Genomic DNA, 57,671 nt, shown 5'->3' on the forward strand with positions numbered 1-57,671 from the left:
GCATTAGAACTTCTTAATGAAGTGAGTTTTCCTTCACAGCATATATCAGCCGGAATACAGCTGAAAGTTACTTCGCTTACGTCGCAATATGCTCATTAATTGAATTATATTAAAGGTTATTTCTTAATTTTATTTAAATCTTTTTATATCTTCTAATCCTTGATAAATTTCTTCTTTTGAAAAGTTATTTTTAAGTAATTCTTCATCACTTTTCTTTAGCAATAGATTATAGAAATCACAGGATGCTTCATATATTTCTGGTGAATTATTTTTTTCTAATTCATGAAAAATTAAGTTTTCAGCTTCATTATAATTCCCTTTATTATATAAGCTTTTTAACACTATTTTAAATATGTCAATGGAACCCATTTGATCAATATTAATTGTTTCGCTGCTTTTTTCTTCTTTATTAAACAAAACTTTTGCACCTATTTTTCCAAGACCTTTCATAAGCTCTTCAAAATAATCCATAGCTTTAACCCTTCTTTGTTTATTTATAATTTTATAGTGAATTAGAATATATGTCAAAATACAAGGAAGAACTAAAAAATTTTATTTTATCTTACTTGCATTATATTTAGCTCCTAATTGGTATAAATCAATACTAGTGACTTGTCCTTTTTCATTGGTATTAACAGTTAGATTACCATCAAAACTTCTGAAGTAAAATTTGTTTTTAGATTCAGGGAACATTTCACATTTTGGCTGGCCTGCAAAGATAAAATAAAGATGCCCATCTTCACTTGTTATAGAACCAGTTACTCCTAAATCTTTAAAAGAATATTCTCCAACATAGCTATTTGATAAATTGTTATCAAGTTTTATAACTTCTTTTGCTTTTGGCATTTCATATTTATATCCAAGGCATACATTAGTTAATACACTACTTATTGAATCTACATGATAATATCCTATATTGCTTAGTATAATTATAGTTAAATCCTTATCTGGTATTCTTTCTATATTGCTTGTAAATCCTAATACATTACCACCATGATAAATTTCGTGTAAATCAGGTGAGTCGTATATCATCCAACCATAACCATAATAGTCTAAATTATCACCCTCAGACATTGCTACATGTTTGGAAAACATTTTATCTAAGGTTTTTTCGGTTAATAATTTATGTTCTTTTAAGGATCTATCCCACTTATATAAGTCTTCTGTACAGGAATATAGTGCACCTGCACCATAAAGTGCATTAAGTGATGATTTATCGCTAATAGGGGAGACATCCAGGTATCCTGTATATCCATTAGAATTATAATTCTTTATTGTACCATTATAACCCATACCTGTATGGTTCATATTAAGAGGTTTAAAAATATTATTTTGAAGGTAATCAGCATAGCTCATTCCACTAACTTTTTCTACTATATATCCTAGTAAAATGTAACCTGAATTAGAATATTCAAATTTACTTCCAGGTTTAAAATAAAGTGGTTTATCTTTAAATAAGTTAATTATATTTTCAATTTTTTTGGAATCTTCAAGTTTCATATTTAAAAGTGTAGGAGTAACATTTGCCAGACCAGATGTATGAGTAAGTAGATTGTCTATAGTTATTTTATCCCCATTTGGAAAATCAGGAATATACTTAGAAACTTTATCCTGCTCATTTATCAATCCTTTTTCAACTAACTGCATTATGGCTGTTGCTGTAAATTGTTTTGTCATTGACCCTATAGCAAATGTTGTATGATTTGTATTTTTAATGTTTTGATCAAAGTTTGACATATTATATCCTTTGTCAAGAAGTATATTACCGCCTTTAGCTACAAGTACACTTCCAGAGAAATTATAAAGTTTTTGTTCGGCAGTTAGGTAATCATCTAGTTTTTTAGAAATATCTTTGTCACTTGAAAGGCTTGGAGTATTATTAAAATAGGCTTCAGTATTTTTTTGAATATCAGATATATTTACTGTATTACTGTCACTATCAAAGTCTACTACTTTATTGAGCACTTCACTAAAAAATTGTAAAGGTACAAATACTTCTACATTATTAACAAAGGATTTGGTTGATAAATTAATAGAAGAACCATTTAAGGTTACATTTTTATCACCATTGTGAATTTTTATTGTATTTTTATTGCTTGTTATCGTAGCATACCCAGCTCCTAATTGAATATTTGAAGTAGCATCCATTGCCTTTATTATAGGAGTAAGTGGAAGCATAACCTTTGAGTTTGAATCAAAATAAGTATCATAACGATCAACTGAAATAGATTTTCCGTTAAAATTAACTTTAATGGAATCTGATTGATTTGCTGTAGCAACCACAGTTGATTTTGTGTTGGCAGAAGTACCTTGTGCAGCACTTACAAAAGTTACATTAGAGCATGTAATAAATATTGATATTAATAGATAGGAAAAAGTCTTTTTAAACATTATTCATCGTCCTTTCTTATGTCCATGACTATATATTTTAATATTTAGATCTATTTATCCAATTTTACTTTTTTATAAACAAAAACAAGTAAAATTGAAGAAATAATAAGCCATACAAAAATGTTTAATAAATTGTATTTTAAATCTAAGAAACCTTTACCTTCAGATATTTTGTAAATTGCAGCTAAAGTGTGATAAGTAAAGCAAAGGTTCGCAATACTTTTTAACACAGAGTTAATTCCAGAAAACATAGGAATCAGCATTAATATCATAATAATTGGAGTAGAGGCAATTCCTGTTTCCATTTGACTCTTGCAAAGAAGTCCAATTATTAATCCTAAGATTATTATAGTAATAGATGAAATTAAGGATATTATTATATACAAAAATAAGTTTACATTGGGTGCATTTACTATAAAAAATACAATCAAGCTTGAAACCATGCATGAAAGTAAGGAAATTAAAGATTTTCCAATTAAAAATTCAATTGGAGAAAGAGGGGAAAGCATAAGTGTCCTTAAAGTGTTTTTTTCTTTTTCTTCTGCAATCAAGCAGGCTGCAGATGAACACCCTACCATTGCCAGGGTAAGAAGTAAGCAAATTTCTAAGGAAGTAATTTTAGGAATGTGAGTTCCCATCATTTTACCATATAATATAGCAAATATAATAGGCATCATGTACATAACTAAAACATTTGGATTTTGAAAAAAATCTTTTAATTCTTTAATAAATAGAGCGTTAACTCTTCTAAGTGAAAAATCCATCTATAATTCCCTCCCAGTTAATTTCAAAAATATTTCTTCTAAATTTGGCTCTTTTGAATGAATGGATAATAATTGTCCACTTTTCATCCAGGTATTTATTTTCTCTCCACCAGTTTCATCATTTTTTATAGTTATTAAATCATCAATTTCTTTTAATCTAACTTCTATACAATCTTCAGCATACTTTTGCTTTAGCTTGAGAGGGGCATTCATTTCAACTATGGTACCTTCGTTTAAAAAAGCTACCCTATGACAAAGCTTATCTGCTTCCTCCATGTTGTGAGTGGTTAGAAATATAGTAGTACCATTTTTGTTAAGTTCTTTAAGAAGTTTATGGATTTCATTAGAAGTACCAGGGTCTAATGAAGAAGTAGGTTCGTCTAAAAATAAAAGTGAAGGCTTGTTAAGTACAGCTCTAGCTAGTAAAAGTCTTTGCTTCATTCCTTTAGACAGCTTTTTAGCCTTAGTTTTTTTATCCTTTAATAGAGAAACTTTTTCTAAGATTTCATCTATATATTTTTCATCTATATCATATATCTTAGCAAATAATTGCAAATTTTCATACACAGAAAGTCTTTCGTATATTCCACTAGTATCGGTAAGAACGCCTATATGCTTGAAAATGTTTCTATTTAAAGAATAAATATCTTGGTTGAGAACTTTTCCTTCACCAGAAGAAGGTAAAAGCTGAGAGGTTAACATTTTTATTGTTGTAGTTTTGCCAGCACCACTAGGACCTAAAAAACCAAATATTTCTCCTGATTTTATTTCAAAATTTAACCCGCATAATGCTTTTTTATCTTTGAAATTTTTTGTAATGTTTTTCATTACAATTACATTGTCCATATAAAAGCTCCTTTCATATATCATCTTATGATTACCTGCTTTGTTTATATTAAAGATTATATGATATTTACAACTATTGTTATATATAATTTCTATGAAAGGAGCAAATAAGCTGTTAAATCATACATATTTCAGTATGAGGGAAGCTTCTAAACTGGTTAATATTACGTTAAAAAGATATAAAAGGAGAAATATAATGGTTATTTGGAGCTGCATTTTAAAACATACCTAAAATTTTAAAATATCTTTTAGTTCATTTATTCTTCCCTTGGAGAGAGGAATAGAAGTTTTGTTTTTATCATCTAGTATAAGACTATAGCTATTTCTTGTCCATGTAACTACTTCTCTAACTCTCTGAAGGTTAACTAAATAAGAACGATGGCATCTAAAGAATCCAAAGTATTTTAACCTATTTTCAAGTTCCATAAGTGTTAAGGTACAAGGAAACTTTTCCTCACCAACATTTAAATAGCTTGTACCATTTAAACTCTCTATAGATATAATTTCTGTAGGATTAAGTAAAATAATTTTTTCATCTACTTTTGCAGGGATTTTATCTATTTTAAAATATGGAGAATCTAAATCTTCTTCACTATTGGATTTTTCATCAGCTTCATTATTAGATATATCTGTTTCCACAGTATTAAGTCCTTTTTCATCTAAAATATAAGTTTCACCACCTAATAAAATAATATCTTCTAATGATACAGAAGTAGCAAGAATGGAAATCCCTAAACTGCAAATATAAGGTATACATTCTCTTATAATTAGGGTACTTTCTCTATCAATGTTTAGTGTAGCTTCTTGCATTAAGATAAGTTTACAATTACTAAGTAAAGCACGTGCGATGCTTAGCCTTTTCTTTTGTGAATAAGTCAGAGACTTTATTTTTTTATTTGATATGTCAAATAACCCTAATTTAATCAATATTTCTTTTATAGAACTTTGAGAGTTGTAAATTTTTTTAAAGAATTTCATGTAATCATAAATTTTTAACCTTCCATACATGCCATCATTGCTAAATGTAACAGCGATAATATTTTTTATGTTAGTGCATTTACTAATTTGTATGTTTTCTATATAAATATTTCCTTTAGAGAAATTAGTTTTTCCTAAAATCAAGTTAAATAGAAGATTTGAAGTATCATTAGAACATTTTATACCTATGCATTTTCCATGGTTTAAGGTCAAATTTAAATTGTTTAATAATCTTAAATTTCCACATTCTTTGGATAAATTTTCTATATTTAAAAGAGTCATTAATACACCACCTAAGATAAAGTATATATTTAGATTATACTATGAATTGGAAAGAAATTATATTGATAACGTATACGATAGAGAAGTTGTATTAATAGGATTGTTTTGTTAATTCAAAATATGGCTTAATTAGGCATCTAAAATATGTGTTTTTCATATAATAAAAGAACATCTTAATAAAAAGTTTACAATTTTAATAAGGTTTTTTTAAGGAAACTCTAGTAGAATATGCTGTGAAGATTAATGCAGAGAGGTAAGTTACATATGATAAAAAAGTACTTGCAAAATGAAAATTACTATAAGATCACAATAACTTTAGGAATATTCTTATCTATAATTTGGATAGCTGTGGTAAATACAAAATTAGAATCTGATTTTAAATATTATTATGAGATAGCAACAGATATTGCTAATGGTCTTACATGGGGAGATACTTATACATCAATAGGATATTCAATTGTTCTTGGAGGCATATTCAAGTTATTTGGTGCTAGTCTACTAAAAGCTAAAATATTTAATATTGTTCTTACTTTTATATGCTATGTGTGTTTTATGAATATATTAAAAAAGTTAGATATAAATGAAAAAGATAGAAGAATTATATTTGCATTATTTGTATTTTTCCCAAACAACATATTTTATAACAGTATTCTTGCTACAGAAATATTATTTACTGCAATTTTACTCATTATAACACTTATTTATTTTACTAAATGTAGATACAAATACATACTTATGGGTATTCTATGTGGTTTAAATACTATGATAAAGCCATTTTTTCTAGTATTTTTCTTTGCTGTATTTTTAATTGAATTTATTATTAATAAAAAGTTTTTTGGAGCACTAAAAAATTCTTTAATTATATTGATTGTGACATCACTAGTAATAGCACCATGGGTTTATAGAAATACTAAGATGATGGGTGAATTTACTTTTGTGTCCAATAATGGTGGAATAGTTTTATATATAAACAACAATTCAGAGAATAAGTTTGGAAGATGGATGCCAGTAGAAAATGTTAAAAATTCTATTGTAGACACAAAAGAATATAAAGAAGCCAATGCTACAGAAAAGGATAAGATGCTAGCTAAGGCGGCTAAAAGCTGGATAAAAACTCATCCAATACGTTTTATAGAATTAGGCTTTGAAAGATTACTTAATAATTATTTTTTAGGTGATGATATTTTATATGTTACATATGGAACTGGAATGAAAATTTATGTTATTGTTATCTTATTTATAATAACTAATATTATAAGAAACATTATATTTATTCCTGCTGTTATATACATTTTAAAAAAGAGTTTTGCTATTTTAAACCATATTATTAAAAGAAAAAATTATGAATTAGATAAATTTGAATTGTATAATATAGTTTTATTTTTTATGTTTAGTACTATATATTTTTTAACAGAAGGACAAGGAAGGTATGCTTTTCCAGAAATTTTTATAATGGTATATTCTTTTTACTACTTTAGGAAGGAACGAAAAATAGTAAAAAAATTAAAATAATGTAGTGATTGTTTAGCCTAATGTTCTGTGCAAATCAAGGTTATTTTAATTTTAAAATATGGATTATCTTAAAATTAACTTTTAAGATAGTCTTTTTTTATTTATTGAATATGTAAATAAATTACCCAAACAAGTAAAAATATTACTAATTATAAAGTCAATAAAATAAGGAAAGTAAACAAAATAATCAGAAAATTCTAACCTAATATATTATAAAATGAAAGAGTAAAAATAATTTAAATTTATGGAGGTGCTTTTATGGGACAAGAAGCATTGGGAATGATAGAAACAAAAGGACTAGTAGGAGCAATTGAGGCAGCAGATTCAATGGTAAAGGCAGCAAATGTAGCTCTCATAGGATATGAAAAAATTGGATCAGGACTTGTAACAGTTATGGTAAGAGGAGATGTAGGTGCGGTAAAGGCAGCTACAGATGCTGGAGCAGCTTCTGCCAAACGTGTAGGAGAAGTAGTATCTGTACATGTAATTCCAAGACCACACACCGATGTGGAGAAAATATTACCTAAAGTAGTAGAATAATATTTTTAAGGGGTAATGAATAATGGATAATAACTTGATTGCAACCGTTTTAGAGGAAGTTAAAAAAAGAATAAATATAGATGGTATGGATAAAGAACAAATCAGTAAAATTGTTCAAAACATAGCATGTCAAATGTTAAGTAATGATGTTAAAGAAGAAAAGATTCAAGTGAAAAAAATTGAAGAAAATAAAGTTAAAGAAAAAAAGGAGGTAAATGCAATGAGTGCACCATCACCAATAACAGAGTTTGTAGGTACAGCAAATTATGGAGATACAGTTGGACTAGTTATAGCTAATGTAGATACTTTATTACATGAAAAAATGGGATTAGATAAAAAATATCGTTCAATAGGTATAATAAGTGACAGAACAGGTGCAGGCCCTCAAATAATGGCTGCAGATGAGGCTGTAAAGGCTACAAATACGGAAATAGTAAGTATTGAATTACCAAGAGATACAAAGGGTGGAGCTGGACATGGTGCTTTAATCATATTCGCTGCAGAAGATGTATCTGATGCTAGAAGAGCTGTAGAAGTTGCTCTTAAAGATACAGATAGAACTTTTGGAGATGTTTATGGATTTGATGCAGGACATGTAGAGCTTCATTATACAGCAAGAGCAAGTTTAGCTTTAGAAAAAGCTTTTGGTGCTCCACTTGGAAAGGCATTTGGAATAATTGTTGGTGCTCCAGCAGGTATTGGAGTTGTAATGGCAGATACAGCATTAAAAACTGCCAATGTAGATTTAGTAAGTTATGCAAGTCCAAGCCAGGGAACTTCACTTACTAACGAGGTTATTATAACAGTAACTGGAGATTCAGGTGCTGTTAGACAATCAGTAATTGCTGCTAGAGAAGTAGGAATTGCACTTGCAAAATCAATGGGCCAAGATCCTGTATCAACTACAGGTGAACCATATATTTAAGATTTAGTTGATCAGTGAATAAATAGTAGTGCTTAGTTAATTAAAAAAGGTGGTGCTGAAATTAATGAAAAGATCTAAAAGGTTTGAAATATTGGAAAAAAGGCCAGTACACAATGATGGATTTGTAAAAGAGTGGCCAGAAGTAGGACTTATTGCAATAGGAAGTCCTAAGGACCCAATCCCAAGTGTAAAAGTAGAAAATGGTAAAATAATTGAAATGGATGGTAAGAAAAGAGAGGATTTTGATTTTATAGATACTTTCTTAGCCGATCATGCTATTAATATAGAAAATACTGAAAAGGCTATGGCAATAGATTCAATTGAAATAGCTAGAATGCTTACAGATATAAATGTTCCAAGAGAAAAGGTAGTTAAAATAGCTACTTCTATAACACCTGCAAAGCTTGTTGAAGTAGTGGACAAGCTAAATGTAGTTGAAATGATGATGGCTCTTCAAAAGATGAGGGTTAGAAAACATCCTTCAAATCAAGCTCATGTTACAAATTTACGTGATAATCCTATTCAAATTGCAGCAGATGCAGCAGAAGGTGCTTTGAGAGGATTTGATGAAGAGGAAACAACAGTAGGTATAGTAAGATATGCTCCATTTAATGCTGTTTCAATTCTTGTAGGATCTCAAGTTGGAAGAGCTGGAGTTCTTACTCAATGTTCACTTGAAGAAGCAACTGAACTTAAACAAGGTATGCTTGGATATACTGCATATGCAGAAACTATTTCTGTATATGGAACTGAACCAGTATTTGTAGATGGTGATGATACTCCTTATTCAAAAGCTTTCTTGGCATCAGCTTATGCATCAAGAGGACTTAAGATGAGATTTACATCAGGAACAGGTTCAGAAGTTCAAATGGGATATGCAGAAGGAAAATCAATGCTTTATTTAGAAGCAAGATGCATAATGATAACAAGAGGTGCTGGAGCTCAAGGCTTACAGAATGGTTCTGTTAGTTGTATAGGTGTTCCTGCAGCAGTACCAGGAGGCATAAGAGCAGTACTTGCTGAAAACCTTATAACTACAATGCTTGATTTGGAAGTTGCTTCAAGTAATGACCAGACCTTCACTCATTCAGATATAAGAAGAACTGCAAGAACTATGATGCAATTCTTACCAGGAACTGATTTCATTTGTTCAGGATACAGCTCAACTCCAAACTATGACAATATGTTTGCAGGATCTAACTGGGATGCAGAAGACTACGATGATTGGGTAGTTATGGAAAGAGATTTAAAAGTTGACGCAGGTCTTGTTCCAGTAAAAGAAGAAGATGTGATAGCTGTTAGAAATAAGGCAGCAAAAGCAATTCAAGCTTTATTTAAAGAACTTGGACTTCCAACTATAACTGATGAAGAAGTTGAAGCTGCAACTTATGCTCATGGTAGTAATGATATGCCAAAGAGAAACGTTGTAGAAGACTTGAAAGCAGCACAAGATATGTTATCAAGAGGTGTTACAGGTCTTGACTTTGTAAAAGCTCTTCACAAAGGTGGATTCCCTGATATAGCTGAAAGAGTTTTGAGCTTATTAAAACAGAGAATAGCAGGAGACTATCTTCATGCATCAGCTATATTTGATGAAAACTTCAATGTAATAAGTGGAGTTAATGATCAAAACGATTATATGGGACCTGGAACAGGATATAGACTGGATGGAGAGAAATGGGAAAAGATTAAGAACATAGATTTTGCTTTAGATCCAGATAAAATGTAGAGGGGAGCGGTTAAGTATGGTAAATTCAGTATCTAACGAGGAATTAATAGAATTGATAACTAAACAAGTTTTGGATCAATTGACATCTAACAATTCAAATGCCTCTAAAACTTCCAGTACTGTTTCAAGTGTTGGAAAAATGAAATTAGAGGAATTAGGTAATGCTGAAGTTGGAAAGAGAAGCGATGAAGTAGTTGTAGCATTAGGCCCAGCTTTTGGAAAATATCAAACTGAAACAATAGTAGGAATTCCTCATGATGATGTAATAAGGGAGGTACTTGCAGGGATAGAAGAAGAAGGAATTACTCCAAGAGTTGTAAAAGTTTTACGTACATCAGATGTATCTTTTATGGCTCATGATGCTGCTGAAATAAGCGGTTCTGGAATAGGTATAGGTATACAATCAAAAGGAACTACGGTTATACACCAAAAGGATTTACAACCGCTAAATAACCTTGAATTATTCCCACAAGCACCATTAATAGATAGAGAAACTTTTAGAGCTATAGGTAAAAATGCTGCTAAATATGCTAAGGGAGAATCACCAGATCCAGTTCCAGTTAGAAATGATCAAATGGCAAGGCCAAAATATCAAGCTAAATCAGCAGTACTTCATATAAAGGAAACTGAGCATGTAGTTAAAGGCGCAAAGCCTATAGAATTAAAAGTAGTTTTTGAATAGGGGTGAGATTATGGATAATAATGCTTTAGTAGAACAAATAGTTAATCAGATTTTAAATAAAATGTCATCTGGTGAAAATTTAAAACCAGCTTGCGAAGTTAAAAAGAGCTGCGATACTCTTACAGATGCTGACTACCCACTAGCTAAAAAGAGAAGTGACTTGATAAAAACAAGGAGTGGCAAGACTTTTGATGATATAAATATGGAAAATGTTTTAAATGGAAGTGTAACTCTTGATGATATAAAGATTACTCCAGAAGTTCTTTTATATCAAGCTCAAATAGCAGAATCAATAGGCAGAAACCAGTTTGCAGAAAATTTAAGAAGAGCAGCTGAACTTACATTTGTACCTGATGATAGAGTACTTGAAATATATAATGCATTAAGACCTTATAGGTCAACAAAACAAGAACTTTTGGACATAGCAGATGAACTTGAAAATAAATATAATGCCAAAATTTGTGCTTCCCTTGTTAGAGAAGCTTGTGAAGTGTACGAAAAGAGGGAAAAACTAAGAGTTTAGGTAGGTGGTCTAAGTGAAACTTGTAGCAGGAGTTGATATAGGAAATTCTACCACAGAAGTAGCCATAGGTGATATAGAGGGCAAACTTAAATTTTTAACAAGTAGTATAGTAAAAACTTCAGGAGTAAAAGGGACTCTAGATAATGTTGCAGGTATTTTAACGGCTCTTAAAGATGCTTGTAACAACTTAAACAAGAATATAAGTAATCTAGATGTTATATGTATAAATGAGGCTACTCCAGTTATTGGTGATGTTGCTATGGAAACTATAACAGAAACCATAATAACTGAATCTACTATGATAGGACATAATCCTGATACTCCAGGAGGTGTGGGAGTAGGAACAGGAAGAACAATATTTTTAGACGAATTAGAAAGAATTCATGAAAATGATAAAGTAATATGTGTTATTCCTAAAAATGTGGATTTTGAAACTGCAGCTAAAAAATTAAATGAAGGTTTTCAAAGAAATTTGGAGATAACAGGTGCAATAACACAGGGTGATGATGGAGTTATAATATGTAACAGATTGAATAAAAAAATACCAGTTATTGATGAAGTTTCTTACATAGATAAGGTACCTATGGGTATGCTTGCAGCTGTAGAGGTTGCAGAAGTAGGAAAAACAATAAAAACTCTATCTAATCCTTATGGACTTGCTACTTTATTTAATCTTTCACCAGAAGAAACTAAGCATATAATTCCTATATCAAGAGCATTAATAGGAAATAGATCTGCAGTAGTTATAAGGACTCCTGAAGGAGATGTAAAAGAAAGAGTTATACCTGCAGGGAAACTTATTTTGTTTGGAACTTCAGAAAAGAAGGTTTCTATTGAGGAAGGTTCTGAAGGTATAATGAAAAGCTTAGATGAAGTATGGCCTCTTAATGATGTAAGTGGAGAGGCAGGTACTAATGTAGGTGGAATGATAGAAAGAGTAAGACAGATAATGGGTGAACTTACATCACAAAATATTGAAGATATAAAAATACAGGATATTTTAGCTGTAGATACTTTTAAACCTCAAAAAGTGCAGGGTGGACTTGCTGGTGAATTTGCACTAGAAAATGCTGTAGCATTAGCGGCAATGGTTAAGACTAGTAAGCTGCCTATGGAGAATATAGCAAGAAAATTGCAGGAAAGCACAGGTATTAAAGTGGTAATTGGAGGGGTAGAGGCCAACATGGCAGTGCTCGGAGCATTAACTACACCTGGAACAGATAAGCCTCTTGTAATACTTGATATGGGAGGAGGATCTACAGATTCTGCATATATAAGTAAAGAAGGTAAGGTAAAATCCATTCATCATGCAGGAGCAGGAGAAATGGTTACTATGTTTATAAATTCAGAACTTGGTATTGAGGATTATAACTTATCTGAAGATATAAAAAAATATCCTTTGGCTAAAGTAGAAAGTCTTTTCAATTTAAGATATGAGGATGGAACTGTGTGCTTTTTCCAACAACCTTTAGATGCTTCATTATTTGCAAGGAATGTAGTTGTAAAGAATGATGAGATGATTCCAATACCAACTAAGGATTCTTTGGAAAAGATAAGGCTTGTTAGAAGAGATGCAAAGAAAAAGGTATTTGTAACTAACGCTATAAGAGCTCTTAGAGATACAGCACCAAATGGAAATTTAAGAAGCATAGAGTTTGTGGTATTAGTTGGAGGATCGGCTCTTGATTTTGAAATTCCAGAAATGGTGTCAGAAGAATTATCTCATTATGGTATAGTTTGTGGAAGTGGAAATATAAGAGGAATAGAAGGGCCAAGAAACGCTGTAGCTACGGGACTTGTGTTATCTTATTATAACAATTTGAGAGGGTAATTATTATGGTAAATGAAGTTTTGGATAGGCCAAGTATATTAGTATGTGTAGAAAATCAGCAAGAATCTCTTTTTAAAGAGATTCTTGCTGGTATAGAAGAAGAAGGAATACCTTATGATTTAATAGAAAAGCCTATAGAAAAAAAGAATTTTGTAGAAAAAATTTATTCTCTTTGTCATAAGTCTAGAATGGGCATAGCTGTTGGTGTGCAGGAAAGTACAGTAGTACTTCACTACAACAAATTAAAAGAAGATAAACCATTGTTAGATATAAAATTAAATTTTTATGAAAAAGAAAAAGCAAGAAAGATAGGTTCTAATGCAGCTAGGTTGTATAAGTCAATGCCATTTAAAGATGTAAATGAATCAAATGGAGCAGATGTAGAACTTATAGAAAAAATATCAGCAGCTGTAATGGATATATTAAAGAATCGATAAATTTGTGAGTAAAAGGGGGCATTTTTATGAAAGAAGCCCTGGGGCTTATTGAAACTATTGGTATGGCTGCAGCTATAGAAGCAGCAGATACTTGTGTAAAATCCGCAAATGTAGAACTTATAGGATATGAATTAACAAGAGGACAAGGTATGGTAACAGTTAAGATTAAGGGTGATGTAGGTGCGGTAAAGGCGGCTGTAGAATCAGCAAAAGTTAGTTCAGCAAAAGTAAACAAGGTTGTATCCACTTTGGTAATACCAAGACCAGCACAGGGAATTCAAGGTATTATATCGTCTGATTCAACTGTTGGTATTGAAAGAGAAGAAGACAATAAAAAACAAGCTTTGAAAGACAACAAAGAAGTAGAGATAGTTAAAGAAGAAGCCAAACAAGATGAAAAAAATAAAGAAAAGACAGTTACAGAGCAAAAAGAGACATTAAATATTCAAAAAAAAACAGAAAAAGAAGAAGTAGAAAAAAAAGAAGAAATAGTTGAATCTAAAGAAAATATAAAACAGCAAGAATTAAAAGAGGATAGCGAAACATGTAATATTTGTCATGATGCTGCGTGTCCTCGTAGAAAAGGTCAGCCTAAGAATATGTGTATACATTATAATGAAATGCAAGGTGATATAAATGGCAGAGATTAAAAAAGAAAAACTTATAGCAGATATAGTAGAAAATATAATGGGGAAATATCAAATAAAGAATACAGAATTTTCAATTCCTGTAGGAGTATCTAATAAACATATACATGTAACTCAAGAAGATTTAGAAATTTTATTTGGAAAAGGTTATAAACTTACAGTGAAGAGTCCAGTAAAACAAATTGGTCAATTTGCAGCTAATGAAACTGTAACTATAGCAGGACCAAAAGCAGCTTTCCATAAGATAAGAATACTCGGACCTGTAAGAAGTTATAGTCAAATAGAAATATCTAGAACAGATAGCTTTACTCTTGGAATAAAAGCACCAGTAAGAAATTCAGGTGATCTTGAAAACTCTGAAAGCTTATGCGTAATAGGTCCTAAAGGTATGATAGTGTTTAGAAATAAAGTTATATGTGCAAATAGACATATACACATGCTTCCACCTCAAGCAGAAGAGTATGGTGTGAAAGATGGAGATTTGGTTCAGGTTGAAACTGATGGACCTAAAGGAGTAATATTTAAAAATGTTCTCATAAGAGTAAGTACAAAATCTGCATTGGAATTTCATATAGATACAGATGAAGCTAATGCAGCTGAAATTAAAAGTAATGAGTTCATAAGTATTATAGGCAAGAATAGGTGATTGATATGGATAGTTTAGATAAGGCTAATAATTTTATAAAGAATATGGAGAAAACCTTTGAAACTCCTCAAGAAATAGATAATAAGACAAAGCTTAAAGTAGGAGTGGATTTAGGTACTTCAAATATAGTAGTTACTGTTTTAGATGAAAATAACAATCCTGTAGCTGGTGAAATGAGAAAAGCATCAGTGGTTAGGGATGGAATAGTAGTGGAATATATAAAAGCAGTTACTATAGTTAGAGAATTAAAGGAAAAGCTGGAGAAAAGACTTAATAGAAAGCTTGATTATGCAGCTACAGCTATTCCGCCAGGAATAGGTGAGGGAAATACAAAAGTTATAACAAATGTGGTGGAATCCTGTGGGTTTGAAGTAACGAGTGTAATAGATGAACCAACAGCAGCCTCAAAAGTACTTCAAATTGAAAATGGAGCTGTTGTAGATATAGGTGGAGGAACTACAGGAATATCTATATTAAAAGATGGAAATGTAGTTTACTCAGCGGATGAGGCAACAGGAGGACATCATTTGAGCTTGGTGATATCAGGAAGTTTGGACATGGAGTATGAAGATGCAGATGAATATAAGGTTAAGTCTGAAAATTATGATACAGTATTTCCATTAGTAAGGCCAGTAATAGAGAAAATGGCTAATATAATTTTGCGTCATGTTAGGGGATATGATGTAAAGACAATTTATTTAGTAGGGGGAACTTGCTGTCTTAAAGGTATTGAAAAAGTAGTGGAGAAATACACGGGTATAGAGACAATAAAACCTTATGATCCATTACTTGTGACACCTATGGGGATATCTATGAGTAGTTCAGCTGTTTAGAGTGTACTAACTAGATAACTTAAAGCAAGGTTTATTTGATTAGTAAAAGAGGTGAGTAATAGATGGAAATTGAGCAATTAATAAAGCCTATAGTTACTCAAATATTAAATATGATGAATAAAAAAATACTATTGCTTATAAGTGGTGGAGCTGTAAATGTAAAAGATATATTTAATACTCTTTCTTCTTATAAAGTAGTACATTATGATATTGTACGTACTGATGGTTCCAGTAAGTCTATACCAGAAGAATGCATAAAAGGTTTAAATGGTAATTTAATAAATTGTAAAAATGACATGGTAAAGGCTATAAAGGAAGCGGATATAATATTAGTACCTGTTATGACTAGAAATACATTAAGTAAATGTGCATTAGGCATATCAGATAATTTAGTTACTCTTGGTATAGCTGAGAGTCTTATGATGAATAAGGAAGTAATAGCAGTAAAAGATAGTTTTGATCCATCCAATAATGTAAATATATCTTTAGGATATTCTAAAAATCCTGTCTACAATAATTTTATCTCAGATTATGAAAAAAGACTTGTATCCTTTGGAGTAAAGTTTATAAACTCAGAACAACTTGATGAAGTACTTAAACAAAAATTAAAATTCGATATAAATATTAACAAGTTTGAACAAAGTATAGATCAAGTTAAAAATAATAACTATAAAGAAAAAGTTCAAGAAGGAAAAATAGATACTTCCAAAAAAGAAAAGGAAAATATAAAGGTTCTATCAGGTGTTTTGACAATGCAGGATATTATAATAGCACTGAATGGAAGTAAAGAATTGCATGTGAAACAGGGAGCTTTGATAACCTCTCTTGCTCAGGATTATATTTATAACAAGGGCATAGAAGTAAAATATTATTAAGGTGTGTAAAGTAAGCTAGAATTTATACTTTTACTTTACATGCTAGTAGCAAAGGAGTAGAGTAGCATGTTTTTAGCAAAGGTTGTCGGAAATGTAGTTTCAACTCAAAAAGATGAAAAGTTTGTGGGTACTAAGCTTCTTATAGTTAAGAAAATGGATGAAAATAGACAATTAATAGGGGAATCTTTAGTTGCTATAGATACAGTTGGAGCTGGAAATGGTGAAATAGTTCTTGTGGTTACAGGAAGTGGTGCAAGGTATGTTGACACTTCAGAAAGAGTAATTCCATCAGATGCTTCTATTATTGGTATTGTGGATTCTGTTGAAGTAACAGACAGTTAAAGGTGGTGGAAATCCCATGAAAATTTATACAAAGACTGGAGATAAAGGAACCACTAGTCTTGTAGGTGGAAGTAGAACTGAAAAAAGTGATATAAGAGTATGGTGTTATGGCACTATTGATGAAACAAATTCAGCGCTTGGAATGGCAAGAAGTCACATAGATGATAAAGAGATTAGGGATATAATACTTAAAATTCAAAAGACACTTTTTGAATTGGGAGCTGAACTTGCTTCAGTTGGTACTGATAATTATAAAGAAAGAATAAAAGAAGAAGATATTAATTTTTTAGAGAATACTGTTGATAAAATGGAAAGTTTAAAACCAGATATCAATGGATTTATAGTTCCAGGTGGAACAGAAGAATCTTCATATCTGGATATAGCAAGGACAGATGCAAGGAGAGCTGAGAGATATATGACAGAACTTATTTCGAAGTATGATATAAGTGAAAAACTTCTTAAATATGTAAATAGGCTTTCAGATGCTATATATGCATTAGCAAGATATATAGATTATAAGGATATATTTGAAAGGGTACATCAAAATGTAGGAAATATTTTGGATAATACAGAAAAATCAAATAAAAATTCAAAAATTGAAAAGCTGGATAGAAATTTTGCAGAATATATAACTTCTCATTGTATAAAGAAGGCAGAGGAAATAGAAGTTTCTATGGTTATATCTATAGTAGACAATAGTGGAAATTTAATTATGTTACAGCGCATGGATGATTCTCTTTTAGGAAGTATAGAAGTGTCTATGGGGAAAGCTTATACGGCTGCAGCTTTTAAAATGGATACAAATGATCTTAAAGATATGGCCGTTCCAGAAGGTGAACTATATGGCATAGGAAATCTAAAAAAGGTAATTACTTTTGGAGGAGGATATCCTCTTAAGATAGGAAATAAATTAGTTGGTGCTATAGGTGTAAGTGGTGGAACTACAGAACAGGACATGCTTATATCCAAATATGGTGTAGAAGTTTTTGAGGAGGTAGTTTTAAATGGAGTTAGAAAGTAATGAATTATCCGTTATAATAGAGAAAGTCCTAAAGGAAATGAATAAAAAAGAGTTTGGTAAGAAAGAAAGCGATGGCATATTTGATACCATGGATGAAGCTGTAGAGGCATCTTATGAAGCTCAGAAAAAGTATTCAAGTTATTCATTAGAGCAGAGAGAAAAAATAATAAAAGCCATGAGAAAAGCAATTATGGATAATGCTATGGAAGTAGCAAATTTGTGTGTAAAAGAATCAGGAATGGGCAGAGTAGATCATAAATATTTAAAACTCAAATTAATAGTTGAAAAAACCCAAGGAACAGAAATTTTAAGACCAGAGGTTTATACAGGTGATAATGGTCTTACACTTATAGAGCATGGAGCATTTGGAGTTATAGGTGCTATAACACCATCTACAAATCCAGCAGCTACAGTAGCTTGCAATAGTATATGCATGTTAGCTGGGGGGAATACAGTAGTATTTTCACCACATCCAGGAGCATTAAATTCATGTCTTACTACCATAAGAATATTAAATAAAGCTATTAAAGAAGCAGGTGGACCTGAAAATCTTATAACTTCTGTAAAAGCACCATCAATAGAAAACACAAATATTATGATAAACCACAAGAGAATAAGACTTGTAGTAGCAACTGGTGGACCTGGAATAGTTAAATTAGTTTTATCATCAGGTAAAAAAGCTATAGGTGCAGGAGCAGGAAATCCTCCAGTAGTTGTAGATGAAACTGCTGATATACCAAAAGCAGCAAGAGACATAATAGCAGGCTGCAGCTTTGATAATAATTTACCTTGTATAGCAGAAAAAGAAGCTATTGTAGTAGAGTCTGTTTATGAAGAACTTATAAAAGAATTTAAGAAGAACAGAGTTGTATATGAACTTACTGATGAGGAAGCAGAAAAATTAGTAGGTAAAGTTTTAAATTATGATGAGAAAAACAAAAAGTATTCTATAAATAAAAAATTTGTAGGAAAAGATGCTAAATACTTATTAGAAAGCATTGGAAAGGATGCAGGTACTGGAGTTGAATGTTTGATCTATAGAGCAGAAAATAGTCATCCATTTGTACAAGAAGAACTTATGATGCCAATTTTACCTATAGTAAAAGTAAATAATGTAGATGAAGCTATAGAAACAGCAGTAGAAGATGAACATGGAAATAGACATACTGCTATGATGCATTCTAAAAATATAGTTAATTTAACTAAGATGGCAAGAGCTATAGATACTACTATATTTGTAAAGAATGCACCATCTTATGCCGGAATAGGCTTTGGTGGTGAAGGACATACAACTTTCACTATAGCAGGACCTACAGGAGAGGGAATTACTAATGCATTAACATTTACAAGACAAAGAAGATGTACAATGGTTGATTCTTTTAGAATAGTATAATTTAAAAGTTGAAAGTTGAGAATTGAGACTCAACTTTCAACTTTTAAAGAAAGGGGGGGTAACTTGTGAGCCTTATAGATAAAATTCATGAAGCAGGCGTTGTAGGTGCAGGAGGTGCAGGTTTTCCTACGGATAAAAAGCTTAATTGTAAAGTAGAATATTTTATAATTAACGGATTGGAATGTGAACCTCTTTTGCAATCAGATAAATATATAATGAGAAATAAAAGTGATGAAATAGTAAAAGCTGCACAGGAAATAGGAAAATTAGTGGAAGCTTCAAATATAGTTATAAGTTTAAAAAAGGAATATGAAAAGGAAATAGAAGCACTAAAGAAGTCTATAGACAAATTAAATTCTAATGTAACTTTATATTTATCAGATGTATTTTACCCTGCAGGAGATGAACAAACACTGGTGTATGAAGTTACAGGTAGAACAATACCGCCAGCAGGTATTCCTTTAAATGTAGGAGCTGTAGTATCTAATGTTAGTACGGTTTTTAATATATATGAAGCTATTGAAGATAAGCCTGTTATGTATAAGTATGTTACGGTTATAGGGGAAATTAGAATACCTTCAATAATTAAAGTTCCTATTGGTACTCCTGTATTACAATGTATAGAGAGTTGTGGCGGAGCTAAACTTGATGATTATGCAGTAATAATGGGCGGACCTATGATGGGAAAAAGAGTATTAAAGAAGGATTTAGAAAGTAGATTTATAACTAAAACCGATGGTGCTATTATAGTGCTGTCTTCAGAACACTATTTATTTAATAGAGAAAAAATTACTATAGAGCATATGAAGAAACAAGCAAAATCAGCTTGTATACAATGTCACTATTGTACTGATATGTGTCCTAGAAATTTAATAGGACATCCTATGCATCCTCATAAAATTATGAGAAATGTGGCTTTTGGCATTGAGAATGAAGAAGCCTTAAAGGAAACACTTATATGTTGTGAATGTGGAGTTTGTGAAATGTATGCTTGTCCTATGGGATTATCTCCAAAAAGGATAAATGTATATTTTAAAAATGAATTGAGAAAGAAAGGAATAAAGTGGGTAAATGATAAGAAAAGATTTGAAGCATCTTTAATAAGGGATTATAGAAAAGTACCTACAAAGAGGCTTATCAGGAGGCTTCACCTAAATGATTATATTGGTCAGGTTTTGAAAGAAGGAGAAGAAATAATACCTTCTAAAGTAGAAATACCACTTAAACAAAATATAGGAGCACCAGCAGAAGCTATAGTTTCTTTAGGAGATAAAGTATTTAAAGGACAAAAAATAGGAGAAGTAAAAGAAGGAAATATGGGTGCTAATATACATGCTAGCATAGATGGTGTTGTATCAGATATAAAGGGTGGCAGGATTGTTATAAAGCTTATGAAGCCAGAGGTGATTGTATGATAAAAACTATAGGAATGTTGGAATTAAACAGTATAGCAAAAGGACTTGAGACGGCAGATAAGGTAGTTAAAGCAGGAGAAGTAGATTTACTTCTTGCAAGAACAATATGTCCTGGAAAATACATTATTCTTATAACAGGAAATGTTGGCGCTGTAAAATCAGCTATAAATACAGGAGAAGAATTTGCACAGGAATATTTGGTAGATAAATTAATGCTTCCAAATGTGCATTGTCAAGTTATACCAGCAATTAATGAAGCTACCAATGTGGAGAAAATAAAGGATTTAGGAGTACTTGAATTTTTTAGTGTATCCGCAGCTATAATTGCAGCAGATGCTGCTGTAAAATCAGCTAATGTAGACTTGATTGAACTTAGATTAGGTATAGGCATAGGTGGAAAATCATTTGTAACTTTAACTGGGGATGTAAGTTCAGTAAAAAATGCAGTTACAGTAGGTGCTAATACTGCCTTGGACAATGGAATGTTTGTAAATAAAGCTGTAATATCCGGACCAGATAAGCAGTTAATTAAATTTTTATAACTTTATACATTAAAGGAGGAATGAAATATGGCAAAGATAATAATAGCCCCAGGCAAGTATGTACAAGGAAATGGTGAATTAAAAAATATTAAAGAACATACTAAAGCTCTTGGAAAATCATTTTTCATAATTGCTAGTGAAAATGGAATAAAAAGAAGCAAGTTAATTATTGAAGATAGCTTTAAAGGATCAGATGCCAAACTTACCTTTGAAAAATTTAATGGAGAATGTTGTAAAAGTGAAATAGATAGATTAAGAAAGTCTGTAAAAGATAATAACTGTGATGTAATAGTGGGAATGGGAGGAGGAAAAATATTTGATACTGCAAAAGCAGTAGCTTATTATGAAAATCTTCCTGTAGTTGTAGTTCCTACCATAGCATCAACAGATGCACCTTGTAGTGCTTTATCAGTTATTTATACAGAAGAAGGAGTATTTAGTGAATACCTTGTATTACCTAAAAATCCTGAATTAGTTTTGGTGGATACTGGTATTGTAGTTAAGGCTCCAGCAAGATTGTTGGTATCAGGTATAGGTGATGCACTTGCTACTTACTTTGAAGCAAGAGCTTGTGTAAGATCCAATAGCTTAAATTTAAGTGGAGGAAAGATAACAAAAGCTGCAATTACTTTAGCAGAGCTTTGCTATAATACATTATTAGAAGATGGATTTAAAGCAAAACTTGCAGTTGAAAATAAAGTTTGTACTGAAGCAGTTGAAAATATAGTTGAAGCTAATACATACTTAAGTGGTGTAGGCTTTGAAAGTGGTGGATTAGCAGGAGCCCATGCTATACACAATGGATTTACAGTACTTGAGCATTGTCATCATTTATATCATGGAGAAAAAGTAGCTTTTGGTACTATTGTGCAGTTAGTTTTAGAAAATAGTCCAATGGAAGAAATAGAAGAAGTTATTGGGTTATGTATAGATTTAGGACTTCCTATTACTTTGGCTGATATGGGAATAACTGAAGTTAAGGAAGAAGAAATAAGAAAAGTAGCAGAAGCTAGTTGTGCAGAAGGTGAAAGTATTCACAATATGCCATTTAAAGTTACTGCAGATGATGTATATGCTGCTATACTTACAGCAGATTCACTTGGAAAGCTTTATAAATAATAAATACATTGCAACACAACTTTTTAGGTGGAGTACCATTGAATATATGGTGTATAAAAGGCAGCCGTTCATTAAGGAGCTCTAATGCCTAAATTCTCTCAAAAGCTTTTATACACCATATATTCAAAGCTTCCTCCACCTAGAAAGTTGTGTAGTAACTATAGATATCCAAGTTCATAAATAAATGATCTTGAATTTTATATATAAAACTCCAAATACTATTAGGAAATAAATATCGTATTGGAGTGAATAATATGGCAATGCATTTAGTAGAAGTTAAAACTCTACATGGATATACAATAAATGAATTAAATGAAATAATTAATAGCTCAAAAAGTAAGTATACCCGAGCTCTTTTAAGTGCTGTAATAATGAGATATAACGGAATTCATACTAATGATATCATGAGCACCCTTTGTAGAACACGTGCAGCTATAACTACCTATATACACAAGTGGAACGAATATGGAATAAATTCAATTATAGATAATCGTGGGGGTTCTGAAAGCAGTTTTACCGATGAAATGCTTAATGATTTAAAGGACGTAGTCCTAAGCAAATCACCTGAAACTTTTGGTTATACGCGTTCCAGCTGGACGACAGCTTTATTAGCTCAATATATTGAAGACAAATATGGTAAATCCTATTCACAAGAGTGGATAAGACAACTATTATTAAGTCTTAATTTTTTCTTTAAAAGAGGTCAATATAAACCAACTACTTTTTAAACTAAATATATTAGCCTAACATCAGACTTCGTCGTAGTTTTTAGGTGTTGTAAGTTATGATTATAAATATAAATTGACTTACCCAAATTACTTATAACAATGTAATTAGATACGTATACTTGAACTTGCTAGTTTGAATTTTAACTTTTATGTAGTGATATATGATAAGGGTGTCATCACATAAGCTAAATTGTTTTAGTATTATTCTTAGCTTGAAGATTTGGAAAGCCTTAGAACTTTAGTCCTGTCTGAGGGAACCGAGTTTGACAAAGTTCTTAGGTTTTCCAAATCTTTAAGCTTTAGAATAATTAAAACATTTAGCCGTGATGACACCCTTATCATATATCACGGAATGAAAGTTAAAATCCAAACTTCCACTGCACCCTTATGTGCGAAAGTTAAGTTTTTAACTAGAAGATTTTATTTTCACATTAAAATCTTTAGTACCAGTTGAAGTTTTTGCAGTTACTTTTACTGTATTACCTGCTCCTATGGTATATACAGTTTCTCTTAGATCGTTCATGCTTTTTAATTCTTTACCATTTATAGAAAGAATAACATCACCTTTTTTAAGGCCTGCCTCATAAGAACCACTTCCAGCAGCTATGTCATAAATATAAATACCTTTTTCAAAATTTATATCTAAGTATCCGGCCATAGATTTATCAAAGCCAACTATTCCAATAATAGGTGTGTTAAATTTACCAGTTTCTTTCAAATTTTTTAGTATTGGCTTAACTATGTTAATTGGTACAGCAAAGCCTATACCTTCAGCACTGGTAATTTTTGCAGAATTTACAGCAATAACTTCTCCATTTACATTTAATAGAGGCCCACCACTGTTTCCAGGATTAATAGAAGCGTCTGTTTGAATTAAATCTTCCATAAAAGTACCTTCACTTACCTCGATAGTTCTATTTATGGCACTTATAATTCCTGAAGTAACAGTTCTTTGGAATTTTAATCCTAATGGATTTCCTATAGCAATAGCAGTTTCGCCTATTCTAACTTTAGATGAATCTCCTAATTGTACAGGAGTAAGGTTTTTTTCATTTACTTTAATTATAGAAAGATCTAAGCCTTCATTTGACCATACAGGATTTGCAGGAACATCTCTTCCATCATATAGAGAAACCTTTATACTTTTAGCATTGGTTCCAGCTACATGATTATTAGTAAGTATGTATCCACTATTATCAATTATCATACCAGAACCTACGCCTTGAACCTCTTTATTTCTATTGCTTGCAAAGGTAGTTGTAATGCCAACTACAGATGGTATTATTTTTTCTGAAGCAGTTGTTATAGGAGAAACATTTGTAGAGGTAGTATTTGTGGTATTAGAAGTATTTTGTTGGGCGTTTAATTTATTTTGAGAAATTGTACATCCAGTAAAGTTACAAATGAGAATAATATTTATTAAAATTGAGGATAACATTTTAAATTTTTGCAAGGTTAATCACCACCTTTAATGTTTTATAATGAGAAAAGTATTATTTCTATTTGCTTAGAATATAAAAATAGTGCTATAGTTTTAAATGAATATCTTCTAATCTATGTGGTAAATCTAAATTAGGATTATTTAAATCTCCACCAGCGTTTTTAATAATATCTTTTGCTTTACCAGCATCTTTTTCATCTAAATTTACAACTACTCTATAATTAACATCTGTAATTTCTTCAAAGCCACCCATGCCGCTTACCATAGGACTTGCTGCAACTAAAGGCCTTTTAGAAGGATCATCAGAAAGTCCACCAGAATTTATCACAAGAGATGATAAAGTTTCAGCTTCATTTATTGCTTTTGGAGGATCATTTCTATCGTTATATTCCACATAATGATCATTTAAATCTACTATTGATTTATTAAAGCCTTCTGATTTTAATTTTTCAACAGCACTATTTGCATTTTTTATACCACTAAAATAAGCTTCAATTTTCATTATAATTAACCTCTTTTCATGTAATTTTATAAATATTTTTTCACTGTAGAGTAAATATTATTCTGAATTATTTAACTCAATTGAATTTAAATATAAGGTGTATAATATTAATAATAACGAAATAATTTAAATGGAATTTTTATATAAAAGAGGAAGTTTGAATGCAAATAAAAGTTTATACATTAAATGCTTTTGCAAAAACAGACAATGGAGGAAATCCTGCTGGAGTTGTTTTAGATGCAGATTCTTTATCAGTAAATGACATGCAAAAAGTTGCAGAAAAGGTTGGATTCTCAGAAACAGCTTTTATTAAGAAATCTAATAAGGCTGATTTTAAGGTTAAATTTTTTACTCCTAATAAGGAGGTTGATTTATGTGGACATGCTACTATTGGAACCTTCTATTTGTTGGCAAGCAAAGGAATAATAAAATCAGGCCAGTACACTCAGGAAACTAAAGCTGGCATTTTAAAAGTGGAATGCAGAAATAACAACATGATATATATGAATCAGACGAAGCCTGAATTTTATAAAGTGTTAAATAAAGCAGATATAGCTGATTCATTAAATATAGATGAAGAGGAGATCATGAGTGATACTCCAATTCAAATTGTGTCTACAGGATTAAAGGATATTTTAATTCCAATTAAATCATTGAAGTCATTATATAAAATAAAGCCTGATTTTCAAAAAATATCTCATATTAGTAAAAAGCAAAATGTTGTTGGATATCATGTCTTTACCTTGGAAACGAAACATGATGCTACTGCTCACTGCAGAAATTTTGCACCTTTATATGATATTGATGAGGAAGCTGCAACAGGAACATCAAATGGTGCATTAAGCTGTTATTTATATAAATATGGACTTATTTTACAAAAAAATATTGAAGATTTGTCTTTCGAGCAAGGATATTTTATGAAAAAACCGTCAGAGATTTTAGCTAGTTTGGTAGTTAATAATAACGAAATTGATGAAGTTAGAGTTGGAGGAATTGCCTTAAATATTAAAGAAAAAAATATTGAATTATGATAATGTACAAAAAATTGGACAACTTCACATAATGTTGTATAAGAAATGCAAATGATGGTAGAATCGAAAATAAATTTCCATCATTTGCGATAGATTTTGGATTAGCTATTTTATATATGAATGCTACGATAATCTATACTGCTATATTTTCTTTCTTTTTGTTTTAAATTTATAATCTCCTTTGTAATATTAATAAACTCGTTAGTTGCCTTTGTAAGATATTCTCCACGCCTGTAGGCTGCCACTAGAGTCAAAGTTACATTATCTATTAAAAAATTATTATATTGATTTGCATCTACGTTTAAAAGCCATACAACATTTTCAGGTACTAAAGTAAATCCCATACCAGCAGCGGCAATACAATATGCGGTGTCAAGATTTTTAATTTCCATAAGAACATTTGGTTTGAAATTAGCTCTCTTGAATATCTCATCCATCAAAAGTCTCATTCTTTGTCCATGTTCTAACAAAATAAATGGCTCATTCTTTAAAGAATTAAAATCAATTTTACAGTTATCTCCTGAAAACATTTTAGAATCACATATCCAATGATCTTTTGGAGCTACAAGAAACACTCTTTCAGTAGCTATAGTTTCATATAGAATTTTTTCATTTTGCATTGGAAGATTTAAGATAGCAATATCTATTTTACCATTTATGAGCATTTCCTCTAATCGCATAGTTACATCTTCTTTTATTACTATTTCTATTTCAGGATATTGCCTGTGAAATTCTGGTAATACTAAAGGTAGTACATGTCTTCCGGCCTGATGAGGAACGCCCATTACAAGACGTCCTTTTTTGGAACCTGCGATATCACTAAGTTTTCTTTTCATTCCAGTATTTAAATTGAGAATATCTTTAGCAGTTTGAACATATATCTCTCCTGCATAAGTTAAAATCATTGAACTAGCGCTCCTGTCAAACAATTTTACACCTAAATTATTTTCTAATCTCATAATATATTGACTTAAAGAAGGCTGAGTTATGTACAATTTTTTTGCTGCTTTAGAAATACTTTTTTCTTCTGCAATAGCCATTACGTATTCAAATTGATAAATATCCATTTTGATTACCTCCCTTTTTCATATAGTTTTATCCTATGGATATTATAATAATAATAACATTTTACACTTAGTTCATGAAGGATTACAATATAATTATTAAATAATTATTTAATGATTCGTAATAATCATAATAATCCAAATAATGAAAATATATAATGCATGCATATAGAATAATATAATGACTCTAATATAAAAATCTCTTGAATATTCAATTTACATTACAAGGGGTTTGTTAAAACAAATAAATTGGGAAGTGATGTATAAATGATTGACATTAAGGATCGTGTCCGTAACAAAGCTTTGCATTCTAAAATTGTTACCGCAGAGGAGGCGGCAGCGATCATCAAATCAAACATGAACGTTGGCGTTAGTGGTTTTACTCCATCAGGTTATCCGAAGGCAGTTCCATTAGCTTTGGCTGAAAGAATGAAAAAAGAAAAATTCAAAATTAACCTATGGACAGGAGCTTCAGTTGGCAGTGAACTTGATGGAGCATTATCGGAAGCCAACGGTATTGCAAGAAGGTTACCGTATCAAACAAATAAAAGCTTGCGTAATAAAATTAATAATGGAGAGATTCAATATGTTGATCTTCATCTTAGCCATGTTGCGCAGATGGTTCGCTATGGTTTTCTGGATAAGGTTGATGTTGCTATTGTGGAGGCTTGTGCTATTACTGAAGAAGGTTATATTATTCCAACAACATCACTTGGAAACACAGCCTCTTATGTTCAAAGTGCTGATATTGTGATTGTAGAAATAAATACCACTCAGCCATTGGAATTGGAAGGCATGCATGATGTCTATATACCAATGGATCCTCCTAATCGAGTCCCAATTCCACTTATTAAGATCAACGATCGAATTGGGACTACTTATATTCCAGTTGATCATGATAAAATTACTTATATTGTGCCTTGTGATCGTCCAGATGTTACACGTTCACTATCAGAAATTAGTGACGATGACTTAGCAATAAGTAGTAATCTGATTGATTTTTTCAATTCTGAAGTCAAACATGGTAGGTTACCAAAAAATTTATTGCCATTGCAATCAGGTGTAGGATCTGTGGCTAATGCTGTTACAGCTGGTATAGTAAGATCCCAATACACACATCTCAACGTTTATACGGAAGTTATTCAGGATGGAATGTTTGATCTTATTGATGCTGGTAAACTGGACTTTGCATCTGGAACTGCATTGTCTCCTTCGCCAGAGGGTTTAAAGCGATTTTATGAAAATATTGATGAATATCGTAATAAGATTTTACTTCGTCCACAAGAAATATCTAACAATCCAGGAATAGCTAGACGATTGGGAGTAATAGCTATGAATACAGCTATAGAATTTGACATATATGGTAATGTTAATTCTAGTCATATTATGGGGAGTAAGATGATGAATGGTATTGGTGGCTCAGGTGATTTTGCTCGTAATGGTTATCTAACAATCTTCTTTACTAAATCTACTGCTAAGAATGGTGCTATTTCTTCAATTGTTCCGATGTGTTCACATGTTGATCATACTGAGCACGATACTGATGTTTTCATTACTGAGCTTGGAATAGCAGATGTTCGTGGCCTTAGCCCTAAAGAACGTGCACGTGTTATTATTAAGAACTGTGTTCATCCTGATTATAAGCCAATGCTGATGGATTATTTGGAAAGAGCGGAGAAGGCAACAGGTTTTGCACATACCCCTAACCTTCTTGATGAGGCCTTATCCTGGCATTCTAGGTTCTTAAGTACAAAATCAATGAAATTAAACGGATAAATATATACTGACAATTACTTTACAAATAATGATAATGAAAAGGAGAAAAAGAGTATGGCTAATGAATCAATAAAAGCTAAAATGAAGGCGTATAATGAAAAAGTAGAAAAAGTTTCTGTGAAATTTCCAGAACGCAAAAATCTTGCTCACAAAAGATTATATACTCCATTAGATATTGAAGAATTTGATTATGAGAGCAAATTAGGTTTTCCAGGACAATATCCTTATACAAGAGGTGTACAACCTACTATGTATCGCAGCCGTTTCTGGACTATGCGTCAATATGCTGGATTTTCCAGTGCAGAAGAATCAAATAAACGATATAAATATCTTCTAGATCAAGGACAAACTGGTTTATCATGTGCCTTTGACTTGCCAACTCAAATTGGTTACGATTCAGATGACGAGATTGCCGATGGTGAAGTTGGTAAAGTAGGAGTACCAATAGACTCTTTAGCTGATATGGAGGTACTCTTCAAGGATATTGATCTTAGTAAGGTTTCAACATCAATGACTATAAATGCACCAGCAATGGTATTGTTAGCAATGTACATTACAGTAGCTGAGAAACAAGGTGTTTCGGCTGATAAACTTAAAGGAACTATTCAAAATGATATACTGAAAGAATATTCAGCTCGTGGTACTTATATTTTTCCACCTAAACCTTCTATGAGGCTTATCACTAATATATTTGAGTATTGCTCTAAAAACGTTCCAAAGTGGAATACTATCTCGATTTCAGGATATCACATCCGTGAAGCTGGAGCATCAGCAATTCAGGAAATCGCATTTACTATTGCTGATGGTATAGCTTATGTTGAAGCAGCCATTAAAGCTGGTCTAAACGTAGATGATTTCGCTAAGAGACTTTCCTTTTTCTGGGATGTTCATAATGACTTTTTAGAAGAAATTTGTAAATGTAGAGCTGCACGTCGTGTATGGGCTAAAGTTATGAAAGAAAGGTTTAATGCACAGGAGCCTAAGTCTATGATGCTGCGTACTCATATGCAAACTGCTGGATCTATGCTTACTGCTCAACAACCTGAAAATAATGTTGTACGTGTTGCATTACAGACAGCAGCTGCTGTTTTAAGTGGAACTCAGTCACTACATACAAATTCAAAAGATGAAGCATTAGCATTGCCAACAGAAGATTCAGTACGTGTAGCTTTAAGAACTCAACAAATCGTTGCTTATGAAAGTGGTTTGGCTGATGTAGTTGATCCACTAGCTGGTTCTTACTATATTGAAGCCTTGACTGACAAAATAGAACAAGGATGTTGGGATTATATCAAAAAGATTGATGATATTGGTGGTGCCGTTGAAGCTATTGAAAAAGGCTACGTTCAGAGAGAAATTCAAGAAAGCGCATATAAGTGGCAAACAGCAGTGGAAAGTGGAGAACGAATTATTGTTGGTGTAAATAAATTTCAGATTGAAGAGCCACCAGTAAAGGGTCTTCTTCATGTAGACGAGTCCGTTTGTGAATTACAGAAAGAAAAATTAGCTAAAATGAGAGATAAACGAAATAGTGATGCACTTAAAGGAAAATTGGCTGCATTGGAAGAAGCCGCAAAAGATGAAAATAAAAACTTAATGCCATTTGTAATTGAAGCTGTTAAAGAATATGGAACTCTTGGTGAAATTTGTGGTGTACTACGTAAAGTATTTGGTGAATATCAACCACATGATAGTTTATAAACAAGGAGGAATAATCATGGAAAAACATATTAGAGTATTAGTAGCTAAACCAGGTCTTGATGGACATGATCGTGGAGCTAAAGTGGTAGCCCGTGCTCTTCGTGATGCTGGCTTTGAGGTAATCTATACTGGACTTAGGCAGACACCAGAAGTTATTGTGGAAACAGCATTGCAAGAAGATGTAAATGTAATTGCTGTGAGCATATTATCTGGTTCACATAACACTTTATTTCCGAAGATAATTGCCCTAATGAAGCAAAAAAATATGAGCGATGTACTTCTGATTGGTGGTGGAGTTATTCCAGATGAAGATATACCAGGGCTTAAGAAAGCTGGAGTTGCCGAAATATTTGGACCGGGAACTCCTACACAAGTAACTATTGATTATATCAATGAAAATGTAAAATAGTATTATAAGGTAAGGTAGTCGATAATATTTTTCGGCTATCCTTAGTTCTCATAATATGTACAAATAAGGTGGTGCAGATCTAATGGATATTGTTCAGGAACTTTTGAATGGATCGCCGTGTGCTTTAGCACGGGCTATTACAGCAATAGAAAATGAATACGATGATGCATTTTCTATTATGAAAAAAATATATCCACATACTGGTCGATCGCATGTAATTGGGATTACGGGACCGCCTGGAGCAGGCAAAAGCACTCTGACCGATAAATTGGCTAAGCAATATCGTAAGCAAGGAAAAACAGTTGGAATTATTGCAGTTGATCCTACTAGCCCGTTTTCTGGTGGTGCAATTCTTGGTGATCGTATCAGGATGAATGAATTGACTACTGATCCAGGAGTGTTTATACGCAGTATGGGAACTCGTGGAAGTCTTGGAGGTCTAGCACTTAAGACTTCTGATGTTGTGAAAATTATGGATGCAGCTGGTAAAGATATTATCTTTATTGAAACTGTTGGCGTAGGTCAGTCAGAAGTGGATATCGTTAAAGCCTCTGATACGACAATAGTGACTTTGGTTCCTGGTTCAGGTGATGATATCCAGGCTATCAAAGCTGGAATTCTTGAAATTGGGGATATTTTTGTGATAAACAAAGCTGATCGTGACGGAGTTGAACGATTAAATATCGAGCTTGAAATGATGCTTAACTTAAATCAGAGTGTGGTAGATTGGCGTCCGCCTGTTAAACGAACAATTGCCAGTGATGGTAGTGGGGTAGATGAACTAATAAATAAGATAGAAGAACATATTAGCTATCTTAATCACTCTAATAAATTGGCTGTTCGTCGAACAAAGCGCACACGAGATGAGCTTTTATCACTTCTTAATGAACAGATTAGTCGCTATATGCTAGACAAGATAACAGTATCTGGTGAACTTGATTCACTTATAACTAGTATTGAACAACGAATGTACGATCCTTATACTGTTGTTTCTAAATTATTAAGTAATTATTTGCGTTAATATTAATTTGTAAATAAATGGAGGTAATCTTATGTTTAATGTTTTGAAAGTAGATCATATTGGAATTGCTGTAAAAGACTTAGAAGTTGCTAAAGAGTTTTATACTAAAAAGTTAGGTATGGAAGTACATGGAGAAGAAGTAATTGATTCACAACATGTTAAGGTTTGCTTTATTCCTAGTGGTGATAGTGAATTAGAGCTTCTTGAATCCACATCAATAGATGGTCCAATTGCGAAGTTCATTGAAAAGAATGGTCAAGGAATTCAGCACATTGCTCTTAATGTAGATAACATTGAAAATGCTTTAGTTGATCTGAAAGCTAAAGATGTTAGACTAATCGATGAAGTTCCACGTTATGGTGCTGGTGGTGCAAGTATTGCTTTTGTTCATCCTAAATCTACTGGTGGTATTTTACTGGAACTAACACAACGTAAGTAAATATCAAGAATATCACCTAAGATTATTGCATTTAAAAAATACAAATGAAATTTTATTAGAATTAAATGGATGGGATTATTATAGGAGGTTTCTAAATGGCTATTGATAAGATTAAAGAGCTACATGAACTAAAACAGAAGATATCACTAGGCGGAGGAGAAAAAAGAATAAGTAAGCAGCATGCATTAGGTAAACTTACAGCAAGAGAAAGAATTAATCTTTTACTAGATGAATCGAGCTTTACTGAAATAGATGCATTTGTAAGGCATAGATGCACAGACTTTGGTATGGAAACTAAAGAGGCACCTGGAGAAGGCGTAGTCACAGGTTATGGTACAGTAAATGGTAGAATTGTATATGTATTTGCACAAGACTTTACTGTAATGGGTGGTTCTTTAGGAGAAATGCATGCTAAGAAAATAAGTAAAGTATTAGATTTGGCCATGAAAGTTGGGGCTCCAGTGATTGGTATGAATGATTCAGGTGGAGCTAGAATACAAGAAGGAGTAGATGCATTATCAGGGTATGGAGAAATATTCTATAGAAATGCAATAGCTTCAGGAGTTATACCTCAAATATCTGTTATCATGGGACCATGTGCAGGAGGAGCAGTATATTCTCCAGCGCTTACAGACTTTATATTTATGGTAGATAAAACTAGTCAAATGTTTCTAACAGGCCCTCAGGTTATAAAGACGGTTACAGGTGAAGAAGTGACAGCAGAAGAATTAGGAGGAGCCAAGGTACATAATAGTATAAGTGGTGTGGCTCATTTTATGTCCAAGAATGAAAAAGAGTGTATAAAAGAGATAAGAAGATTACTTAGCTTCTTACCATCAAACAATCTAGAGACTGCACCAATATTATCAACAGATGATGACCCAAATAGAATAGAAGATAAACTAAACAGTATATTACCAGAGAATCTAAGAAAGCCTTATAATATGTTAGAAATCATAAGAACAATAGTTGATGATGGAGATTTCATGAATGTACAATCAAAATTTGCTAAAAATGTTATAACAGGTTTTGCAAGACTAAATGGTTCAAGTATTGGAATTGTAGCAAATCAACCAAAGGAATTAGCGGGTTGTCTTAATATAAATGCATCAGATAAAATTGCAAGATTTATTAGAACATGTGATGCGTTTAATATACCAATACTTACCTTAGTTGATGTACCAGGATGCTTACCAGGATTAAAGCAAGAATATGGTGGAGTCATAAGACATGGAGCTAAAGTGTTATATGCGTATTCAGAAGCAACTGTTCCAAAGATTACAGTTATTATAAGAAAAGGATATGGTGGATCATATGATGCAATGGGAAGCAAAGAATTAGGAGCTGATATTGTATATGCATGGCCTCAAGCAGAAATAGCTGTAATGGGACCAGAAGGAGCCGCTACTGTAATATTTAAAAAAGACATAAATAATTCGGAAAATCCTGAACAAACTAGGATTGAAAAAATTCAAGAATATAAGGATAAATTAGTAACTCCTTATATTGCAGCAAGTAGGGGATTTATTGATGACGTAATAGAACCATCAACTACAAGACCAATGCTAGTAAATGCACTTAAAATGCTTTCAAATAAGAAAGAAACAAGACCATTTAAAAAACATGGTAACTTACCGTTATAATAGAGGCAAACTAATGTCAATTAATGCTTGCTTAGTTTAATATTTTTGTTTGTGAAACAACATTAGAGAGATGTCTACAAGCTTTTAAAAAAATATTGGGAGGTAAAAACAATGGCAAATTTAATAAGCCCGATGACAGGTAAAGTACTTGAAATCAACATCAAGGTAGGTCAAGAAATTACTGATGAAGACGCTGAATTATTTATAATAGAAGCCATGAAAATGGAAAACACAGTATCTGGAGTTGTAGGGACAGTAAAAGAAATAAAGGCCAATGTGGGTGATATAGTACATGAGGACGATGTTATAGCAATAATTGAATAAAAAGCTATAGATTTTATTAATACAAATGTACTATTTAAGTTCGTGTATAGATGCTGGTAAGAATTCATACTATATGGGTTTTTATTGATCAATTATTGTAATTTAGCATATAACATAACTTTAAGCATCTGTCTTAGAGTTGATTGATTTTTCACTATTTGAAAATAATTTTGATAGGATTTTGATAAATTACTCTCATCTAGAACTTGAATTAATAACCTTATAGAATCGTCTTCTTCAATTATGTATTCAGTACTTAGATTAGAGGTAATTTTAATTAATAAAGGCTACTACAAGTGGTATAATATTCTCATATAATTAAATTTTACACTTTTTCCCGGGCTTTTTTAGTCCGGGAATCGTATTTTTTGTAAGAAAAAAGCTGTTGCACTAATTTCTTAGTGTAACACCACCATGTGTAGTATTTAAACTGATATTTAATTGAACATATGTTCATTAAACAGCTATATAATAGGATATGTTTCATACTATTTTGAAGAATTTCTTTGAACACCAGGATGAAGCTTAAAGGTTAAAAAATTAGGCAAATCAACATTTGTGGAATTCTGTAAGCTACTAATTTAATATAAATAATGGAGGAAAAGAGGTTATATTGTATCCTTAAGCATTAGAAACAAAATGCATAGTATAAATTATATGTTATTTCATAATTTATAAAATATTAAACTATTTTAATGGGGGTGTTGCATTAAAATAAAATACTACAATAATATTGCCAGTAAACTTAATGCAACAGTTCCAGCATTTATCATTCCGGACTCCACACCTTGAACTTTCATTGTAATCAACCCCTTTAATTTTATATAGTGCAGCTGAGAAAAATCCTCATTCACTGTCCTTCTGCCTTCTGAAAAGTTGAGTAATTTAAAAAATATAATAGATCAAAGTTTGAAATTAGCTCTTATGTAATTGTTTTAGATTTTTCAGTATAATGTTATAATAGTATTACCAAAATGTAACTAAAATACAATAGTAAGGGAGAAGTGCAGAAATGTATTCAAAAATCCAATTTATAATTATAACATTTATAGTTTTAATTTTTAACACAGCATTGATATACAATCCTGTTAAAGCATCTACAGAATTTGTAACAAGGATAAGTGGTGCTAATAGATATGAAACGGCTGCTAAAGTTGCTACAACAAATTGGAAAACTTCATATAATGTTGTATTAGTATCAGGTGAAGGATATGCAGATGCGGTAAGTGCTTCAGCATTAGCTAAGAAATTAGATGCACCTATACTTTTAACTTCATCAGATGTACTTAGTTCAGAAACACAAATTGCACTGGAGACATTAAAACCAATGAATATATATATCGTTGGTGGAAATTCTTCAATTTCACAAAACATAAGAAATAGTCTTAAATTTAAATATACTTCAATAGAGTTAAGTGGGTCTAATAGATATGAAACTAACCTATCAGTAGCTAAAGAATTAGTTAAATTAGGAGTCAGTGCTAGCAATGTTATGGTAGTTGGTGGTGAAGGATTTGCTGATGCACTTTCTGTGGCACCAATAGCAGCAGCAAAAGGACAAATACTACTATTAGCAAATAATAATAAGAGTCTAATGCAATCAACAATTAATTTTGTAAATGATAACAAATCAACTGTCACAATTGTCGGGACTTGGGATGTTATAAGTGATTCTATAAAAGATGCTTTTGGAACAAATACTACACGAGTGAACGGGGGATCAGATAGATTTGATACTAACTTAAAGATATTAAAGGCATTTAGTAGTGATCTAAATAACGATAAGGTATATATAGCAAATGCAAGTTCATCAACACCAGATAATATGTATGCTGATGCATTGGTTGCATCTGTTTTGGCAGGAAAATATGCAGCACCACTTATATTAGTTGATAAAGATGGGTCAGTGGCAACGACTAATGCTATACGATGTATTAGGGATATAGCTTCAAAAAATACTTATGTATATATAATCGGAGGAAATGAAGTTGTTACAGATAACATATTTAATACTATAGAAAATATAATAACTACTATATTTCATGTATATATTCCTAAAGAATAATGCGAATTTGATGTAAACTGTAAAGCTTAAATAATTAACAAAGGAGAATTAGGATTATGTATAAAAACATTATATTTGATTTAGGAAATGTATTATTAAATTTTAAGCCAAAGGAATATCTGAAAGCGAAAATTACTGAAATTAATAAGGTTTCAGAAATATATAAAGAAATATTTCAAAGTGAGCAATGGGAAATGCTTGATAGAGGAACTATTACTGAAGAAGATGCTATAAATATTATAATTAAAAAAAGTATAAAAAATGAAGAATTAATTAAGATTGCTTTTGAAAATTGGTATGAACTTCTTACACCTATTGAAGATTCAATTAAGGTTTTGAGAGAATTAAAAAGTGAAGGATATAAGATTTATTTTTTATCTAATTTTCATTTACTGGCATTTGAATATGTAACTAATAAATATGATTTTTTTAAACTATTTGATGGAGGAATTGTTTCCTATAAAGAAAAATTATTGAAGCCTGAAGAGAAAATATACAAAAGAATAATAGATGAATATGACATAGAGCCTAAGAAATCAATTTTTATAGATGATGTAGAAAGTAATGTTGAATATGCAAGAAAACTTAATTTTGGAGCCATACTATTTAAAAATCCTAAGGATTTAAGAGGAAAACTGAAAAGTTATAATGTATATATATAGTTTTTTAACATGCTATAGCCCAAGATGGGATATATCTAAGGCTGTGGCATATTTTAAATACTCAAGAGCTAATATGATATAAAATAAATGAAATTTATTTTAAGTTTAGTAAATTCGTTATGTTTCCACCTAGTACTTGTTCAGCAGTTTTTGCATCTTTACTGCTTATCTCAATCATTTTTTTAAATAATAGAGGATTTCCATAAGGTGCATCTGAGCTAAATAATGTACGTTCAGGTAATTGCTTAATTGCCATGGCAGGAGCCAAAATTGTATACTTTCATCATTGATAGCTGTTTTTCTGTTGGAAACATTACATGAGCGTGACTGTCAATTATCATTTTAAATTTCCTTCTTTCTTAAATTAACTAATTTATTTAAACAATTGTTATTGTGGTATTTTTAGGATTATTCAAGCTTGAAAATAATCTCTGATTGATATCAGATAAGTTTTTCTATTTAAGAGAATAGCATTAAAAGTAATTTATTTAAAGTACGCACAAATTTGAAACGTAGTGTAGTAAATGATACTATAATGTTGTAAATTGAAATTTGTAAAGGTGGGTTAAGATGGCAAAGTCAAAGCAAATAATAGAGCAATGTCCTATGGATGTAACTATAAATATATTGAGTGGAAAGTGGAAAATGTCAATTCTTTGGCACTTATCAAAGGGTGTAATTAGATTTAATGAATTACAAAGATTATTAAATAACATTACTCAAAAAACATTGACACTTCAATTAAGAGAATTAGAAAGAGATGGTATAATTTATAGGAAGATTTATGCAGAAGTTCCTCCTAAAGTAGAATATGGACTTAGCAAGCTGGGTGAAAGCATGAAGCCCATCTTAAAGTCAATGTGTGATTGGGGAAAAAATTATCAAAAAATACATATGTAAGGGAGATAACAACATGAGTATAAAAATGATTCACCATGTTTGCATTCAAACAGAAAAATATAAGGAATCACTTAAATTTTACACTGAAATATTAGGTTTTGAGTTAGTTAAAGAAACAGCCAATTTTCACAAACGAGATTTTAACACATGGTTAAAACTAGGAACATTTATGATTGAGTTGCAAACGGCTAAACAAGGAGACAAGTTAAATAATTGGAGTTCATTGAATGAGGGCATAGTACATATATGTTTTTTAGTTGATGATGTTCATGAAGAATTTAATAGAATAAAAAAATTAGGTTATAGCAATTTTAAGATTAAGAATGGAGAGGAAATTTATAAAGTTGAAGATGGATATTTATTTAAAATTAAAGCACCAGAAGGTACTGAAATTGAAATAAGAGATGTGCTTATATCTAATAGTTAGTATGCAAATGGATATATTTTAGCCCTTGATGGTGGTTGGTCAGTAAGATAATATAACACAATATACTGACATTTTAAAGTTATTTTTGTATTATTAAACAAAAATAGCTTTATTAAATTTAGTTCAACTGTTAATATATCAATATTAATTAAAAACAAAGATATTAACGAAAGGAGTTGAATAATTAGTGGGATGGGAGTTGAAAAATACTCACTCACTAATAAGAGTATGAGTTTATTAAAAAAGTTTTTTGCATTAATTATATTTGTATTAATTTTAGCTGTAGTGAGATTTAACTTGATAGAATTGCATGTGTTTGGAATATTTGTAATAATGCCATTGCTATTTTATATAAGTTTAAAATTTATAAACTATAATAAAAAAATGATGAAAAACTATTTTGGAATTGATATAGAGTTAAATGAAGATGATATAACTTATATAAAAAATATTTATGAAAAAAAGATTAAGAGAAATAGTATTTTGGTACTTGCTATGACTCCATTTGTTTATTATATAGAATTTTTTATTAATGAAAATTATAAAGTATTCAACATCTTCTTTCTAAATAGAATACTTCAAGGTCCATTTTTATTTGGAGCTATTATATTATTGATCACAACACCAATATTTGTTAAAAAGGACTATTTAAAAAGAATAAAATTCAAAAAATAAAGAAGGCTGATTTCCTTCTTTATTAAATCATAATATTTATGTTATTTTACAGGTTCCTTAGCTACAAAACTGTAAGCGGATTTAACATCTCCTCTACCATTATAAACAGCCTGCATTGGGTATGGAAATAATGGTCGGCTTATATCTTGGAATGGTTTGTCCTTAGAACCGTGTGCAACAATCATAGTAGGAGCTTTATCTTTTTCTACCCACTCTTGAATGGCTGTTAAGGCATCAAATTGATCAGTTGCAGGACCTCCTTCAACATGATTCATGCCGGGAATTAAAAAAAGTTTTGCAAATTTTTGGGTTTCTTTTAGTCCACCGTTTGCTTCTACAAGATTATTATAATAATTAATTGTATCATAAGCGGAAAAAACTGGGTCAGCCATACCGTGGTATAGAATTAATTTTCCACCTAATTTTCTAAATGGTTCAAGATACGTTGACACATTATTGATGAATGAAGATGATAGGATCAACTTTGAAGGATCAGTGTCAAAATCATAATCTAAGGACCATTCTAATGCTTTACTAGAATCATATTCTTCTGGAATAGGAGTTGTAAATACACGGGACATGCTTTCTACACCAAGAGAAACATTTCTTGGTGGACATTCTTCTGTTCCTAAAGTCCACAAACGCCATTCTGGATCTAAAATTCCTGGGTCCCAGGGCCAATTGGAATATAATATGTTACCTTTAGAATCTTTAGGTCCATCAAATAATAGTTTTAAAGCATTTATTTGTTCATCAGTTAATCCTAGCGAATTCTCAGTTTTTCTAGGTAATGTTGATGGATCGAATTTTCTAGCAGCATTCATGTCTAAAATGATACCATCTTCTAAGCCATCGTCACCATCAAATTGTTTCAATATAGCATCTGCAACAAGTTTCATGTCATCCTCAGAGAAGGCAGTATGTATAAGTGGTTTACCATTTTCATCTTTTTTTGAAATTTTTCCAAAGATCTGATTAGCCCACATTTCTGCAATAGCTGCATTTGTTAAATTCAAAGCAGGTGCACCTGAAACAATTCCATCAAAATATCCAGGAAAACGTTGAGTCATAGCTAGGGCTTGTCTCCCACCATTTGATGCACCCATAAAATATGAATACTTAGGTAGCTTTCCATAATAATTTTTAATAATGGATTTTGCTGTAATAGTTACTTGATTTATGGCATTGTATCCATAATCAATTCTTGCTTGTTGATCGTAACCGAATTTACAATCAGTATTGCCTTGATGTCCACCATCTGTAGCAACTGTTGCAAAGCCTCTGGATAAAGCAGGAACTTTGCCAACTTTTCTTATACCTATTCTAGAAGGTATAATGCCATCACTGCCGCCGCCACCTTCAAAGTAAAAGCGCTCATTCCATTCATTAGGAAGACATAATTCAAAACCAATATAGTATTCAGCAGGACCATCAGATCCTATACCAATTCGTTCATTGATTCTTCCTTCAATCTTGTAATAATCAGGTAGAATAACATTTTCGCTATCAACAATAACTATAGAACCACTCATTTTAGTTATAGTTACTATGGTAGTATTGTTTTGAAATTTAAAATTTTTTATAGAGGCAGCGTCTACTTTAGGATGTATTTCGGTAGATACCACTGGTGAGTTTAAGATATCTTTTAATTTAGATTGTTTTTCCATTAAGCATTCCTCCGTACTATTTAACTTTAGGTATAACTTTTCAAGCAGTTAGTTTCCCTATTATTTGACTTGTATAATTTGGTATTATTATAATTACTTAATTATAGAACATTTTTAATACTATGTCTAAATGCATTTATATATTAATGTTTCTAGTGCTATTTTTATATTTTCGCCTTTACTAATAAAAAGAGTATCATTTAGTCAAGAATACTTTTTAATGTAAATTTTTTTTAACAAATGCATAAACTATTTATAATATTCCAGTGTTACCATATGTATGAAAAACATGGAACACATGGAGGTATATAAATGCAACAAATAATAGAAAAATTGGATTCCGTTGATAGTAGAATTCAAATAAGAAAAGGAATTTTAAAAAAATTAGAACCATATTTTTATCTTATACCTTGTTTAATTATCTTTTTAGCTTTTACTTATTTTCCATTCTTTAAAACTATTTATTTGAGTTTATTTAATACTAATGCTCAAGGTGAAATGGGCTCTTTTGCAGGAGTAACAAACTATATAGAACTTTTTAAATCACCTTCCTTTATAAATAGCATATTAGTTACATTTAAATTTGTAATTTTAACCACATTCCCAGCTATCTTAATAGGACTTATTACAGCTTTATTATGTAATAATAAATTGAAATTTAAAGGTATTTTTAATACAATGTATGCTATGCCAATGGCTGTATCATCAGCATCTGCTTCTATTATTTGGCTTCTGCTTTTTAATCCAAGTATAGGCTTAATTAACTATGTACTTAAAAAAAACATAGGATGGCTTACTAGTCCATTTGGGGGATTAATTGCAGTATCTATTGTTACTATCTGGATGAATAGTTGTATAAATTTTATATTCATTACAGCTGGTCTTCAAAATATTCCCAAAGAATTAAAAGAAAGCGCTTCAATAGATGGAGCAAATTATTTTCAGTGCTTGAAAAATGTAATATTACCATGTTTGTCACCAACTTTATTCTTTGTATTAGTAATCAATATAATAAATGGATTTCAAACTTTTGGACAAATAAACATCATGACTTTAGGGGGGCCAGGAGAAGCTACTAATGTGCTTGTATATTCAATATATAGAGATGCATTTTTTAATAATAAATTTGGTATAGCCAGTGCTGAGTCCATAATTCTTTTTATAATAATGTTTATTATAACAATGATTCAATTTAGATATGAAAAAAATAAAGTGTTTTATAACTAATGGAGGTGAGACAGAAATGAATAAAAAATTAAATAAAGTACTTCTTTATGTAGTAAATCTAGTATTTGCATTAATGGCTGTAGCACCACTTTTATATGCATTACTTATTAGTATAATGCCGCCAGAGCAGATATTTTCTTTTCCACCTAAGATGATACCAAAGAGCTTTTATATTCAAAATTATATAGATGCATTGAATACAGCACCAATAATAAAATTTATAGTGAACAGTTTTGTTGTATCATTATTGGTAACTTTGGGTCAGGTTATAACTTCTTGTATGGCAGCATTTGCTTTTTCTTTTTTTAACTTTAAGGGAAAAAATATATTATTTGTGTTAATGCTAGCAACAATGATGATTCCAGCTGAAGCAATTATGATATCTAATTATTTAACAGTAGGATCATTTGGGTGGTTAGATAGCTATAAAGCTCTTGTAGTACCATATTTAAGTTCAGCTATGGGAATATTTATGATGAGACAATATTATTTAACACTGCCTAAAGAGTTATATGAAGCAGCTAAAATTGATGGATGCAATAGTTTGAAGTTTTTAATAAAAATAGTAATGCCTATGTCAAAACCAGTAGTAGGTTCATTGGGAGTGTATACTTTTTTAGTAACTTGGAATCAATATCTATGGCCATTACTTGTGACAAGTAAAGACAGTTCAAGAACGGTACAAATAGGAATAAGTATGCTTCAGTTTTCAGAAAACCAATCCTTTGGTCTTATAATGGCAGGTATTGTAATGGTAATATTACCTTCCATACTGATCTTTATATTTGGACAAAAACAACTTGTAGAAGGTATGACATCAGGTGCAGTAAAGGGTTAATAATATAATAGTTTAAATATTAAATGTATTTTGAGAGGAGAAAAGTAATGAAAAAGAGACTTATAAGTTTAATAACAGCATCTTTAATGGTAACTGGTATGTTAGCAGGATGCGGAAACGGTAGTAATAGTGCTTCAGGAAGTGGAAAACCAACAGAAATAACCTTTTGGCATTCAATGGGAGGAAAGAATGGACAGGCAATAACTAAAATGGTAAATGACTTTAATAGTTCACATAAAGACATTAAAGTAAATGCTCAGTACCAAGGAAAGTATGATGAAGCTATAAATAAGTTAAAAAGTGCTAAGAAGGGAAATGGTGGACCAGATGTTATGCAAGTATATGATATTGGTACCAGATTTATGATTGATAGTAAATGGGTTGTTCCAATGCAAAAATTTATAGATGCAGAAAAATATGATACATCTCAATTGGAACCTAATATATTAGGATATTATACAGTTAATAATAAACTTTATTCAATGCCATTTAATACATCAACTCCAATACTATATTATAATAAGACTGCTTTTAAAGAAGCGGGATTAGATCCTAATAATCCTCCCAAAACCTTTGAGGATATAGAAAAATGTGCAGCTGCTTTGGCAAAAAAAGATGGTTCAGGAAATGTCAGTCAATATGGATATGCTATGGCCATATATGGTTGGTTCTTTGAACAATTTATTGTAAAGCAAGGTGCTAACTATGAAAATAATGGCAATGGAAGAGAGTCAGCACCAACAGTAGTAGAATTTGATAAAAATGGATCAGCATTAAAGGTATTAAAAGAGTGGAAAAAGTTAGTTGATTCCGGTAATGTAGGTAACTTTGGAAGAAATGAAGATGATACTGAAAATGCTTTTATTGCAGGTAAGACAGCAATGTATATTGAATCTACAGCGGATTTAAAATCAGATTTGAGTGCTATTGGAGGAAGATTTGAACTTGGAACAGCATTTTTGCCATCTTTTGAAGGAGTAAATGATGGTGGTGTCTCAATAGGTGGAGCTTCACTATGGGCTTTAGATAATAAAGATGAAGCAAAGCAAAAGGCAACTTGGGAATTTATAAAATTTATGGTATCACCTGATGAACAAGCTTATTGGAATACACAAACAGGATATTTTCCAGTAACACAAAAGGCTTATGATGTTCAAGTTATGAAGGATAATTTGAAGAAATATCCTCAATTCCAAACTGCTATAGATCAGTTACATGCATCACCAAAGACAGCTAAGGGTGCATTAATGTCTGTATTCCCAGAAGCAAGACAAACTGTTGAAAAGAATATAGAAGAAATGCTTCAAAGCAAGCAGACCCCTGAAGAAGCAGTTAAAAATTCAGCAACGAGTATAAATGAAGCTATTGATAAATATAATAAATCTAATAAATAATTCATTAAAACTAGTTTTAGCTAAAATGAAGGGGATGAGGATGTTGCATTAAGATAACTAATAAGCTTGTTTTGCTAACGCAAAATGAGCTTTAAACTTATATTAGTCAGCAATGTTTCGCTTTAGCCAAACGAGTTATTAAAAGTTTAATTAAAGATTTTTCTTAGCAAAGCGGAGAAAAATCATCCTTCACTGTCCTCTGTCAGTTGTCCTCTGTCCTCTGAAATAGTTTGTAATGAATATAAAGGAGATTTTATACATGAAAAAAAGTTTAAATATTGCACATAGAGGATTTAGTGGTAACTATCCTGAAAATACTATGCTTGCATTTAAAAAAGCTGTAGAAGCAGGTTGTGATGGAATTGAAACAGATTTGCATATGACAAAGGATGGAATTATAGTTATTTGTCATGATGAAACTATAGATAGAACTACAAATGGCAGCGGTTTTATTAATGATTACAGTTATGAAGAACTATGTAAATTTGATTCAGGAATTAAGTTTGGTGAGGAATTTGAAAAAGAAAAAATTCCTACTATTGATGAATTTTTATATTATGTAAGGGATAAAGGTTTATTAATAAATTTGGAACTTAAAAATGATGTAATACATTACGATGAACTTGAGAAAAAAGTGATAGAAAAAGTTTATGAATATAATTTGCAAAATAAAGTAATATTGTCTTCATTCAATCATTATTCAATGATTAGAGTAAAAAAATATGATAGTAGTATCAAAACAGGGCTGCTGTGTGCAGCAACTCTTTATAATGTACAGGATTATGTAAAAGTAGTAGGAGCAGATGCACTTCATCCGTTTTATCCATCAGTAATGAATGAAAAAATAGTAACTTGTATTAAGAAAAATGGAATAAAGATTAATGCATATACAGTGAATGAAGAAATGCATATGAAAAAGCTTATAGAGTTAGGAGTAGATGGAATCATAACAAATTATCCAGATAGATTAAAAAAGATTTTATAAAGGAAGGTAGACGGTATGGCTAAATTAAGCTTAAAAAATATTAATAAATATTATGAAAATGGATATAGCGCAGTAAAAAATTTGAATTTAGAAATTGAAGATAAAGAATTTGTTGTATTAGTTGGACCTTCGGGATGTGGAAAGTCTACTACTCTTAGAATGATAGCAGGCTTGGAAGATATTTCTCAAGGAGAACTTTATATAGGAGACAATCTAGTTAATAATGTTGAACCTAAAGATAGAGATATTGCAATGGTATTTCAAAATTATGCTCTATATCCTCATATGAATGTATATAGGAATATGGCTTTTTCATTAGAAATTAATAAAGTTCATAAGGATCAAATAGATAAAAGAGTTAGAGAAGCAGCTGGAATTTTAGGTCTTGACAATTTTTTAAGAAGAAAACCTAAAGAGTTATCTGGTGGACAAAGGCAAAGGGTTGCACTTGGAAGAGCTATAGTTAGAGAACCAAAGGTATTTTTAATGGATGAACCTCTATCTAATTTGGATGCTAAGCTTAGAGTAACAATGAGAGTAGAGATTGCTAAGTTGCATAAAAAATTAAATACTACTTTTATATATGTTACACATGATCAAACCGAAGCTATGACAATGGGCACCAAAATTGTGGTAATGAATAATGGAATAGTTCAACAAGTTGGGTCTCCAATGGAGATTTATGATAATCCAGCAAATATATTTGTAGCTGGTTTTATAGGAAGTCCTCAAATGAACTTTATTAATGTACAAGTTATTAAAAAAAGTGGTAAAATTTTTGGAAGAATACAGGAAAATGATTTTCAATTTAGTGAAGATAAAGGTGAACAATTAAAAAAAGAAGGGTATGTGGATAAAACTATAAAATTAGGTGTGAGACCAGAACATATACATTTAACAGAAAGTATAAAAGAAAAACAAGAACATCATATCGTAATGGAAGCTGAAATAATGCTAGTTGAATTTTTAGGTGCAGAAACATATTTGCACTTAAAGTTAAAAGAATATAATGTTATAGCTAAGATAGCAGTAAATATAGATTTAAAAGTAGGCGATAAGGTGAAAATTTCTATAGATAATAGGTATACTCATACTTTTAATAATGAAACACAAAACTTAATATTTTAATATAGATATATTATTAAATATTAAGTTATATAGTAAATATACAGCTTAATTTGCATTATAATATGTAAATTAAGCTTTGTTTGCAAAACTAAACTATTGACATATTTTAATAGTAGGTGTATAATGAAGATGTTGAATATAAAGAAGGTGAAAAATTGAATAAAAAATTAATATTAATAACGTCTGATGTTATTGAAGAATGTTTATGCGAATCCCTTGATAGTCTTGAAAAAAGAGTTAAGACTACTCAAAAGATTAACATAATAAAAAGTAGAACTAGAAGACCATTGAAGTAGCTGCCTATGGCAGGTCTTTTTTGTTTTTTGATGAAAAATTAAACTTTTATTTGTAAATTTGTGTGTACTGCAAAAAATAAATAAATTTAATTTAAAAAAGGAAGCTGCTTTAAAAGTGCCTCCTTCTTGGATTCAAAACATAATTTATAAATAATTAAAAAATACTTTATGCACGATCATGAGTTACAACCCATCTGTACTTATGTGGAGCTACACCTTCATATTTGATAAATACTTTACTGAAGTATGAAGGATCTATGTATCCTACAGATAATGATATATTACTTATACTATTGTTAGTAGAAGCTAATAATTTTTTTGCTTTTTGTATGCGTATTTGTGAAACATAATCAATAAAATTAACTCCAGTATGACTTTTAAAATATCGGCTAAAGTATTGAGGGTTTAAATATACATGTGATGCTACAGATTCTAAGCTTATATTCTTATTGAAATTTTTATGAATGTAATTTATAGCTTCATTAATGGGATCTGATTTAGAGGAAGATTGTGCATCAATGAAATTATCATTAATGTTTGGCAATAAACCTATAACCTTATCCATAGATTGATACAATTCAGAAGGTCTAGCTGGTTTTAGAATATAGTCAATTACGCCTAGTTGTATAGCTCTTTTAGCAAAATCAAAATCATTATATGCGGTTAAAATTATAGTTTTAACATAGGGAAGAAACTGAGTAATAGACTCTAAGGCTTCTATACCATTTTTTTCTGGCATTTTTATATCCATAATAATTATTTCAGGTCTATATTTATAAGCCAAATCTATAGCTTCTATGCCTGTTTTGGCATCATTTATTATTTCTACATTGTCAAATTTTTTCTGGATAATAATTCTTAAAGCTTTACGTTCTAAGGATTCGTCTTCAGCAATAAGCAGCTTATACAAAAAACATACCTCCCATATAATAATATTTGTATTAAATACTAAATAAATGTAATTTTAAATTATAGCAGGTATAGTGACAGATACTTTTGTTCCCATAGGATAATTATTTTCTATTTTAATACCAAATTCTGGACCAAAATAGTATTTTATTCTTCCGTTTACATTTTGAATACCTAGACCAGTAGTGTTAGATGGTAAAGTAGTAGCATTGTTAGTTATCAGATTCATTTTTTCAGGTGTCATACCCACTCCATTATCAGATATTTCTATATTCATATTGCCGTTGAAGATTTTAGCTTTTATAGTAACTAATCCAGGATCCTTTTTGGGTTCTAGACCATGTATTATAGAATTTTCTACTAATGGTTGAAGTGTCATCACAGGAATTTTGTAATTTCTAATATTTTCGGGAACATCTATTTCAAAATGTAGTCTGTCATTGTATCTAGTAGTTTGAATGAAAAGATATTTTTCTATATTGTCTATTTCTGTATTTAATTGAACCATATTATCTGTATTTTTGAGACTATATCTAAGAATGTCAGAAAGGGCATATATGAGTTTTTCAGTATTTGGAGCATCTTCTATAAGAGACATTCTAGCTATAGTATTTAATGTATTAAATAAAAAGTGAGGATTTACTTGAGCTTGCAGAGACTTAAGCTGCATATCTTTGGCTAATTGTTGAAATTTCATTTTTTCTTTTGTTTCATCTAACAGCTCACCTTGAATTAAATTTGATATGCCCATCTTAGCAATTAAATTAGCAAATAGGTATAGAAATTCTGCCATATCTATTATTTTATTATATTCTAATACAATCACCTTATCTAAAGCTGCTTTAAGTTTTTCATATGGTAAGGAAAATTTCTCACTAAGTCCTTTTATATTAATAAAATTTCTGTTGTTTTTTTCCTTAACAAATACTTGTCCACAAAGCATAGCTCCTAGGTAGTAATTGTTTACTATTATAGGTGCAGAGAAATCTGTAAGTCCTGCATGGCAAGTATAAATTTCTGGTTTTCTTGATGATATGGATTTTAATCCTCCATTAGCATCACAATTAATACATTTCTTAAAGCCTTCATCAGAGCTTCTTATGAGGTTACAAAATTCAGAGAAATTACTTGGATTTACTATAGGGGTTCCCTTTTCATTTACTGTTATTGTCGACATATTAGTTAATTTTGAAAATTTATCTTGAATGTTCTGCACAGATATTATGTCTATTAGTTCTTCTAATTTATATTTTTTTGAAGTATTCATATAAACACCTCTTCAATTAAAAGTAAAAACATTAATTATATAATATCATAAAATAATAGATTTTTTATACTTATTTTCATATATGTATATTTTATGTATCATTTTTCAAAATTTTGTATAAAAGACATATATTAAATCACATGTAAATGGATATTGCAAAATGAGGATTTGCTAATATTGAGGATTTTTAGCAAATGCAGGTTGAAAATTATGAAAAAAAGATGTAAACTATTAGATGTACTAAATTTTAAGCATTGGAGTGATTGAATTTAATGAAAAAAAGTGTAATAAAAATACTTATAATGTGTGGATGCATTATTTTTTCTCAAACCATAAAAAATGATATGGTGTTTGCATCAGCAAATGATACAACAAATTCAAGTGCAATTACAACAGTTTCTTCAAAAGCTGTTAATAATATAGATAATGAAAATTTGCAAAAAAATACAAAAGATTCTAAGTATGTAAGCGCAGATATTGCAGGAATAACTTCAATTTCTAAGATGGATGTTCCTGTGGACAAAGCATGGAAAATAAAGTTTAATATGCCATTAGATTCTAGTTTAGTAAAAGATAAAATAAAAATTATAAATAGGGATACTGGAGTTGAAACAAGTTCAAGTGTATCTTTGAGTGAAAATGATACTATAGTTACTATTTCTGCACACTGTGATCCTAATAGTAATTATTCATTGATTATTGACAAAGATCTTAAGTCTAAAAATAATAAGTCATTAAATAGTCCGGTTTATGTAGAGTTTAAAACATCTGGACAAACTGCCTCAGCACCAGGAACAACAGACACATTAATATCTTATATAGATGATATTAATGTAACTATAAAAGAAAATGATAAATTCAGTTTTCCAAATACAATAGATGCAGCGATGTCTGATGGAACAAATAAAAAAGTAAATGTTTCATGGGACAAGCATGCAGATGTTTCAAGTAAACCAGGTACTTATACTTATTATGGAGTTATTGATGGATATTCAAAGAAAGTACGTTTGAATTTAACAATAACTGGGTTAGATTCACCAAGTAATTCAACAGATGAATTAGATATAGAGTCTACAAAGGATATTAATTTAACTGTTAAGCAATATGATAATTTTGCTGCACCTGATACAATTGATGGCATAACATCAGATGGGAAAGTTGTGAAGGTAAAAGTAAAGTGGGATAAGCCTATTACTACAGATAATGAAGCAGGAAAATATACTTATTATGGGACAGCTGAAGGATGTTTAGTAAAAGCAGTTTTAAATTTGACAATAACTGCTCCAGAAATAAACACTCATTCTGATTTTCAAAAAAATTTATATAATTATCTTTCGAATGCAGATAATAGACAATCTGTAATAGCAAGAGCAATAGAACTACATGGTGGAGACTTAAGTAACAATTGTGCATATTTTGCTAGTGAAGCTTTAAGAAGAGCAGGACTTAGTGATTTACCAGAAAGTGTTTGTAATACACGAACACTTACAGCTCAATTGTTGAGTCGTGGATGGAAAAAAAGTGATAATTTGGATGAACTTAAATCAGGAGATATATGCTTTACTATAGCTTATGACTCTACAGGTCCAACGCATACTTATGTTTTTATGAAGTGGGTTAATCCAGATGATCATAGGTATGCATACATATGTGATAATCAGGGTAATGAATACGAAGGAGATCCATATCATCAAAGAAATATAAATTTTGCTACAGAGACAAAAGATCCTATTGCTTACTTTATGTACATGCCTCAACAGTAATTTATAATGAATATCAATTTTATTCAAGTTTATACTTAAATAAAAATATTTAAGTAGAGTAAAATTTTACTCTACTTTTTTTTATCTGAATTTATATCAGTGTCAGTATATGTATAATTACCATTTGATGATTGCAATTCTATCTGATTTAACTTTGAATTTATAGCTTGTAATTGTGAATTTATCTGATTAAATAATTCTTTTACTTCTTTATCCAATGTCAAAACCCCTTTCTAATCTTAATTCAACTATATAATATCCTTAAACAAAAGTTTTATTCTTTAATTTGAAATTTGTAACCTGGGTTACCGATTTTGACTTATAAATTTAGTAAAATAAAGTCATAAGTTAATAAAATTGAATCTAATAAAAGAATTATTATATTTAGGAGGGCAAATATGAGAATTAATAAAGATACATTGATTGGAGATATACTAAAAATAAATTCTGAAGCTGCAGAAGTTTTAATGGCACATGGGATGGGATGTATAGGATGTCCATCAGCACAAATGGAGACTTTAGAGCAGGCAGTTGGAGTACATGGAATAGATTTAGAGAATTTACTTAGAGAATTAAATAAAGGAATAGAATAAAATTAAAGTTGCTAAGTTAAAAAAATATATCATTAATAATCAGGTGGGATAAGAATCCCACCTGATTTATTATCATCAATTATTGGCTAGTATTTAAATTACATTTACAAAATATTTAGCAGCCTCTGATAAGCTTTGATTTTTTAGCCATATAGCAGCTACTCTTGTTTCCAATTCTGATTCATCAATTTCTATATAAGATAAATTACTATTGTTAACAAGTTTAATAGCAGATTTGGGTACAAGGGCAAGACCTATACCAGAATCAGCCCATAGTAGGGCTGTTCTTGCATCATCACATTTGCATATTATCTTTGGATTAAATCCAAAGTTTTGGCAGCATTTTGATATTAATTTTTCAAAACGACGATATATTATAAGTGGTTTATCCATAATATCATTAATCCGAATACTCTTTTTCTTTTTATACCAATTAGAATTAGTGTTAAACACTGCAATCATTGTTTCTTTGGATAGATACTTTAAATTAAAGGATTCCGAATTAAATGGAGTTCGCACAATTCCAATTTCTATTAAACCATTGTTAAGTAGTTCTAATAGTTTATAGGTATTCCCCTCATATATCTCAAAGCTTATATCTGGACATTTTTTATTAAAATTATGTATTCTTTCAGGAAGTAATGTAGCACCACAAGATGATACTGTACCAATAAATAAAGTTCCTTTGATTCCTTGACCAAAGTCTTTTAATTGTTTAATAGTAGTTTCAGTTAATTTTAATATTTGACTGGCTTTAGCATATAACATCTTCCCAGCATCAGTCAATTTAATTTTTCTACTTCCTCTTTCTACAAGTTTAACACCAAGTTCGTCTTCCAGAAGTTTAAGATGATAACTAAGAGGTGGTTGAGCCATATTTAGTTTTCTGGCTGCACCTGTTATTTGTCCTTCTTCTGCAATTGCTATAAAGTATTTAAGTTGTCTAATATCCATGAAATCTATCACCTTTTTTACTATGAGTGGTTTAAATTATTGGCAATCTTCGCAGCTTGAACATCCACTAGAACAGTCGCCAGAACAACCTATATTTTCAGGTTTATGAATTGGTTCTAGAGTAAATCCTTCCATACCATTTTCATTAGGACTTAATAATACAAAACCACTAAATTGAACAAAAAGATTTTTGTCAACTATAAATGTAGTATCGCCAACTTTTTGCGATAAGTCTCCTTCTTGTAGTTCGCTTACAGAAATATTAAAAACAGGGCCATGACAAGACATACTTGCCAAGTATATTCTAATATTACCATTGTAAGGTACATTTTGTTCAGTTAAAAATTCTTTTAATTGATTATAAGCTAAATCAGTTATTTTAAGAAAATTCATTTAGTTAAACCTCTTTTCATAATTTAGTTAGAAAAATAATTTCCACTAAGTAAATGTTATTATAATTTAGAGAGAAATTCAACAAATTTCATGTTATACTATGCCTATCAGGTGATTCTTAGATTTAAAAGTATATTTATACAAAGATGGGAGTGTTAACATTGATAACAATATGATAAAATGTAGCAACTTTGAATTTATGGATTTAAATAAAAATATTGAACTATAATAAAAAATAAAATATAATTATACAAGGTATTAAAATATTAAATCAATATTTTGAATTTTTAAACAATTATTATTAAATAGAGTATATCATAGATGTTTATATAAAGAACAATTTGACTAAATAGTTTGTTCAAATTATGCGGAGGAGATGCTTTTGGATATTAAATATAAATTTTCTGATCTGATAAGTTTAAAAAAACTCCAATCTATTATTGAGAGTTTTAGCAATATAGCACAAGTTCCAATAGCAATATACGATATAAATGAAGAAATGGTAGTTTTTGCTAAGAAAAGAGATTTATGTGTAAAATCATTAAAGTTAAATTACGATTATAGTATTCAAAAGGTAATTCAAAGAATAAAAAAAGGTGAAAAACATTTAATCGAAATATGTCAAGATGGAGGCATAAATATTGTTGGGACAATTGTCATAGGGAATGAGACCATTGCTGTAATTATGACAAGTAAATTTTATTTTCTAGAATTTGATAAAGAGCAATTAACAAAGAATATAGGTATTTATAATTTTAGTGAATATGAAGGCTTAAAAGGTATAGAACAATCTAAAACTTTAATATCAGAAAAAACAAATACTTTACTTAAGTTTGTAGAAGAATTTATTCAAATGCTTATTGATATGGGTTATGATTCAATGCAACATTTTCAGAATGAGAAAAAGATTAAGAAAGCACATGATAAACTTTACAATTTAAACAAGAGGTTAGAAAGCGAAAGGGAAGAAATAAGATCTTTAGCATATAATGATGCTGTTACTGGACTTCCTAACAAGAGAATTTTTTATAAAATATTTAATGCTAAAATTCTTGAAAATTCTTTAAAAGAAAATGCTTTAAAAGGTTCTCTACTGATATTGGGATTAAATAATTTTAAAAATGTCAACGATACTTTGGGATATGATTTTGGTGATAAAATTTTAAAAATATGTGGTGATAAATTAAAAAAAATACTATTAAATGATGAAGCGTACATATTTAAATTTGAGAGTGATAAGTTTTTAGTATTTATACCAAGTGTTAATGAAGAAACATTTTTAATAAATATAGTGGAAAGAATATTACAAGTTTTCAAAGAACAATGGAGTATACAAAGATATAAAATTTTAATTACTGTTTCGATAGGAGTACATATATTTAGTTATACAGACATCAATAATGAAACTATTATTAAGAATGCAGATTCTGCTATGTATAAAGCAAAAGAGGCAGGGTTAAATAAATATGTATTTTACGATAAAGCTATAAGCGAAGCTTTAGAAAGAAAGGTAAAAATAGAAAATTGTTTAAATAAAGCCTTAGAAAATGAAGAATTCTTTTTATGTTACCAACCTCAAGTTAATGTTTTCAATAACCAAATTGAAGGATTTGAGGCCTTATTAAGATGGAATAGTAAAGAATTAGGATTTGTATCACCAGCTGAATTTATTCCAATAGCAGAGGAAACTGGACTTATAATTCCTATAGGTAGATGGGTTATAAAAACAGCTTGTATTCAAAACAAAAAGTGGAGTGAAAAAAATTATAAGTTTGATCATATTGCAGTAAATATTTCTGCTGTCCAATTACAACAGCTTGATTTTGTTAATACTGTAAAAAGTATATTAAAGGAAACAGGAATAAGAGCTGAAAGCTTTGAAATAGAGATTACAGAAAGTACATTAATAAAATCATTGAATTTAAATATTAAAAAGTTAGAAGAATTAAAATCTATTGGAGTGAAAATTGCTTTAGATGATTTTGGAACAGGGTATTCATCTCTAAATTATCTAAAAATGCTTCCAGTTAATAGAATAAAAATTGATAAATCTTTTATAGATGATATTTGTAGAGGAGCTAATGAGGAAATAATAATAGAGGCATTAGTATTTTTGGGACATAAAATGAATTTAGATATTGTAGCAGAAGGCGTTGAATTAGAGGAGCAGGTGGAAATTCTAAAAAATAAAAAATGTGATAAAATACAGGGTTACTATTTTAGTAAGCCTTTAAAGAAACTGGATGCAGAAAATATTTTAAAAACTGGATTGAAATTTAATAGAGAATCTAGTTAGTAATATAGTATTTTATATATAATTTTAGAAAAAGTGAAAAATTTCTTAAGTAAAACAACATCTACACAGGTGTTGTTTTTATTATGTATACTATAATATATGTTTTTTTTAAGAAAATATTAAGGATTTTCATAAAGTTTATTTAAGATTAAATTGGTAGTATTATTATTAACTCAATGTTTGAATATGTAAAGTTTTGACTTAATATAAAAAAATGCGAAGCATTTTTTTAAAACTGTAAAATTTTATATTATGCGTAGTATCTGGTATAATTTTATAAGTGAATGATTTGACAGTATGTGAGTATTTTTGAATGGAGATGGTAATTATATGTCAAAAGAAACTATTCTTGTAGTTGATGATGAAAAAGAGATTAGAAATTTAATAGGAATATATTTAGAAAATGAAGGGTACAAAGTTATTAAGGCTTCTGACGGTTGTGAAGCTTTAAAGGTACTTAAAAGTCAGCAGGTACATTTAATTATACTAGACATTATGATGCCTAATATGGATGGTATGGAAGCTTGCATGAAAATAAGAGAACATAAAAACATGCCTATAATAATGCTTTCGGCAAAAGGGGAAGATATTGACAAAATAATGGGGCTTACAACAGGAGCAGATGATTATATAACTAAACCATTTAATCCATTGGAGCTTTTGGCTAGGGTAAAATCTCAATTAAGGCGATATACTAAATTAAATAATGCAATACAAAATATAAATTCAGATATAATTGAGATAGATGATTTAACCATAAATGTAAGTACACATGAAGTAAAAGTAGGAGAGAAATTAATTAATCTCACCAGAAGGGAATTTGACATATTGGAGTTATTAGCTAAAAATAGAGGAATTGTTTTTAGTACTGAAAAAATATATGAAAGAGTGTGGAATGAAGAATTTTATCAATCAGATAATACTGTTATGGTTCATATAAGGAAGATAAGGGAAAAGATCGAAGAAAATTCTAGAAAACCTAAGTATATAAAAACTGTGTGGGGAGTTGGCTATAAAATTGAGAATTAGATGTCCTAAATTTATAAAAAGAATTTTTAAAAGATTATTTAGACCTACTATTAGAATATATGATTTTAGCAAAGAAAAAGTAAGTAGAAGTATAAGAATGGAGTTAGTAGTAACTTTTTTAGTATGTCTCATGGCTTCTTTTACAGCTGCAGCTTGGTATAATAGTTACTATACCACAACAGTTATAGATTACAGTGAAGGTATAAATTCCATTAAAAATCAATGTTTTACAATAAAAAATACCATTAAACAAAGAAAGTTAAATTTAAAAGATGAAAATTCATTATCGAATATTATAAATAATGAAGAGGCGAATAATAGCGCTAATGAAACTATAAAGATATTTATAACTGATTTAAATGGAAGAGTATTGTATAAGTCAAAAAATGCGGAAGAAAATGAAATCAGTATACACGATTTAATCGGAAAAATTTCTCAATATAAAAGTAATTATAATGACTATATGTATGATAGTGAAGGTGGTAGAAAAATAATAAGTTTAGACAAAGTTTCAGAATATGTGGAACTTGGTGCAGCAGATTTTTCTGATGGAAAGGCTTATGTAATAGTTAAGGGGATTCCTCATGGAGAAACCACTCACATAAAATCGAACAATTCATTTTTCTCAATAATATTATCCATAGCAGTATTTATAATGTTATTTTATCTTATCACTAATAAAAAAATGAAATATATAGAAGGTGTTTCAGAAGGATTATTTGAAATAGCAAGAGGAAATTTAGATTCTAGAATATGTATACAAGGGAAGGATGAATTAGCAAAGCTAGCAGGTAACATAAATTTTATGGCTAAAGAACTAAATAGGAAAATAGAAGGCGAAAGAAATGCAGAAAAAACAAAAAGTGATCTTATAACTAATGTATCTCATGATTTAAGAACACCACTTACATCCATAAAAGGTTATATCGGACTTGCCAAGGATGGTAAATATAAAAATGAAGCTGAACTTCAGGAATATTTAAGCATAGCCTATAATAAGTCTGAAAAATTAGAAGTACTTATAAATAATCTATTTGAATACACAAAGTTAACCAATAAGGGTATAAGCTTGAATAAGCAAAATATATCTTTTAATGGACTTCTAGAACAACTTATAGAAGAGCTTTATGTTATATGTGAGGAAAATAATGTAGTTATAGAAAAGAACATACCAGATGAAAAAATTTGTGCATATGTAGATGGAGATAAGATGGTTAGAGTCTTTGAAAATCTGCTTATGAATTCTATAAGATATAGTCCTAAACCAGGACAAATAAATGTGGATTTATATAGGGAGGATAAATTTGTAGTTGTAGCTGTAAAGAATAAATGTGAAAATGTAGATGAAGAAGAATTGAAAAAAATATTTGATAGATTTTATAGAGTGGATAAGTCAAGGTCCCAAGCTACAGGTGGAAGTGGATTAGGGCTTGCTATTGCTAAAAGTATTGTAGAATTACATGGAGGCAAAATTTGGGCTGAGGTAAAGGAGAAAAACATAATATTTTTTGTGAAATGTGATGAAGAAAAATGTAATGAATAATAATTTGTATTGGGAGATATTTAAAATACATGTCAATGTATTTTAAATATCTCCTTAGGCATCTGGACTAATTATTTTCTTTCAGATGCCTTAATTCTAATGATTTTTAATTTTTATGCTGCCGGAAGTTGCAGATATATTAATTTGATTTTTATTATTTCCAACCACACCATTTAGCTGATTACGTTTGGATTCTCCTTGAATAGTTATAGGAAAATCACATTCTACAGAACCTGAAGAAGCTTTAGAATTTATAGCAAATTGAGAATTTTTAGGAAGATTCAATGTTATTGTTCCAGAGGAAACAT

59 protein-coding genes (1 of these 59 running past the window's edge) are annotated in these 57,671 nt (G+C 30.3%); 42 read left to right on the forward strand and 17 right to left on the reverse strand.

From position 1 onward, the window contains the following. Positions 1 to 129: 129 nt before the first annotated feature. The 5 genes from EG57_RS0216455 to EG57_RS0216475 form a co-directional block, all read right to left on the reverse strand. Positions 130 to 471 carry a DUF6483 family protein gene (locus EG57_RS0216455; RefSeq protein WP_032078277.1) on the reverse strand — a complete coding sequence of 114 codons (342 nt, stop codon included), beginning with the start codon at positions 469 to 471 and terminating at the stop codon, positions 130 to 132. 81 nt (positions 472 to 552) lie between these two features. After that, on the reverse strand, positions 553 to 2,391 hold the full coding sequence (locus EG57_RS0216460) for a serine hydrolase (RefSeq protein WP_242859871.1): 1,839 nt from the start codon (positions 2,389 to 2,391) through the stop codon (positions 553 to 555). A gap of 50 nt (positions 2,392 to 2,441) precedes the next feature. After that, positions 2,442 to 3,155, reverse strand: coding sequence for an ABC transporter permease (locus EG57_RS0216465; RefSeq protein WP_029160595.1), 714 nt, complete (start codon positions 3,153 to 3,155; stop codon positions 2,442 to 2,444). Then, positions 3,156 to 4,001, reverse strand: a complete 846-nt coding sequence (locus EG57_RS0216470) for an ABC transporter ATP-binding protein (RefSeq protein WP_029160594.1) — start codon at positions 3,999 to 4,001, stop codon at positions 3,156 to 3,158. A 228-nt stretch (positions 4,002 to 4,229) separates the two neighbouring features. Further along, entirely contained in the window at positions 4,230 to 5,261 is a 1,032-nt protein-coding gene (locus tag EG57_RS0216475) for a LytTR family transcriptional regulator DNA-binding domain-containing protein (protein WP_032078279.1), read from the reverse strand. Positions 5,262 to 5,525: 264 nt separating this feature from the next. Here EG57_RS0216475 and EG57_RS0216480 point away from each other — a divergent pair, with 264 nt between their 5' ends. From EG57_RS0216480 to EG57_RS0216570, 19 genes are all read left to right on the forward strand, one after another. Continuing rightward, on the forward strand, positions 5,526 to 6,773 hold the full coding sequence (locus EG57_RS0216480; RefSeq protein ID WP_032078280.1) for a glycosyltransferase family 39 protein: 1,248 nt from the start codon (positions 5,526 to 5,528) through the stop codon (positions 6,771 to 6,773). A 258-nt stretch (positions 6,774 to 7,031) separates the two neighbouring features. After that, positions 7,032 to 7,313: a propanediol utilization microcompartment protein PduA gene (gene pduA / locus EG57_RS0216485; RefSeq protein WP_029160591.1), complete on the forward strand. Its 282-nt coding sequence runs from the start codon at positions 7,032 to 7,034 to the stop codon at positions 7,311 to 7,313. An 85-nt stretch (positions 7,314 to 7,398) separates the two neighbouring features. Continuing rightward, positions 7,399 to 8,238, forward strand: coding sequence for a propanediol utilization microcompartment protein PduB (gene pduB / locus EG57_RS0216490; RefSeq protein WP_200880572.1), 840 nt, complete (start codon positions 7,399 to 7,401; stop codon positions 8,236 to 8,238). Positions 8,239 to 8,302: 64 nt separating this feature from the next. After that, complete coding sequence (locus tag EG57_RS0216495) at positions 8,303 to 9,967, forward strand: propanediol/glycerol family dehydratase large subunit (RefSeq protein ID WP_032078282.1); 1,665 nt, start codon at positions 8,303 to 8,305, stop codon at positions 9,965 to 9,967. 16 nt (positions 9,968 to 9,983) lie between these two features. Continuing rightward, positions 9,984 to 10,649, forward strand: a complete 666-nt coding sequence (locus EG57_RS0216500) for a propanediol/glycerol family dehydratase medium subunit (protein WP_032078283.1) — start codon at positions 9,984 to 9,986, stop codon at positions 10,647 to 10,649. A 10-nt stretch (positions 10,650 to 10,659) separates the two neighbouring features. Then, complete coding sequence (locus EG57_RS0216505) at positions 10,660 to 11,172, forward strand: diol dehydratase small subunit (RefSeq protein WP_032078284.1); 513 nt, start codon at positions 10,660 to 10,662, stop codon at positions 11,170 to 11,172. Between the two features lie 13 nt (positions 11,173 to 11,185). Continuing rightward, entirely contained in the window at positions 11,186 to 13,003 is a 1,818-nt protein-coding gene (locus EG57_RS0216510; RefSeq protein WP_032078285.1) for a diol dehydratase reactivase subunit alpha, read from the forward strand. 5 nt (positions 13,004 to 13,008) lie between these two features. Beyond that, entirely contained in the window at positions 13,009 to 13,440 is a 432-nt protein-coding gene (locus tag EG57_RS0216515) for a glycerol dehydratase reactivase beta/small subunit family protein (RefSeq protein WP_032078286.1), read from the forward strand. A 26-nt stretch (positions 13,441 to 13,466) separates the two neighbouring features. Continuing rightward, the gene (locus EG57_RS0216520) at positions 13,467 to 14,090 is read left to right on the forward strand and encodes a BMC domain-containing protein (protein ID WP_032078287.1); all 624 of its coding nucleotides are present in this window, start codon (positions 13,467 to 13,469) and stop codon (positions 14,088 to 14,090) included. Beyond that, the gene (locus EG57_RS0216525; protein WP_032078288.1) at positions 14,077 to 14,733 is read left to right on the forward strand and encodes a phosphate propanoyltransferase; all 657 of its coding nucleotides are present in this window, start codon (positions 14,077 to 14,079) and stop codon (positions 14,731 to 14,733) included. The genes EG57_RS0216520 and EG57_RS0216525 overlap by 14 nt, the downstream gene beginning before the upstream one ends. Positions 14,734 to 14,738: 5 nt before the next feature. Continuing rightward, positions 14,739 to 15,566, forward strand: a complete 828-nt coding sequence (gene eutJ / locus EG57_RS0216530; RefSeq protein WP_032078289.1) for an ethanolamine utilization protein EutJ — start codon at positions 14,739 to 14,741, stop codon at positions 15,564 to 15,566. Between the two features lie 62 nt (positions 15,567 to 15,628). Next, positions 15,629 to 16,441 (forward strand): flavoprotein, encoded by an 813-nt coding sequence (locus EG57_RS0216535; RefSeq protein WP_032078290.1) that lies wholly within the window; start codon positions 15,629 to 15,631, stop codon positions 16,439 to 16,441. Positions 16,442 to 16,507: 66 nt separating this feature from the next. Beyond that, complete coding sequence (locus EG57_RS0216540) at positions 16,508 to 16,783, forward strand: EutN/CcmL family microcompartment protein (RefSeq protein ID WP_032078291.1); 276 nt, start codon at positions 16,508 to 16,510, stop codon at positions 16,781 to 16,783. 16 nt (positions 16,784 to 16,799) lie between these two features. After that, positions 16,800 to 17,804: a cob(I)yrinic acid a,c-diamide adenosyltransferase gene (locus EG57_RS0216545; RefSeq protein ID WP_032078292.1), complete on the forward strand. Its 1,005-nt coding sequence runs from the start codon at positions 16,800 to 16,802 to the stop codon at positions 17,802 to 17,804. After that, positions 17,788 to 19,197 (forward strand): aldehyde dehydrogenase family protein, encoded by a 1,410-nt coding sequence (locus tag EG57_RS0216550; RefSeq protein ID WP_032078293.1) that lies wholly within the window; start codon positions 17,788 to 17,790, stop codon positions 19,195 to 19,197. Before EG57_RS0216545 ends, EG57_RS0216550 begins: the two co-directional genes overlap by 17 nt. Positions 19,198 to 19,262: 65 nt before the next feature. Further along, positions 19,263 to 20,612 carry a 4Fe-4S dicluster domain-containing protein gene (locus EG57_RS0216555; RefSeq protein WP_032078294.1) on the forward strand — a complete coding sequence of 450 codons (1,350 nt, stop codon included), beginning with the start codon at positions 19,263 to 19,265 and terminating at the stop codon, positions 20,610 to 20,612. Continuing rightward, positions 20,609 to 21,154, forward strand: coding sequence for a BMC domain-containing protein (locus EG57_RS0216560; RefSeq protein ID WP_032078295.1), 546 nt, complete (start codon positions 20,609 to 20,611; stop codon positions 21,152 to 21,154). Before EG57_RS0216555 ends, EG57_RS0216560 begins: the two co-directional genes overlap by 4 nt. Positions 21,155 to 21,181: 27 nt before the next feature. Beyond that, positions 21,182 to 22,273 (forward strand): glycerol dehydrogenase, encoded by a 1,092-nt coding sequence (locus tag EG57_RS0216565; RefSeq protein ID WP_032078296.1) that lies wholly within the window; start codon positions 21,182 to 21,184, stop codon positions 22,271 to 22,273. A 254-nt stretch (positions 22,274 to 22,527) separates the two neighbouring features. Continuing rightward, a complete protein-coding gene (locus EG57_RS0216570) occupies positions 22,528 to 23,001 on the forward strand; it encodes a helix-turn-helix domain-containing protein (RefSeq protein ID WP_052037986.1) in 474 nt (157 codons plus the stop codon). Between the two features lie 406 nt (positions 23,002 to 23,407). Here the strand turns inward: EG57_RS0216570 and EG57_RS0216575 are convergent, their stop codons facing one another. Both EG57_RS0216575 and EG57_RS0216580 read right to left on the reverse strand, forming a co-directional pair. Further along, the gene (locus tag EG57_RS0216575; RefSeq protein WP_032078297.1) at positions 23,408 to 24,454 is read right to left on the reverse strand and encodes a S1C family serine protease; all 1,047 of its coding nucleotides are present in this window, start codon (positions 24,452 to 24,454) and stop codon (positions 23,408 to 23,410) included. Between the two features lie 73 nt (positions 24,455 to 24,527). After that, positions 24,528 to 24,944, reverse strand: coding sequence for a hypothetical protein (locus EG57_RS0216580; RefSeq protein WP_032078298.1), 417 nt, complete (start codon positions 24,942 to 24,944; stop codon positions 24,528 to 24,530). A gap of 161 nt (positions 24,945 to 25,105) precedes the next feature. Between EG57_RS0216580 and EG57_RS0216585 the strand changes: the two genes are divergently transcribed. Beyond that, a complete protein-coding gene (locus EG57_RS0216585) occupies positions 25,106 to 25,975 on the forward strand; it encodes a PhzF family phenazine biosynthesis protein (protein WP_032078299.1) in 870 nt (289 codons plus the stop codon). A gap of 110 nt (positions 25,976 to 26,085) precedes the next feature. On the opposite strand, the gene EG57_RS0216590 is transcribed toward EG57_RS0216585, so the two are convergent. Further along, positions 26,086 to 27,042 (reverse strand): LysR family transcriptional regulator, encoded by a 957-nt coding sequence (locus EG57_RS0216590; protein WP_032078300.1) that lies wholly within the window; start codon positions 27,040 to 27,042, stop codon positions 26,086 to 26,088. 264 nt (positions 27,043 to 27,306) lie between these two features. Here EG57_RS0216590 and EG57_RS0216595 point away from each other — a divergent pair, with 264 nt between their 5' ends. The 7 genes from EG57_RS0216595 (at position 27,307) to EG57_RS0216625 (ending at position 34,352) form a co-directional block, all read left to right on the forward strand. Further along, positions 27,307 to 28,815, forward strand: a complete 1,509-nt coding sequence (locus EG57_RS0216595) for an acetyl-CoA hydrolase/transferase family protein (RefSeq protein ID WP_032078301.1) — start codon at positions 27,307 to 27,309, stop codon at positions 28,813 to 28,815. A gap of 54 nt (positions 28,816 to 28,869) precedes the next feature. After that, the gene (locus tag EG57_RS0216600; protein WP_032078302.1) at positions 28,870 to 30,516 is read left to right on the forward strand and encodes an acyl-CoA mutase large subunit family protein; all 1,647 of its coding nucleotides are present in this window, start codon (positions 28,870 to 28,872) and stop codon (positions 30,514 to 30,516) included. Between the two features lie 16 nt (positions 30,517 to 30,532). Next, positions 30,533 to 30,925: a cobalamin B12-binding domain-containing protein gene (locus EG57_RS0216605; protein WP_200880570.1), complete on the forward strand. Its 393-nt coding sequence runs from the start codon at positions 30,533 to 30,535 to the stop codon at positions 30,923 to 30,925. A gap of 82 nt (positions 30,926 to 31,007) precedes the next feature. After that, positions 31,008 to 31,946 (forward strand): methylmalonyl Co-A mutase-associated GTPase MeaB, encoded by a 939-nt coding sequence (meaB, locus tag EG57_RS0216610; protein WP_032078303.1) that lies wholly within the window; start codon positions 31,008 to 31,010, stop codon positions 31,944 to 31,946. 31 nt (positions 31,947 to 31,977) lie between these two features. Continuing rightward, complete coding sequence (gene mce, locus EG57_RS0216615; RefSeq protein WP_032078304.1) at positions 31,978 to 32,385, forward strand: methylmalonyl-CoA epimerase; 408 nt, start codon at positions 31,978 to 31,980, stop codon at positions 32,383 to 32,385. A 95-nt stretch (positions 32,386 to 32,480) separates the two neighbouring features. After that, on the forward strand, positions 32,481 to 34,028 hold the full coding sequence (locus EG57_RS0216620; RefSeq protein ID WP_032078305.1) for an acyl-CoA carboxylase subunit beta: 1,548 nt from the start codon (positions 32,481 to 32,483) through the stop codon (positions 34,026 to 34,028). A 111-nt stretch (positions 34,029 to 34,139) separates the two neighbouring features. Beyond that, positions 34,140 to 34,352 (forward strand): acyl-CoA carboxylase biotin carboxyl carrier protein subunit, encoded by a 213-nt coding sequence (locus EG57_RS0216625; protein WP_029160564.1) that lies wholly within the window; start codon positions 34,140 to 34,142, stop codon positions 34,350 to 34,352. A gap of 722 nt (positions 34,353 to 35,074) precedes the next feature. On the opposite strand, the gene EG57_RS27330 is transcribed toward EG57_RS0216625, so the two are convergent. Then, positions 35,075 to 35,206: a hypothetical protein gene (locus EG57_RS27330; RefSeq protein WP_278246486.1), complete on the reverse strand. Its 132-nt coding sequence runs from the start codon at positions 35,204 to 35,206 to the stop codon at positions 35,075 to 35,077. Positions 35,207 to 35,364: 158 nt separating this feature from the next. Between EG57_RS27330 and EG57_RS0216630 the strand changes: the two genes are divergently transcribed. After that, positions 35,365 to 36,417 carry a cell wall-binding repeat-containing protein gene (locus EG57_RS0216630; RefSeq protein WP_032078306.1) on the forward strand — a complete coding sequence of 351 codons (1,053 nt, stop codon included), beginning with the start codon at positions 35,365 to 35,367 and terminating at the stop codon, positions 36,415 to 36,417. Positions 36,418 to 36,473: 56 nt separating this feature from the next. Next, positions 36,474 to 37,079: an HAD family hydrolase gene (locus tag EG57_RS0216635; RefSeq protein ID WP_032078307.1), complete on the forward strand. Its 606-nt coding sequence runs from the start codon at positions 36,474 to 36,476 to the stop codon at positions 37,077 to 37,079. A gap of 94 nt (positions 37,080 to 37,173) precedes the next feature. Here the strand turns inward: EG57_RS0216635 and EG57_RS25935 are convergent, their stop codons facing one another. Then, positions 37,174 to 37,347, reverse strand: coding sequence for a hypothetical protein (locus EG57_RS25935; protein ID WP_242859872.1), 174 nt, complete (start codon positions 37,345 to 37,347; stop codon positions 37,174 to 37,176). Positions 37,348 to 37,649: 302 nt separating this feature from the next. Between EG57_RS25935 and EG57_RS0216640 the strand changes: the two genes are divergently transcribed. The 3 genes from EG57_RS0216640 to EG57_RS0216650 all read left to right on the forward strand — a co-directional run bounded on the left by EG57_RS0216640 (position 37,650) and on the right by EG57_RS0216650 (position 39,081). Continuing rightward, complete coding sequence (locus EG57_RS0216640) at positions 37,650 to 37,979, forward strand: winged helix-turn-helix transcriptional regulator (protein WP_032078308.1); 330 nt, start codon at positions 37,650 to 37,652, stop codon at positions 37,977 to 37,979. A 13-nt stretch (positions 37,980 to 37,992) separates the two neighbouring features. Continuing rightward, on the forward strand, positions 37,993 to 38,406 hold the full coding sequence (locus EG57_RS0216645; protein WP_032078309.1) for a VOC family protein: 414 nt from the start codon (positions 37,993 to 37,995) through the stop codon (positions 38,404 to 38,406). Positions 38,407 to 38,598: 192 nt separating this feature from the next. Continuing rightward, on the forward strand, positions 38,599 to 39,081 hold the full coding sequence (locus tag EG57_RS0216650; protein WP_242859873.1) for a hypothetical protein: 483 nt from the start codon (positions 38,599 to 38,601) through the stop codon (positions 39,079 to 39,081). A 41-nt stretch (positions 39,082 to 39,122) separates the two neighbouring features. Here the strand turns inward: EG57_RS0216650 and EG57_RS0216655 are convergent, their stop codons facing one another. Further along, positions 39,123 to 40,748 (reverse strand): tannase/feruloyl esterase family alpha/beta hydrolase, encoded by a 1,626-nt coding sequence (locus tag EG57_RS0216655; RefSeq protein ID WP_032078310.1) that lies wholly within the window; start codon positions 40,746 to 40,748, stop codon positions 39,123 to 39,125. 312 nt (positions 40,749 to 41,060) lie between these two features. Between EG57_RS0216655 and EG57_RS0216660 the strand changes: the two genes are divergently transcribed. From EG57_RS0216660 to EG57_RS0216680, 5 genes are all read left to right on the forward strand, one after another. Beyond that, complete coding sequence (locus EG57_RS0216660; protein ID WP_032078311.1) at positions 41,061 to 41,975, forward strand: carbohydrate ABC transporter permease; 915 nt, start codon at positions 41,061 to 41,063, stop codon at positions 41,973 to 41,975. 16 nt (positions 41,976 to 41,991) lie between these two features. Continuing rightward, complete coding sequence (locus tag EG57_RS0216665) at positions 41,992 to 42,813, forward strand: carbohydrate ABC transporter permease (protein ID WP_032078333.1); 822 nt, start codon at positions 41,992 to 41,994, stop codon at positions 42,811 to 42,813. Positions 42,814 to 42,860: 47 nt separating this feature from the next. Next, positions 42,861 to 44,207: an ABC transporter substrate-binding protein gene (locus tag EG57_RS0216670; RefSeq protein ID WP_032078312.1), complete on the forward strand. Its 1,347-nt coding sequence runs from the start codon at positions 42,861 to 42,863 to the stop codon at positions 44,205 to 44,207. A gap of 259 nt (positions 44,208 to 44,466) precedes the next feature. Next, positions 44,467 to 45,192: a glycerophosphodiester phosphodiesterase gene (locus EG57_RS0216675; RefSeq protein WP_032078313.1), complete on the forward strand. Its 726-nt coding sequence runs from the start codon at positions 44,467 to 44,469 to the stop codon at positions 45,190 to 45,192. A 15-nt stretch (positions 45,193 to 45,207) separates the two neighbouring features. Then, positions 45,208 to 46,320: an ABC transporter ATP-binding protein gene (locus tag EG57_RS0216680; RefSeq protein ID WP_032078314.1), complete on the forward strand. Its 1,113-nt coding sequence runs from the start codon at positions 45,208 to 45,210 to the stop codon at positions 46,318 to 46,320. Between the two features lie 462 nt (positions 46,321 to 46,782). Here EG57_RS0216680 and EG57_RS0216685 read toward each other — a convergent pair whose 3' ends face one another. After that, entirely contained in the window at positions 46,783 to 47,526 is a 744-nt protein-coding gene (locus EG57_RS0216685) for a response regulator transcription factor (protein WP_032078315.1), read from the reverse strand. A 54-nt stretch (positions 47,527 to 47,580) separates the two neighbouring features. Further along, positions 47,581 to 48,792 carry a sensor histidine kinase gene (locus EG57_RS0216690; RefSeq protein ID WP_032078316.1) on the reverse strand — a complete coding sequence of 404 codons (1,212 nt, stop codon included), beginning with the start codon at positions 48,790 to 48,792 and terminating at the stop codon, positions 47,581 to 47,583. A 272-nt stretch (positions 48,793 to 49,064) separates the two neighbouring features. Here EG57_RS0216690 and EG57_RS0216695 point away from each other — a divergent pair, with 272 nt between their 5' ends. Continuing rightward, a complete protein-coding gene (locus EG57_RS0216695) occupies positions 49,065 to 50,555 on the forward strand; it encodes an Ig-like domain-containing protein (RefSeq protein ID WP_032078317.1) in 1,491 nt (496 codons plus the stop codon). Positions 50,556 to 50,626: 71 nt separating this feature from the next. On the opposite strand, the gene EG57_RS26745 is transcribed toward EG57_RS0216695, so the two are convergent. Beyond that, positions 50,627 to 50,773 (reverse strand): hypothetical protein, encoded by a 147-nt coding sequence (locus tag EG57_RS26745; protein ID WP_200880571.1) that lies wholly within the window; start codon positions 50,771 to 50,773, stop codon positions 50,627 to 50,629. Positions 50,774 to 50,953: 180 nt separating this feature from the next. Here EG57_RS26745 and EG57_RS0216700 point away from each other — a divergent pair, with 180 nt between their 5' ends. After that, entirely contained in the window at positions 50,954 to 51,148 is a 195-nt protein-coding gene (locus EG57_RS0216700; protein WP_032078318.1) for a DUF1858 domain-containing protein, read from the forward strand. Between the two features lie 93 nt (positions 51,149 to 51,241). On the opposite strand, the gene EG57_RS0216705 is transcribed toward EG57_RS0216700, so the two are convergent. After that, complete coding sequence (locus EG57_RS0216705; protein ID WP_032078319.1) at positions 51,242 to 52,102, reverse strand: LysR family transcriptional regulator; 861 nt, start codon at positions 52,100 to 52,102, stop codon at positions 51,242 to 51,244. Positions 52,103 to 52,138: 36 nt separating this feature from the next. Beyond that, the gene (locus tag EG57_RS0216710) at positions 52,139 to 52,495 is read right to left on the reverse strand and encodes a HesB-like protein (protein ID WP_032078320.1); all 357 of its coding nucleotides are present in this window, start codon (positions 52,493 to 52,495) and stop codon (positions 52,139 to 52,141) included. 382 nt (positions 52,496 to 52,877) lie between these two features. Between EG57_RS0216710 and EG57_RS0216715 the strand changes: the two genes are divergently transcribed. The 3 genes from EG57_RS0216715 (at position 52,878) to EG57_RS0216725 (ending at position 57,363) form a co-directional block, all read left to right on the forward strand. Further along, positions 52,878 to 54,791 (forward strand): EAL domain-containing protein, encoded by a 1,914-nt coding sequence (locus EG57_RS0216715; protein WP_032078321.1) that lies wholly within the window; start codon positions 52,878 to 52,880, stop codon positions 54,789 to 54,791. A gap of 330 nt (positions 54,792 to 55,121) precedes the next feature. Further along, positions 55,122 to 55,820 carry a response regulator transcription factor gene (locus EG57_RS0216720; protein WP_029162695.1) on the forward strand — a complete coding sequence of 233 codons (699 nt, stop codon included), beginning with the start codon at positions 55,122 to 55,124 and terminating at the stop codon, positions 55,818 to 55,820. After that, the gene (locus EG57_RS0216725; protein ID WP_032078322.1) at positions 55,810 to 57,363 is read left to right on the forward strand and encodes a HAMP domain-containing sensor histidine kinase; all 1,554 of its coding nucleotides are present in this window, start codon (positions 55,810 to 55,812) and stop codon (positions 57,361 to 57,363) included. The genes EG57_RS0216720 and EG57_RS0216725 overlap by 11 nt, the downstream gene beginning before the upstream one ends. A 96-nt stretch (positions 57,364 to 57,459) precedes the next feature. On the opposite strand, the gene EG57_RS0216730 is transcribed toward EG57_RS0216725, so the two are convergent. Beyond that, positions 57,460 to 57,671: the end of a DUF4097 family beta strand repeat-containing protein gene (locus tag EG57_RS0216730; RefSeq protein WP_032078323.1), read on the reverse strand. 715 nt of this gene lie beyond the right edge of the window; the window shows 212 of its 927 coding nt (coding positions 716-927); the start codon falls outside the window, past its right edge; the stop codon is at positions 57,460 to 57,462.

The organism is Clostridium drakei (genome assembly GCF_000633595.2).
GTDB classification, from domain to species: Bacteria; Bacillota; Clostridia; order Clostridiales; family Clostridiaceae; genus Clostridium_AM; species Clostridium_AM drakei.

What these genes read in the sequence shown, in the direction of transcription:
- EG57_RS0216550 (WP_032078293.1), top strand. Translation starts at nt 17,788, where the DNA reads ATGGAGTTAGAAAGTAATGAATTATCCGTTATAATAGAGAAAGTCCTA.
- EG57_RS0216595 (WP_032078301.1), top strand. Translation starts at nt 27,307, where the DNA reads ATGATTGACATTAAGGATCGTGTCCGTAACAAAGCTTTGCATTCTAAA.
- EG57_RS0216665 (WP_032078333.1), top strand. Translation starts at nt 41,992, where the DNA reads ATGAATAAAAAATTAAATAAAGTACTTCTTTATGTAGTAAATCTAGTA.
- EG57_RS0216600 (WP_032078302.1), top strand. Translation starts at nt 28,870, where the DNA reads ATGGCTAATGAATCAATAAAAGCTAAAATGAAGGCGTATAATGAAAAA.
- EG57_RS0216625 (WP_029160564.1), top strand. Translation starts at nt 34,140, where the DNA reads ATGGCAAATTTAATAAGCCCGATGACAGGTAAAGTACTTGAAATCAAC.
- EG57_RS0216585 (WP_032078299.1), top strand. Translation starts at nt 25,106, where the DNA reads ATGCAAATAAAAGTTTATACATTAAATGCTTTTGCAAAAACAGACAAT.
- EG57_RS0216540 (WP_032078291.1), top strand. Translation starts at nt 16,508, where the DNA reads ATGTTTTTAGCAAAGGTTGTCGGAAATGTAGTTTCAACTCAAAAAGAT.
- EG57_RS0216520 (WP_032078287.1), top strand. Translation starts at nt 13,467, where the DNA reads ATGAAAGAAGCCCTGGGGCTTATTGAAACTATTGGTATGGCTGCAGCT.
- EG57_RS0216505 (WP_032078284.1), top strand. Translation starts at nt 10,660, where the DNA reads ATGGATAATAATGCTTTAGTAGAACAAATAGTTAATCAGATTTTAAAT.
- EG57_RS0216690 (WP_032078316.1), bottom strand. Translation starts at nt 48,792, where the DNA reads ATGAATACTTCAAAAAAATATAAATTAGAAGAACTAATAGACATAATA.
- EG57_RS0216515 (WP_032078286.1), top strand. Translation starts at nt 13,009, where the DNA reads ATGGTAAATGAAGTTTTGGATAGGCCAAGTATATTAGTATGTGTAGAA.
- EG57_RS0216525 (WP_032078288.1), top strand. Translation starts at nt 14,077, where the DNA reads ATGGCAGAGATTAAAAAAGAAAAACTTATAGCAGATATAGTAGAAAAT.
- EG57_RS0216605 (WP_200880570.1), top strand. Translation starts at nt 30,533, where the DNA reads ATGGAAAAACATATTAGAGTATTAGTAGCTAAACCAGGTCTTGATGGA.
- EG57_RS0216660 (WP_032078311.1), top strand. Translation starts at nt 41,061, where the DNA reads ATGCAACAAATAATAGAAAAATTGGATTCCGTTGATAGTAGAATTCAA.
- EG57_RS0216495 (WP_032078282.1), top strand. Translation starts at nt 8,303, where the DNA reads ATGAAAAGATCTAAAAGGTTTGAAATATTGGAAAAAAGGCCAGTACAC.
- EG57_RS0216695 (WP_032078317.1), top strand. Translation starts at nt 49,065, where the DNA reads ATGAAAAAAAGTGTAATAAAAATACTTATAATGTGTGGATGCATTATT.
- EG57_RS0216635 (WP_032078307.1), top strand. Translation starts at nt 36,474, where the DNA reads ATGTATAAAAACATTATATTTGATTTAGGAAATGTATTATTAAATTTT.
- EG57_RS0216480 (WP_032078280.1), top strand. Translation starts at nt 5,526, where the DNA reads ATGATAAAAAAGTACTTGCAAAATGAAAATTACTATAAGATCACAATA.
- EG57_RS0216570 (WP_052037986.1), top strand. Translation starts at nt 22,528, where the DNA reads ATGGCAATGCATTTAGTAGAAGTTAAAACTCTACATGGATATACAATA.
- EG57_RS0216705 (WP_032078319.1), bottom strand. Translation starts at nt 52,102, where the DNA reads ATGGATATTAGACAACTTAAATACTTTATAGCAATTGCAGAAGAAGGA.
- EG57_RS0216565 (WP_032078296.1), top strand. Translation starts at nt 21,182, where the DNA reads ATGGCAAAGATAATAATAGCCCCAGGCAAGTATGTACAAGGAAATGGT.
- pduA (WP_029160591.1), top strand. Translation starts at nt 7,032, where the DNA reads ATGGGACAAGAAGCATTGGGAATGATAGAAACAAAAGGACTAGTAGGA.
- EG57_RS0216460 (WP_242859871.1), bottom strand. Translation starts at nt 2,391, where the DNA reads ATGTTTAAAAAGACTTTTTCCTATCTATTAATATCAATATTTATTACA.
- EG57_RS0216675 (WP_032078313.1), top strand. Translation starts at nt 44,467, where the DNA reads ATGAAAAAAAGTTTAAATATTGCACATAGAGGATTTAGTGGTAACTAT.
- pduB (WP_200880572.1), top strand. Translation starts at nt 7,399, where the DNA reads ATGGATAAAGAACAAATCAGTAAAATTGTTCAAAACATAGCATGTCAA.
- EG57_RS0216710 (WP_032078320.1), bottom strand. Translation starts at nt 52,495, where the DNA reads ATGAATTTTCTTAAAATAACTGATTTAGCTTATAATCAATTAAAAGAA.
- EG57_RS0216640 (WP_032078308.1), top strand. Translation starts at nt 37,650, where the DNA reads ATGGCAAAGTCAAAGCAAATAATAGAGCAATGTCCTATGGATGTAACT.
- EG57_RS0216535 (WP_032078290.1), top strand. Translation starts at nt 15,629, where the DNA reads ATGGAAATTGAGCAATTAATAAAGCCTATAGTTACTCAAATATTAAAT.
- EG57_RS0216680 (WP_032078314.1), top strand. Translation starts at nt 45,208, where the DNA reads ATGGCTAAATTAAGCTTAAAAAATATTAATAAATATTATGAAAATGGA.
- EG57_RS0216630 (WP_032078306.1), top strand. Translation starts at nt 35,365, where the DNA reads ATGTATTCAAAAATCCAATTTATAATTATAACATTTATAGTTTTAATT.
- meaB (WP_032078303.1), top strand. Translation starts at nt 31,008, where the DNA reads ATGGATATTGTTCAGGAACTTTTGAATGGATCGCCGTGTGCTTTAGCA.
- EG57_RS0216650 (WP_242859873.1), top strand. Translation starts at nt 38,599, where the DNA reads ATGGGAGTTGAAAAATACTCACTCACTAATAAGAGTATGAGTTTATTA.
- EG57_RS0216655 (WP_032078310.1), bottom strand. Translation starts at nt 40,748, where the DNA reads ATGGAAAAACAATCTAAATTAAAAGATATCTTAAACTCACCAGTGGTA.
- mce (WP_032078304.1), top strand. Translation starts at nt 31,978, where the DNA reads ATGTTTAATGTTTTGAAAGTAGATCATATTGGAATTGCTGTAAAAGAC.
- EG57_RS0216560 (WP_032078295.1), top strand. Translation starts at nt 20,609, where the DNA reads ATGATAAAAACTATAGGAATGTTGGAATTAAACAGTATAGCAAAAGGA.
- eutJ (WP_032078289.1), top strand. Translation starts at nt 14,739, where the DNA reads ATGGATAGTTTAGATAAGGCTAATAATTTTATAAAGAATATGGAGAAA.
- EG57_RS0216580 (WP_032078298.1), bottom strand. Translation starts at nt 24,944, where the DNA reads ATGAAAATTGAAGCTTATTTTAGTGGTATAAAAAATGCAAATAGTGCT.
- EG57_RS0216645 (WP_032078309.1), top strand. Translation starts at nt 37,993, where the DNA reads ATGAGTATAAAAATGATTCACCATGTTTGCATTCAAACAGAAAAATAT.
- EG57_RS0216670 (WP_032078312.1), top strand. Translation starts at nt 42,861, where the DNA reads ATGAAAAAGAGACTTATAAGTTTAATAACAGCATCTTTAATGGTAACT.
- EG57_RS0216620 (WP_032078305.1), top strand. Translation starts at nt 32,481, where the DNA reads ATGGCTATTGATAAGATTAAAGAGCTACATGAACTAAAACAGAAGATA.
- EG57_RS0216590 (WP_032078300.1), bottom strand. Translation starts at nt 27,042, where the DNA reads ATGGATATTTATCAATTTGAATACGTAATGGCTATTGCAGAAGAAAAA.
- EG57_RS0216545 (WP_032078292.1), top strand. Translation starts at nt 16,800, where the DNA reads ATGAAAATTTATACAAAGACTGGAGATAAAGGAACCACTAGTCTTGTA.
- EG57_RS0216700 (WP_032078318.1), top strand. Translation starts at nt 50,954, where the DNA reads ATGAGAATTAATAAAGATACATTGATTGGAGATATACTAAAAATAAAT.
- EG57_RS0216470 (WP_029160594.1), bottom strand. Translation starts at nt 4,001, where the DNA reads ATGGACAATGTAATTGTAATGAAAAACATTACAAAAAATTTCAAAGAT.
- EG57_RS0216465 (WP_029160595.1), bottom strand. Translation starts at nt 3,155, where the DNA reads ATGGATTTTTCACTTAGAAGAGTTAACGCTCTATTTATTAAAGAATTA.
- EG57_RS0216455 (WP_032078277.1), bottom strand. Translation starts at nt 471, where the DNA reads ATGGATTATTTTGAAGAGCTTATGAAAGGTCTTGGAAAAATAGGTGCA.
- EG57_RS0216720 (WP_029162695.1), top strand. Translation starts at nt 55,122, where the DNA reads ATGTCAAAAGAAACTATTCTTGTAGTTGATGATGAAAAAGAGATTAGA.
- EG57_RS0216500 (WP_032078283.1), top strand. Translation starts at nt 9,984, where the DNA reads ATGGTAAATTCAGTATCTAACGAGGAATTAATAGAATTGATAACTAAA.
- EG57_RS0216475 (WP_032078279.1), bottom strand. Translation starts at nt 5,261, where the DNA reads ATGACTCTTTTAAATATAGAAAATTTATCCAAAGAATGTGGAAATTTA.